Here is a 56,059-nt window from a genome sequence, read left to right on the forward strand (position 1 = left end):
CACGCCCTCCGCCTGTCCACCAGCTACCTCACACCCACCGAGATCGACGAAGGCATCACCCGACTCGCCGCCTTCATCATCTCCGAGACCGAGCACGACGTCCGACACACGGGGGACCGACCATGACCATCACCGCGAAGCACGTGCCGAGTCTGCGGCCGGCCCGCAACCTCACCGCCGCGACCGCCGCGGCCGCCGCCTTCCTCGAGGCCCTCGGGGTGGATCTCACCGCCGAGAGCCTGCACGACACGCCGGCGCGGATGGCACGCGCGTACGCCGATCTGCTGACCGCCCGCGAGTTCAAGCTCACCACCTTCGACAACGACGAGGGCTACGACGAGCTCGTCATGGCGCGCAACATCCCGATCCGCTCGGTGTGCGAGCACCACCTGCTCCCGTTCGTGGGGGTGGCGCACGTCGGCTACCTGCCGGCGACCCGCATCCTCGGGCTGTCCAAGCTCGCCCGGGTCGTGGAGATGTTCGCGCACGGTACGCAGGTGCAGGAGCGGCTGACGAAGCAGATCGCCGACTGGCTGACCGACGAGCTGGAGCCGAACGGCGTGGGCGTGGTGATCGAGGCCGAGCACCTGTGCATGACGCTGCGTGGCGTGCAGGCGGTCGGCGCGCGGACCACCACCTCGACGATGCTGGGGGCGTTGCGTACCAATGCCGCCTCACGCAGCGAGTTCCTCGCGATGGCCGGTTTCGGGCCGCGCTAGCGGGGGGACCGACCGGCGCCCGGCAACCGACAGGACATGTTCCTGTCGGTTGCCGCTCCCTAAGGGGCACGTCGATGTCATGGCCCTTAGTCCCCGTGGAGTGGCGCTCTGGCCTAAGACACGCCTGTTGCTCTAGATTCTGCTTCGAGCAACGAGCGTTTCCTAGCTGTCGGTGACTATACGCGCCCGGGCGGTGTCGCTGTCAACGAACGTATCGCACGGCGGCGAGGCGAAACACAGCTGTTTACCGACTGTCCATGGAGGAGGGGTCGTGACGGTAGACCAGGCAGGGTCCGCGGGACGCGACATACCCCACCTCGAGACCCTCGCGGACAAGCTGGAGTTCCTCTTCGACCGGGTCCGCCCCACCGCGGCCGAGCTGGGGCCGCACGAGGAGGCCGGTCGGCGGTACACCACCAAGGAGATCGCGAACAAGATCAACGAGGCGGCGCGGCGGGACGGCACCGGCGTCACGATCAGCGCCGCCTACGTCGGTGAGATGCGCCGCGGCGTCACCACCGACCCGCGTACCTCGCACGTCAAGGCGCTGGCCCAGGCGTTCGGCGTGGACCCCGCCTTCTTCGTGGACAGTCTCGTCACCCGCCGCGTCCAGGAACAGATCGACGTCCTCAACGATCTGCGGCAGATGAAGCTGCAGCAGGTGGCGTTGCGCCGGGTGCTGCGCCAGCAGGGCCTGTCCGACGACAGCACCAGGCTCATCGAGCAGCTCGTCGACCGCTGCCGCAAGCTGGAGGGCCTGGACGACGACGGCGCCGTGTGATGACCGCGCTGGTACGCGGTGTCTAAGGTGGTCGATGGCTGGCATCAGGCCCAGGGGGAGGGCGGAGATTTGGCGGACCGCGGGCTGCGCAGGAGATGCGAGACGCTCCTCTCGGAGCTCGACCTCCCGGACGCTTCCGGCGTCCGGGAGCTGTGTGACGTCATCGCCGAGCGCCAGGGCCGGCCGATTCACCTTCTCGGCGAAGCGTTGCCGGCCGACAGCCCGTGCGGGCTCGCGGTGCGCACCGAGCGGTTCGACGCCATCTTCTACGAGGCCAACACGAGCCGGCTGCACCAGGAGCACATCATCCGGCACGAGCTCGGCCACCTGATCTGCGGGCACCTGACCGCTCCCGTCCTCGACGCGGAGGCGTCCCGGCTGCTGCTGCCCAACCTCGATCCGTCGCTGGTGCAGGCCGTGCTGGGGCGCACCAACTACAGCGAGGTCGAGGAGAAGGAGGCGGAGATGATCGCCTCGCTGCTGCTGCGCCGGTCGGTGCTCAGCCGGTCCCGGGCGACGCCGCGCGACGACCCCGCCGCGTCGCCGGTCCTCGGCCGCCTGCACCACACGCTGATCGATCCGTAAGGTGAGCCCGTGTCGAAGGTGATCTACCCGGTCGTGGCCCTGCTCGCCCTGATCGCGCTGGCGTACAAGATTCCGCCGCTGGTGCGCGACCCGCGCAGTCCCACCCGGCGGGCGCTGGTGGCCCTGCTCGCCTGCCTGATGTGGGCGCCGCTGGTCAACACGCCGTTCGTCTACCTCCGCTTCGACGCGGTCACCGGCGTGCCCAACCTGGCACGCCTGATCGCCCACTACGGCATCATCGGCTTCGCGGTGTCCGTGCAGATCCTGCTGCTGCACTGGACGGTCGAGCGCCCGGCACCCCACCGGACCTGGATCCGGCTGCTGGCGGTCACCACCGCCGCCGCGGCGATGGCCGTCTTCTTCGTGCTGGCGCCCCTCGACGTCTCGCTCACCAGCGAGTTCACCGCCCGGTACGGCGACGCGCCCTACATGGCCGCGTACATGCTGGTGTATCTCGGCTACTTCGTCATCGCGCTCGTCGACATCCTGCGCCTGTCCTGGCGGTTCACCGGTCTCACCCGGGCGCCGTTCCTGCGCGTCGGGCTGCGGCTGGTCAGCTACGGCGCCGTCTTCGGGATCGCCTACTGCCTGGAGAAGGGCTTTTACGTGGCGGCCCGCAACGCCGGTTACGAACCGATCCCGGCGCAGGTCCAGGAGCAGATGTCGCCCCTGCTGACCGGTCCGGGCTGCGTGCTCATGCTGATCGGGTTCACCATTCCGTCGTGGGGGCCGCGGGTCGCCGCCTGCTGGGCCTGGGTCGAGCGGCTGCGGACGTACCGGAGGCTTTATCCCCTCTGGAGACTGCTGTACGAGGCCACGCCGGAGATCGCCCTCGACCCCGAGCAGGGGCACCGTGGCTCCGTGCGGGACGTCGAATACCGGCTCGTGCGTCGCGTCGTGGAGATCCGGGACGGCTGGCTGGCGCTGCGGCCGTACTTCGACGCCCGGGTCGCGCGGGCCGCCGGCTCGCGGGAGGACGCGGTCCACGCCGCGGTGCTGATGGCGGCTGCCCGGGCCAAGGCGCGGGACGAGAAGCCGGTGGAGCTCTACACCGCCGACCCGCAGGGCGGCACGGACATCACGGAGGAGACAGCTCAGTTGCTGCGCATCGCCCGGCACATCCGAACCCCCGACGTGGCGCCGCGGCCGGCGCAGGCGCAGCTGGGGGTGGCGCGATGAGCGAGGCCCTTCGGTCCATCGAGGCGCTGGCCGCGCTGCTGCCGGACGCTCAGCGCAGCGCCCACGCGTACGCCCGGAGCATCGACCTCTTCTCCGGGTCGGACGACGTGGCGGCGTCCCATCCGAGCGGGCGCGCCTACGTCGCGGCGACCAGGATGGCCCTGCTGCACAGCGAGGTGAGCGAGGCGCTCCAGGAGATCCGCAGCCGGGAGCTGGACCTGGACCCGGCCGCCCGTCGGCCGGACGACGCGCTGAGTCTCGAGCTGGCCGACATCCTCATCCGCACCCTGGAGCTCGCCGAGTATCTGGGCGTCGACCTGGGTGCGGCACTGGTGACCAAGACCGCGGACACGCTGGGCGGCTACCGGCACGGCGGCGTCCGCTTCTGACGGCGGCTCAGTCCAGGAGCACCGGCAGGGCGACGAGCCCGCGGGTGCGGTAGGACGGGCGCCAGCCGAGCTCGTCGGCCGGCACGGCCAGCCGCAGCCGAGGGAAGCGCCGTACGGCCGTACCGATGGCCACCTCCAGCTCCAGGCGGGCCAGCGGGGCCGCCAGGCAGTAGTGGATGCCGTGGCCGAAGGTCAGGTGGGAGCCGGACCGTCCCGGCCGCACCTCGTCGGGCTCGGCGAAGGCGTCGGGATCGCGGTTGGCCGCGCCCACGACCATGAGCACGGTCTCGCCCCGGGGCACCGTCACACCGGCGATCTCGACGTCCTCGGTGGGGAAGCGCCGCAGCAGCACGGGAGCGGGAGGCTCGTAGCGCAGCAGTTCCTCGATGGTCGCGCCCAGGTGCTCCGGGCCGGTCGCGAGCCCGGGCCGGCGCAGCAGCGTGAGCAGCGCCGTGCCGATGGCGTGGACGGTGTTCTCGTATCCGGCGAATAGGAGCAGGAACGCCAGGGAGGTCAGCTCGTCCTCGGTGAGCCGGTCGTCGTCGTCGCGCGCGGCGATCAGCGCGGAAAGCAGGTCGTCGGCCGGCTGGGCGCGCTTCGCCGCGAGCAGCCCTTCCAGGTATGCGTGGATGGTCCGCACTGCCCGCCCCGCCGCGGCCCGGTCGTCCGGCGGCGGGCTGAACATCGTGTCGGTCCAGGACCGGAACTCGTGCCGGTCCGCCTCCGGTACGCCCAGCAGGTCGGAGATCACCGCCACCGGCAGCGGCCCGGCGTAGTCGCGCACGAGGTCTGCCTCGCTGTGCCCGGCGAGGGCGTCCAGGAGGGCATCGGCGGTCGACTGGATGCGCGGGCGGAGGTCCGCCACCCGGCGCGGGGTGAACGCCTGCGACACGAGCTTGCGGATCCGCGTGTGGTTCGGCGGGTCCATGTTGAGGAGGTTGGCGTCCAGCGCCGGCGGTAGTGAGAAGCCGCGCCAGCTGCCGTTGCCGTTGCTCTTGTCCACCGAGAGCCGGGGGTCGGCGAGCAGGGCGCGGACCTCCGCGTACCGGGTGACCAGCCAGGCCGGCGCGCCGTCGGGCAGCTCGACGCGGCAGACCGGGGCCTCGTCGCGAAGCTTGCGGTAGAGCGGGTAGGGGTCGGTGAAGAACGCCTCGGTGACGGGCAGTGCTGCCGTGGTCATGTCGTGACGCCCTCCGGTCCGGCCTCCGCTCATGCGGAAGGTCGGGCATCCACGGGGGAAGATGCCCGACCTTCGACCCCGATGGAACCACACGCGGCGCCGCTTCGCCACCCCCGGGGCTTGGCAGAAAAACCTATTCGCCCTATCGTTCTCATAGGAAATCCAGGCCCGAGAGGATGGTCGCCGATGTCCGCGTCCGACCGATACGGCGATCCCGCCGCGCAGCTCGCCGTGCTCAATGACGTCCTGCGCCTGCAGCTCGCGCACCGCTCGGTCCGCAAGTTCGGCCCGCGGGACGTCACCGACGACGAGCTGGCCGCCCTGGTCGCGGCCGCCCAGTCCGCGCCTACCTCCTCGAACCTGCAGCCGTGGAGCGTGGTGGCGGTGCGCGACCCCGGGCGCAAAGCCCGGCTGGCCGCCCTCGCCGGCGACCAGGCCTTCGTGGCGCAGGCGCCGCTGTTGCTGGTCTGGGTGGCCGACCTGGGCCGGGCCCGGCGGCTGGCGGCCCGCGCCGGCACCGAGGTGGCGGCGGCCGACTATCTCGAGACCACCATCATCGCCTTCGTCGACACCTCCCTGGCCGCCCAGAACGCCGTGCTGGCGGCCCGCTCCCTGGGTCTGGGCTCGGTCTTCGTCGGCGCGATCCGCAACCGGCCCGCCGAGGTCGCCGAGGAGCTGGCGCTGCCGCCGCACGCCGTCGCGGCGTTCGGTCTGGCCGTGGGTGAGCCGGATCCGGCCGACACCGCCGGGATCAAGCCGCGCCTGCCGCAGGACGCGGTGCTGCACCGGGAGACCTACGACGCGAGCGGGGCGGACGCGCACATCCCCGCGTACGACCAGCGGCTGGCCGCCTACCACGGCAGGTACGGGCTGCCGGGCGACTGGAGCGGCCGGGTGCTGGCGCGCCTGCGGGGCCCGGAGTCGATGGCGGGCCGTCATCGGCTGCGCGAGACCCTGGAGCGGCTCGGGCTGCCCTCCCGGTGAGGAGCCACGGATGGGGTGGCCCTTGAGCGGGCCGGTCGGCGCCGGGCGGACGACCCGGCGAGGCGACCTGCCGCCGCCCGAGGCGCGCCGGCCGCGGGACTCGGCCGGCGCGGTGCTGCGCGCCGTCCTGGACCACGGCCCGGTCGCCCGCAGCTCGGTCGCGCGGGTGACCCGCCTGTCCGCCGCCTCGGTCAGCGGCGTCGTGGCCGCCCTGGTGGACCGCGGGCTCGTCCGCGAGGTGCCGGAGGCGGCGGGGCCGCCGGGAGTCGGCCGCCCGCACGTACCGGTGGACATCGAGCCGGACGGCGTCGCGGTGATCGGAGCGCACATCGCGGTTCCCCGCACGACGGTGGCCCTGCTGGATCTGAGGGGACGGGTGATCGCCCAGCGTCAGGACCTGCACGGCCGGCGGCGGGACCCCTCCGGCGTGCTGACGTCCCTCGTCTCCCGGATCGCCGGCCTCCGGCGCGAGTACGGCACCCGGCGTCGCATCCTCGGTCTCGGCCTGGCCGCCGGCGGATGGGTGGACGCCGCGAACGGCACGGTGGTCGAGCACTCCTTCCTCGGCTGGCGCGACGTCCCCGCCGGCCCCGTGCTGGCCGAGGCCACGGGGCTGCCGGTCGCGGTCGACAGCAACTCCCGCGCGCTGCTGCGGGCCGAGCAGCTGTTCGGCGACGTCGCCCGGCGGGCCCGGGAGAGTGCCGTGCACCTGTTCGTGGGCAACGTCGTCGACGTCGCCTTCGCGGCGGGCGGCGTCGTGCATCGAGGTCCCCGGTCTGCCGCGGGTGCCGTCGCCCATCTCCCGATCGAGGGTTGCGTCGACGTCTGTGCCTGCGGACGGACGGGCTGCCTGCAGGCCGCCGTCTCGGAGCAGGCGCTGGTGCGCCGCGCGGTGGCGGGCGGGGTGATCGACCGGCCGGACGTCGGCGCCCTGGTGGAGGCGGCGCTCGACGGCCGCGCCGAGGCTGTCGCGCTGTTCGAGCACCGGGCCCGGCTCGTGGGCCGTGCCGCGGCCGTCCTGCTCGACCTGTTCGACCCCGAGGTGCTGGTGGTGGCCGAGGCGGGCGCCAACCGCCTGCCCGCCTGCCTGGAGACGCTGCGCGCCGAGGCGGCGGCCTGGTCGTCCGCGAGCGCCGACGCCGCGAAGATCATCCGCGCGACCAGCTTTCCGCGCCACGTGCTCGCCGTCGCCGGCGGCGCGGTCGCGCTGGACCAGGTGTACGCCGCGCCCCTCGGTCCCGGGCTACGGCTGCGAGCCTCGTAGTTAATTCAGTCAGGCGCATAGTTGCCTCTTAATCCTAGCGTCTTAGTATGAATTCAAGCCGGCGGTGACCACGTCCCGCCGATCCTGTCGCCGCTGACAGCCCGCAGCAACCTGTGCGCCGGCCGCCCTGCCCACCGTCGGAAACGGAGCCCTTCCATGACCATCATCGACTCCTGGACCCGCCGCGCCGCCTCGGTGGACGCCCACGTGTTCCGTCAGGTCTTCCGGCGGCACGCCGCAGGTGTGGCCGTCGTGACCGTCGACGCCGGGCGAGGCGCGGCCGGTGTCACCGTGACCTCGCTCGCCTCCCTCTCCGCCGATCCGCCCCTGCTGTCCTTCAGCGTCTCGGCGACGGCGTCGGTGTGGCCGCATCTGCGGGACGCCGGCACCGCCGTCGTGCACCTGCTGGGCGCCGAGCACGCCGAGCTGGCGCAGACCTTCGCCACCAGCGGCATCGACCGCTTCGGCGCGCCGACCCGCTGGCACCGGCTGCCCACCGGCGAGCCGGTCCTCGACGGTGCGGCGGCGTGGCTGCGGATCGCGATCGAGCACCGCCATCCCGCCGGCGGCGCCCACCTCGTCATCGGCCGCATCCAGGAGGTGGAGCTCGCGGAGAGCAGCACGCCGCTGCTCTACCACGACGGCAGCTACCACGTTCTCTGACAGCGAAGGAAGTCCACCCATGAGCACGTCTCCATCGCGCCGTACGGCGCGCGCGGTCGCCGCACTGCTGGCTGCCTCCCTGTTCCTGACCGCCTGCGGCGGTGACGAGGCCGGCGCGACCCTCGAGCTGTCCGCCGCCCTGCCCGACCAGGTCCCGAGCGGCACTCAGCTGCGCATCGGCGACCCGTCGATCCAGGCGGTCGTCCAGGCGTCCGGTCTGGACAAGGAGCTGACCGGCGCCGGCGTACGGGTCGAATGGGCGAACATCAGCGGAGGCCCGCAGAGCATCCAGGCGTTCCGCGCCGACAAGCTCGACTGCAGCGCGGTCGCCGACATCCCGTCCCTCTTCGCCGCCTGGACCGGCACCTCTACCAAGATCGTGTTCCAGTCCGTCACCGTGGACCCGCTGAAGTATCCCGTCTACCAGCTGGGCGTCGCGCCGGGCGTGCACGTCGCCTCGCTCGCGGACCTGCGGGGCAAGAAGATCGCCTACAGCGCCGGCCAGGCCCAGGGCGCCCTCGTCCTGCGGGTGCTGCAGAAGGCCGGACTGACCAGGAAGGACGTCACGCTCGTCGAGCTGACCAGCACGGGCGACTCGTACGTGACCGCACTGGGTGGCAAGGCCGTCGACGTGGCCCCGCTCGGCGCCCAGAACGTCAAGATCTACCAGGCCAAGTACCCGGGAGGCGGGGCGGTCCCGACGGGCATCCGCGACGACGCTTCCACGCTCTACTGCCTCACGAAGTCGGTGCAGGACGCGGAGAAGGCCGCGGCGCTCAAGGTCTACGTCGGCGTCCGCACGAAGGCGCTGCTCTGGCAGAACGAGCACCCCGAGGAGTTCGCGAAGGCGTACTACCAGGACAGTCAGGGGCTGAGCCCCGCCGACGCGAAGCAGGTCGTCGCCCTCAGCGGGCGCAAGGGCATCCCGGCGAGCTGGGACAACGCGGTCACCCGGCTGCAGGAGACCGCCGACCTGCTGGCGACGGAGCAGGACCACGAGAAGCTCGACGTGACCACGCTCGTCGACCGCCGCTTCGAGAAGGTCCAGACGGCGGCCGCCGGATCGCAGGTCGTCACGGGTGATGCCGCATGACCGCAGTCGCCGTCGGCGAGGCGGCCCCCGTGGCGGTCACCAGCCGCGTCGACGCCCGGGTGGTCCGCCGCCGCCTCGGTCCCGGCCGCCGCTTCCGGTTCGCCTTCTGGGTGGGCCCGCTGGTCGTCCTCGCCGTCTGGACCGTCGGCTCCAGCACCGGACTGATCAGCCCGGCGATCCTCACCGCCCCGTGGGACGTGGCGAAGGCCTTCCAGGACCAGTGGACGAACCACGACCTGCTCGGCAACGTCCTCTCGTCGCTGCAACGGGCCGCGCTCGGGCTCGGCTTCGGCGTCCTCATCGGAGCGGTGCTGGCCGTGGTCTCCGGCCTGTCGCGGATCGGGGAGTCCCTGATCGACGGCCCCATCCAGATCAAGCGGTCAGTGCCCACCCTGGCGCTCATCCCGCTGTTCATCGCCTGGTTCGGCATCGGCCAGGGGATGAAGATCGTGACCATCGCGCTGATCAGCATGGTCCCGATCTACGTGCACACCCACAACGGCCTGCGCGGCATCGACGGCCGGTACGCCGAGCTGGCCGAGACCATCGCGATCGGGCGCGGCGAGTTCGTCCGGCACGTGGTGCTTCCCGGCGCCCTGCCCGGCTTCCTGCTCGGCATGCGGTTCGCGGTGACCGCGTCGCTGCTCGGCCTCGTGGTGGTCGAGCAGTACAACGCCACCAGCGGCATCGGTCACATGATCACCCTCGCCGAGCAGTACGGCCAGACCGACGTCATCGTCGTCGGGCTGGTCATCTACGGCATCTTCGGCTACCTCGCCGACAGCGCCGTACGCCTCACCGAGAGGAAGGTGCTCGCATGGCGACGGACACTCGACAGCTGACCACGCGCACCGCGGTCCGGGTCCGCGACCTGCACCGCAGCTTCAGCCAGAACGGGGGCGTGCTCAACGGCCTCGACCTGGACATCGCCGCAGGCGAGTTCGTGGCGCTCATCGGCCGCTCCGGCACCGGCAAGAGCACTCTGCTGCGGGCCCTGGCCGGACTCGACCGGGAGGTCGCGGGCCACGGCCGGATCGCCGTCCCGGACGCGGTTTCGGTGGTCTTCCAGGACTCCCGGCTGCTGCCCTGGAAACGGATCCTCGACAACGTCGTCTTCGGGTTGCGCGGCGCCGACGCCGCCGAGCGCGGCCGGCACGCGCTGGCCGAGGTCGGGCTGGCCGGCCGCGAGCGGGCGTGGCCCTACCAGCTGTCCGGGGGCGAGCAGCAGCGTGCCGCGCTGGCCCGGTCGCTCGTGCGGGAACCACAGCTGCTGCTGGCCGACGAGCCGTTCGGGGCGCTGGACGCGCTCACCCGGATCAAGATGCACGCCCTGCTGCGCAAGCTGTGCGACGCGCACCAGCCGGCGGTGCTGCTGGTGACCCACGACGTCGACGAGGCCATCGCGCTCGCCGACCGGGTGATCCTGCTGGACGCGGGCGTCGTGCGTACCGATGTCCGGGTGGGCCTGCCGAGCCGCTCGCGCTCCGATCCGGCGTTCGCCGAGCTGCGTACGTTCCTGCTCGACCAGCTCGGCGTCGACGAGGGAAGCCACCGATGAAGGGAACCGTCCGATGACCCGCCGCCTGCACTTCAACCTGTTCCTGCACGACACCGGCCATCACGAGGCGTCGTGGCGGCTCCCGGAGTCCGACCCGCACTCGAACCTCTCGCTGGCGGCCCACCAGCACCTGGCCCGGGTCGCCGAGGACGCCAAGTTCGACTCGGTCTTCCTGGCCGACAGCCCCGTGCTGTGGAGCGACCCGGGCCGCCGGCCGTCCGGCAAGCTCGAGCCGACGCTGCTGCTGGCCTCGCTCGCGGTGAGCACCAGCCGGATCGGGCTCATCGCCACCGCCTCCACCTCGTACAACGAGCCCTACAACCTGGCCCGCCGGTTCGCCTCCCTCGACCACCTCTCGGGCGGCCGCGCCGGCTGGAACATCGTCACCACCGCCGGTGACCCGGCGGCGCGCAACTTCGGGCTCGACGACCAGCCCCTGCACCGGACCCGGTACGAGCGCGCCGACGAGTTCCTCGACGTCTCGACCAAGCTCTGGGACAGCTGGGCCGACGACGCGATCGTGGCCGACAAGCAGGCCGGCGTCCACGCCCGGCGCGACCGGGTGCACCCGATCGACCACCGGGGAACCTTCTTCCGGGTGAACGGGCCGCTGAACGTGCCGCGCTCGCCGCAGGCCCATCCGCTGCTGGTGCAGGCCGGCTCGTCGGAGGACGGCAAGGAGTTCGCGGCGAAGTGGGCCGAGGCCATCTTCACCGCCCAGCCGACGCTCGCCGAGAGCCAGGCGTTCTACGCCGACCTCAAGCGCCGGGTCGTGGCGGCCGGGCGCGACCCGGACCACGTCGTCATCCTGCCCGGCATCGTGCCGGTCATCGGCGACACCGAGGCCGAGGCCCGCGAGCTCGACGCCGAGCTGGACCGGCTCATCGCACCGCAGTACGCCGTGGCCCAGCTGGCCCAGACGTTGCGCGTCGATCCGGGCGTCCTCGACCTCGACTCGCCGCTGCCGGCCGACCTGCCGGACGAGGACGAGATCGAGGGGGCCAAGAGCCGCTACACGCTCATCGTCGACTGGGCCCGCCGGGAGAACCTGACCGTGCGGCAGCTGATCGGCAAGCTCGGCGGCGGCCGCGGCCACCGCACCTTCGCCGGCACGCCCGTGCAGGTGGCCGACACGATCCAGCACTACTTCGAGAACGGCGCCGCCGACGGCTTCAACATCATGCCGGCGGTGCTGCCCTCGGGCATCGAGGCGTTCGCCGCCAAGGTCGTGCCGATCCTGCAGGAGCGCGGCCTGTTCCGCACCGAGTACGAGGGCACCACGCTGCGCGAGCACTACGGCCTGCCCCGGCCGGCCAACCGCTTCACCCTCCAGGGAGCCACCCGATGACCATCCCGCTGCGCCCGTTCGGTCGTACCGGTGTCAAAGTCAGCTCTCTCGCCCTGGGCGCCATGATGTTCGGCGAGCGGGGCAACGCGGACCACGACGACAGCATCCGCATCATCCACCGCGCGCTCGACGCGGGGATCAACCTCGTCGACACCGCCGACGTCTACAGCCAGGGGGAGTCGGAGACGATCGTCGGCAAGGCCCTCAAGGGCCGGCGCGACGAGGTCTTCCTGGCCACCAAGTTCCACGGCCGGATCGGCACGGACCCGAACCACTTCGGCAACTCGCGACGCTGGATCGTCCGCGAGATCGAGAACAGCCTGCGCCGGCTGCAGACCGACCACGTCGACCTCTGCTGATCAACCTGGTGCTGGCGTTCGTCCTCGAGCACCCGGCCGTCACCGCGCCGATCATCGGCCCCCGCACGCTCGAGCAGCTCGAGGGCCGGCTCGAGGCGGCCCAGGTCCGGCTGACACCGGACGTCCTGAACGAGACCGACAAGATCGTGCCGCCGGGCAGCACGCTGTCCGCCCGCGACCAGGGCTACCGGCCGCCGTCCCTCACCGACCCGGCCCGCCGGCGCCGGAGCTGATCGGAGACATCATGAGCCTGACGTTCCTGTGGTACCTCCCCAACACCGTCGATCCGGGACACCGGGGCGACGACGCCGTCGCGGGCTACGGCACCCTCGAGCACTCCGTGGACCTGGCCCGGACCGCCGAGCAGCACGGATGGTCCGGTGCCCTGATCGGCACCGGCTGGGGCCGGCCGGACACGTTCACCGTGGCGACCGCGATCGCCGCCCGCACCACGACGTTCCGGCCGCTGGCGGCGATCCGCCCCGGCTACTGGCAGCCGGCGCATTTCGCGAGCGCGGCCGCCACGCTCGACCACCTCAGCGGGGGCCGGCTGCTCATCAACATCGTCAGCGGGCAGGACAACCTCGCCGCGTACGGCGACGCCGAAGGAGATCAGGCCCAGCGCTACGCGCGTACCAAGGAGTTCATGCGGCTCACCCGGCGGCTGTGGACCGAGGAGCACGTGACCTTCGAGGGCGAGCACTTCCGCGTCAGGGACTCGACCGTCACGCCTCGCCCGCAGGCGACCGGCCCGCGTCTCTACTTCGGTGGCGCCTCCGCGGCCGCCGAGCGGGTCGCCGCCACCGAGGCCGACGTCCAGCTCTTCTGGGGCGAGCCGCTGGACGGCATCGCCGAGCGCCTCGACCGGCTCCGCCGCCTCAGCGGCGAGCTCGGCCGGGACCTGCCCCCGCTCGAGTTCGGCCTGCGGATCACCACGCTGGTACGCGACACGACCGAGGAGGCGTGGCGCGACGCGGAGGCGAAGGTCGCCGCGATGGCGCAGCAGTCCGAGGTGCCCGGCCGGCGCGACCTGCTCCGCGGGCCCGCCGTGGGGCAGCAGCGCCTGCTCGACCTGGCGGCGCGCGGTGACGTGCTCGACAGCTGCCTCTACACCGCGCCCGGCCGGTACGGCGGCGGCGGGGCGGGCACGACCTGGCTGGTCGGCTCGCCCGAGGACGTCACCGCCGCCCTGCGCCGCTACGCCGAGCTGGGCATCAGCCACTTCGTGCTGTCCGACACCCCGTACAAGCGGGAGACGGCCCGGGTGGGTGACGCGCTCATCGGGCGGCTGCGGGAGCCGGCGCTGCTATGACAGCCGGGCGTTGAGCCGGGCGGCCTGGCGGGTCAGGTGGTCCCGCTCGGCCAGATGGGCGGCCTTGCGGGCCGCCTCGGCGTAGAGCCGCGCTGCCGTAGCGAGGTCGCCGTCGCGCTCGTGCAGGTACGCCGACACGGCCGTGTGCCGGGGCAGCGAGTCGTCGAGCGCCGCGAGTGCCGCCAGGCCCGCCCGGGGCCCGTCCGCCTCGCCGACGGCCACCGCGCGGTTGAGCCGCACGACCGGGCTGCCGGTCAGGCGGATGAGCTCGTCGTACCACTCGACGATCTGCACCCAGTCGGTCTCCTCGGCGGTCCGGGCGTCGGCGTGCAGCGCCGCGATGGCGGCCTGGGCCTGGAACTCGCCCAGCCGGTCCCGGGCCAGGGCCGCCTGCAGGATCCCGACCCCCTCGGCGATCATCGCGGTGTCCCAGCGGCTGCGGTCCTGCTCGGCGAGGGGCACCAGGCTGCCGTCCGGCGCCGTCCGGGCGGCGCGCCGGGCGTGGTGCAGGAGCATGAGGGCGAGCAGCCCGGCCACCTCGGGGTGGTCGATCGCGGCGGCGAGCTGCCGGGTGAGCCGGATCGCCTCGGCGGCGAGGTCGACGTCGCCGGAGTAGCCCTCGTTGAAGACGAGGTAGAGGACCCGCAGCACGGTGGCGACGTCGCCGGGCTGGTCGAACCGTACGCCGGAGACGGTGCGCTTGGCCCGGCTGATGCGCTGCGCCATGGTGGCCTCGGGCACCAGGTAGGCCTGGGCGATCTGCCGGGTGGTCAGCCCGCCGACCGCGCGCAGCGTGAGGGCGACCGCGGATGACGGCGTCAGCGACGGGTGGGCGCACAGGAAGTAGAGCTGCAGCGTGTCGTCCGCCGAGGAGGCCGGCCCGGGAGCCGGTTCCTCGTCGACGAGGTCCTCACGCCGCCGGCGTGCGGCGTCCGCCCGCGCCGCGTCGAGGAACCGGCGCCACGCCACGGTGACCAGCCAGCCTTTCGGGTCCCTCGGCGGGTCGGCCGGCCACACCCGGACCGCCTCGACGAGCGCGTCCTGCACGGCGTCCTCGGCCGCCGCGAAGTCGGCTCCGCGGCGGACGAGGATGCCGAGCACGCCCGGCGTGAGGCTGCGCAGCAGTGCCTCATCCATGCCCGAGGCACTCGTCGACGGTGGGCATCGCGGTCAGGAAGGGGCGCACCTCGAGCCACTCGTGGATCGGCTTCCCGCCCGCTCCGGGTGCCGCCGACAGCTCCCCGGCCAGCTCGAGGGCGCGCTCGTAGGTGTCGACGTCGATCACCATCCAGCCGGCGATGAGGTCCTTGGTCTCGGCGAACGGCCCGTCGGTGACCGGCGGGCGGCCCTCGCCGTCGTACCGGACGAAGGTGCCCTCCGGGGCGAGCGCCTGCCCGTCGACGTACTCGCCGGTCTCCTCGAGGCGGGCCGCGAAGTCGTTCATGTACTGGATGTGCGCCGAGATCTCCTCGGGCGTCCATTTGTCCATGGGCACGTCGTTGACCGCCGCAGGAGCGCCGCGGTAGTGCTTCAGCAACAGGTACTTCATGGTGTCTCTCCTCGGTGCCGGTGCGACCCATTGTCGTCACGGTCACGGCGGGGACGGAGCAGGCCCGGGGTTCTCGACATCGCCGGTCGAGAAATGTCCGGCGGCTCAGGTCGCCGCCGCGTCTGCCGATCAGCGCAATGGACGCGACCAGGAGGAACCGGCGATGCAGCGAACCCTCGGGCGGGCCGGTCTCGCCGTGCCCGCGGCGCTGTCCGGTGCGCTGACGCTGCTCAGCATCGCCTGGTTCGTCGCGAACGCGCCGGCGCCCCGGGGCCCCGGATGGCTGGGCTGGGTCTTCGCGCCGCTCGTCATCGTGATCAACCAGGCCCAGCTGGTACGCCTGCTCCGCAGCCCCGGCGTCCCGCCCGAGGGCCGGCGGTTCTGGCGGCACCTCGCCGTCGCCCAGGTCGTGATCGTCGTGGCGACCCTGGTCACGGCGTACGACACGCTGTCCGACCCCGGGGCGGTGACCCTCGCGGCGCCGGCCAACGCACTGTTCGGCGCCGCGATCCTGGTCGTGCTCTGGGCGCTGTTGCGGCTGCCCGCCCGCCACCCGATCCGCGGCACCGCCGTGGTGCGCTTCGGCCTCGACGCCGCCGTGGTCGTCCTGACTGTGGGCCTGTTCGGCTGGTTCCTGTACTTCCGGAACTACGACGAGCTGGTCTCCGCGGTCGGCGCGCCGGGCCCGGTCCTGGGGCTGATGCTCTTCGCGTGCGCCGCGGCGCTGGCGTTCAGCAAGCTGGCCATCGCCGGCGCGCGCGGCGTCGACCGGCGCACGATGTACTACCTCGGCGTCTGCGTGGTCGTCTCCGCACTGGTCGGCGGCATGCTGCCGCGGCTGGCGTCCCGGCCCGACCTCAACGCGATCGCGGTGAGCGTGCCGCTGAAGTTCTTCCTGTTCAGCCTGACCATCGAGCGTGAGCGGTCCCTGCTCGGCCGGCCCGCGCCGGAGCGTACGCCGCGCCGGCCGTTCAGCCTGGCGCCCTACCTCGCGGTGGCCGCGACCGACGGGCTGCTGCTCCACACCGGCGGCAGCTCCCCGGTGGTGACGGTGACGGCGGTCGCGCTGACCGCCATCGTCGTCAGCCGCCAGATCCTCGCGTTCTACGACAATGCCCGGCTGCTGGAGAAGGTGCACGAGGCCCAGCTGCAGCTCGCCCACCAGGCGAACCACGACGCTCTCACCGGCCTGGTGAACCGGCGGCTGTTCGAGGAGCGGCTGAACGCCGCGCGGGACTCCGGTGAGGCGTTCGCCGTGGCCCTCATCGACCTCGACGACTTCAAGGGCGTCAACGACCGGCTCGGTCATCACGTCGGCGACGCGTTCCTGGTCGCCGTCGGCGAACGGCTGCGGGCCGGTGTCCGGGAGGGCGATGTGGTCGCGCGCCTCGGGGGTGACGAGTTCGCGGTGCTGCTCGCCCCGGCCTCGGCCGCCGACTCGGATGCGGTGCTCGAGCGGCTGACGGCGGTGATGGTCTCGCCGGTCAGCGTCGAGGGGCATGACCTGCCGGTCGGCTGCAGCGTCGGCATGGCTGCCGGCCGGCCGGGCGCCGGCCCGGTCGAGGTGCTGCGCCGGGCCGACGTCGCCATGTACGCCGCCAAGGCGGCCGGCAAGGGCCGCACGGCTCACTACCAGCCGGAGATGGAGACCGCTGCCATCTGATCTGCGCCCTCCCGAAAGGCCCGAGGTCGAGGTTTGCATTAAATTATTAATCTAATATTGACAGCGTTGTCATGGCGGACGCATGCTGAGCCGGCACCCCGGACGCTCATGCACACCCATCGATAGGCGTCCCGGTGCCGACAAGTCCGTCCCCCAACGGAGGTCCCTGATGAGATTGCCCCGTCCCGCCTGGGCCGTCGGCGGCGCCCTGGTGCTGCTCACCGCCGGCATGATCCAGGCCGCCCCGGACGCCGACGCGTTCGCGGCCACCCCGAAGTCGACCGTGATCAACTACCTGCGGTCGATCACCGGCACGTCGATCGTGTCGGGTCAGCACAACAAGGAGCCGGCCAGCAACCCCAGCCAGTACACGCAGCAGGTGCACGACATCACCGGCCAGTACCCGGGGCTGTGGGGTGGCGACATGATGTTCCGCTCGGCGGACGTCGCCAACCGGCAGACGGTCATCAACCAGGCGAAGACGGAGTGGGCCAACGGATCGCTCGTCGCGCTCACGTGGCACGCCTGCTCACCCACCGTCGGCGCGACCTGTGAGTTCGACGGCGGCGTCAAGACCAGCATCTCGGACGCGCAGTTCCAGCAGATCGTCACGGGCGGCACGGCGCTGAACACCACGTGGCGCAGCCGCATGGCGGCCGTCGTGCCGTACCTGAAGCAGCTCAAGGACGCCGGTGTCCCGGTGCTCTGGCGTCCCTTCCACGAGATGAACGAGAGCTGGAACTGGTGGGGCCACCGGCCCGGCCCGAACGGCAGCGCGAAGCTCTACCAGCAGATGCGCGACTATTTCTCCGCCCAGGGCCTCGACAACCTGATCTGGGTGTGGAACGTGCAGGACAACCCGGCCGGCGGCTGGCAGAACTACTACCCGGGCAGCAACTACGTCGACGTGGTGACGCTGGACGCCTGGTACAAGAACTACCCGTCGTCCGCCGACTACCAGCAGATCCAGACGATCGCGGCGGGCAAGCCGATCGCCATCGCCGAGATGGGCAAGGTCCCGACCAGTGCACTGCTGACCAGCCAGCCGCGCTGGACCTACTTCATGATCTGGTCCGAGCAGCTGCGCGGGAGCAACACGAACGCCGAGATCCAGGCCGCGTACTTCCACCCCCGCGTCCTGAACCAGGGGGAAGTCCGCTTCTGAGCGGGATCGCCGAGACCGCGGTGGCCGCCGACAGCTTGTCGGCGGCCACTGTTTGTCATGGGATAAGCACGGGACGGGAACCCACGTCGGCCGCCAGGGCGGGCCCGGCCGTAAGGGAAGCAACGGTGGCCGGCAACCACAGTGGTCGTGCCGATGAACCACGGGCCGAGGCCCGCGTTGAAGGTGCGACTGTCCTCAATGGGCCCGGCTTCGCTCCAGATCAAGTCGGTTGCCCTCCATCGTCCGGCCGAACACCTGCTGGCGGGCGAGCGCGTCGGCAGCTTCGACTACTCGACCACCGGCAGGGTCCCGATCCACCAGAGGTCGGTCAACGTCGCCGCCGGGACCGGAAGCGGCGTAACGGTCGCCGGGAGCACGAAAAGCCCCACGACGACCGTCTGGTAGCGCGGTCCGGCGCCAGGACGCATCCTGGCGCCGGAGCATGGTTCAGGAGAACGGGTACGCCCGCACGTCGTCGACCACCAGCCGCCCGGCATCGTCGCCGCCGAGATAGATCGACAGTTGCGTGACGGCGAGCAGGTCGAGAGCGCCGCTCGGCGCCCACGGCGGCTGGGCGAAGGACGTGAAGGGCACGCGGACGATGCCGGGCGGCGTTCCGGGTGGCAGGGTGTGCTCCCAGTAGACGCCGTTCGCGACGAACTGGAGGGTGACGCTCGCCCGGGTTTCCGACCGGTCCAGCAGCAGCTCGATGCCCTGCTGGCCCCACAGGTCGACGGGGGAGAAGGTACGGGTGACGCCCGCGTACCCGGCGCTTCCCGCGGTCACGTCCAGCTGCAGGGCCCGGCCGGTGCCTGAGGGCGACGCGACGAGCGAGGGCGTCACCACGTCGCCGCCGGAGTTGCGGACGTACGCTGCGGCGAGCGCGGTGCTGTCGGCGTACCCCTCGAAATCGTCGATTGTCGTCGGCGCCGCAGGGCGAGCGCGAGTCGTGAAGGTCGCGACCGGGGTTGTCGTGCTGCCGGCGGCGTTCGTGGCGCGCACCCTCCAGAACCACGTCGTGGCCGGGTCGAGGTCCCGCGGTGGGGTGTAGGCGGTCGCGTCGAGCCCGGTGGCGGTGATCAGCGGTGCACTGAGGTCCGGGCGGCGGGAGACCGTGAGCGTGTAGTAGCCCGCTCCGGCGGCCGGCGCCCACGTGAAGGACCGTGGGCCGATCACGCCGGTGGCTCCCGCGGCCGGTGTCACCACGGCGAACGGGCTCGGCGGCCGGGAGACCGGTGCGGGGTCCGCGGCCCAGAACGTGGCCTGACGGACGCCGGAGGTGCGGTCGCCGGTCCAGGCCACACGCACATGGTCGGCGGCCGGTGTGGTCGCGGTGACCGTGAAACCGTTGCGGGCCCGGTCGATGCGTGTCGGGACCGTCCGCCAGCCGGTCCCGTCGTCCGAGACCTGCACGGTGATGCCGGGGTGCCGCGCCGCCAGCACGTCGAAGCGGATGCGGTGCGTTCCGATGTGGTGCCAGCTCACCCAGGCCGGTTCCGGTGCGGTGGCGTGGACGGCGTCGGGACGGATCTCGACCCCGCTGTGGCCGTCGGTAAGGGTGAAGTCCTGCAGCGGATCGGTGAGGACCGTCTCCGCGGCGGCGGCGTACCGGGGCTCGGACCATACGCCCGGGCGGCCCGCGGTGACCGCCACGACGCGGTACCAGGCGTTGCCGGGAGGCGCCGGGTCGGTCCACGGCGTGTCGTTGTCCGAGAGCAGGCCGCTGTGGGCCGCCCGCCAGGGTCCGTGCGAGGTCCGCGCCCGCTCCACGCGATAGCCGTCCGCACCGGCGGCGCCGCGCCACCGGAGGAGGTTGAGGCCGCCGCGCTTGTCGATCGCGGTGATGAGCGGGGTGCCGGCCGGCCGCCGGGCCACCGATGCGCCCAGCGCCTTGGCGAACGCGATCTGCGCCTGGTTCGCCGCCCTCATCCGCTCGTCGTCGCCGGGGTAGTGGAAGGTGAACCCGTCGTCGTGCGGCACGAAGCCCGAGTGGTCGCCGTGGCCGAACAGCGACCAGGACAGCATGCCCGTGACGTCGCGGTCGGCCACCAGCGGGTCGAGGAGCGTGCCGCTCGCGGCTGTGGAGGCGTACTCGCCCGCCACGTACACCTTTCCGGCCGCCGTCACGGTCGCGGCGTCCGCCCGTACCTTCTCAGCGGTCGGCGGGTAGTAGTGGACGTCGACGATGTCGATGTCGGGCGCGCTCAGGGTGTCGGGGTCGATGTCGAACCGGCGGCCGGCGGCGATGAGCTGGCGCGGCGCCCATGCCGAGAAGGCCGCGGCGTTCGCGTTGATCCAGTCGGCGGTCATGCCCTCGAGCTCGTTGCCGAGCTCCCAGGCCATGATGGTGGGATCGTCGGTGTAACGCTTGCCGGTCAGCGGGTTGACGTGGTCCATGATGTGCTTCACGTACGCCTGGTAGTCGGCGATGACCCGGGGGTCGGTGTAGAAGGCGGACTCCGGCAACCCGTACGGCTTCGTGAAGTCGGCGTGCCCGCCGTGGTAGTACGCCCAGTTGTCGGTCAGCGGGAGGACGAGGCGGATGCCTGCCTTGCCGGCGTACGCGATCGCGTAGTCGATGGTGCGGAACGCCGCGTCGTTGAAGCCGGCCTCCTGGGAGGGCAGCAGGGTCTTCGGGTGCCCGGTCGAGACCAGCATGTGCGACCGGACGACCGTCATCCCCATCGCCTTGGCGGTGTCGACGGCGTCGCGGATGCGGAAGTACGTGGGGTAGTCGATCCCGCCCACGTTCTCGTCCAGCCCGAGCCAGTAGATGTTCGTGCCCGCGAAGCGGAACTCCCGCCCGCCGAGCGTGAGGTGGGTGCCGTCGCGGGTCACGAACCCGTGTGCGGCGGCCTGCGCGGTGGTGGGGGCGGCGACCGCCGTCGCCATGACGGTGACGGCGATCGTCGCGACCCGTAGCAGCCTGCTCATGGTGTCCTCCTCAGCGCCGTGGCCAGGTCGGTGAGCACCCAGGGCGCCTTGACCAGCCCGGCGTCCAGGTCGATCGGCGCGCGGACGTGGATGACGGCGGACTCGCCCGCCAGCAGGGTGACGAAGCCCCGGTCGGCCGCCGCCTGCGGATGGATGCGGTCCGCTTGGAGCAGGATGTCGCGGGCCAGCCCCACCGCCTGCACGTGGACGTCCAGCCCGCCGGCGACCGCCTCGACGTCCACGGTGAGCCCCGGGTCCTCGTACGCGAAGTCCCGGTCCTCCGTCGCGAACCACAGCGCGCGGGCGTCGCCGAGCCGGGCCACCACAACCTCGGCGGCCGGATCGCCGAAGGCGGCCACCACCTCCGGGACCGGCACCAGGGACACGGACCGCGCGGCCACCGACACCCGTCCGGTCACGGTGGCCCGCACGGCGCCGCCGGTGTCCTGGCGCTCGACGAGCAGGGTGCCGGTCCACTCGTCCGGGTGGTCGTTGAGGACCGCCACCACCGGGCCGCCGTCGCCGGGCTGGATGGTCAGCGCGCGGTCGGCGTAGAGCTCGCGCAGGGCGAAGTAGAGCGGCTTGTAGCGGCCCGCGCCGTCGATCGCCGCCCACGAGGTGACCGGCCACAGGTCGTTGAGCTGCCAGAGGATCGTGCCGGCGGTGTGCGGCCAGTGGGAACGCCAGTGCTCGATCCCGGTGCGGATCGCCCGTACCTGGTTCAGCTGGGTCAGGTAGTGCCAGGCCTCGGTGCTCGCCGGCGCGGGGAAGTGCGGGGCGAGGCCCCGGGCCAGCTTGCCGTTGCCGTCCTCGGCCTTCTGGTGGTGCAGGACGCCCGGCGAGTCGGGCAGCAGCGGCTCGTCGGAGACCGCGGCGCGCAGCGTGGTCCACGCCGGTGGCGCCTGCCAGCCGAACTCCGCGACGAAGCGGGGCGCCGAGGCGCGGTAGTTGGCGTAGTCCTCGCGGTTCCACACCTCCCAGGAATGGAAGGTTCCGTGGTCCGGGTCGTTGGGCGCTTGCTCCCAGGAGCCCGACCAAGGGCTGCCGGCCTGGTAGGGACGCGACGGATCGAGCTCGGCGACGATCGCGGGCAGCGTTTCGAGGTAGTACCGCTCGCCCCAGGTCAGGCCTCCGCTCTCCGCGTCCCATCCCATGGCCACGTGCAGCCACAGGTTCTCGTTGTTGCCGTTCCAGGTGATGAGGCTGGGGTGCGGCGCGAGACGGATGACGTTGTCGCGGGCCTCGGCGACCACTTCCGAGAAGAGCGGCTCCTCCTCCGGATAGTCGGCGCAGGCGAAGAGAAAGTCCTGCCAGACCATCAGTCCCAGCTCGTCGCAGACCTCGTAGAAGGCGCGGTCCTCGTAGATGCCGCCGCCCCAGACGCGGATCAGGTTGACGCCGGCGGTGGCGGCCTCGCGCAGCCGTCGCTCGTAGCGTTCCCGGGTCATCCGGGCGGGGAAGATGTCGTCCGGGATCCAGTTGACGCCCTTCATGAACACGGGCTCGCCGTTGACGTGGAACACGAACCCGCCGCCGGTCCGGTCGATCTCGACGGTGCGGAAGCCGGTGCGGCGTTCCCACCGGTCGAGCACCGCCTCGCCGTCGAGCAGCTCGACGCTCAGGGCGTACAGCGCCGGTTCGCCGTAGCCGCGCGGGTTCCACGGTGTCACGTCGCCCGTGTCGACGACCGTCCGGGCCGTCGTCGCGCCGCCCGGCAGATCCAGGAGGGCGATCTCGCGCCCGTCGAGCAGCACGCGGGCCCGCAGGTCACGCTCGCGGGTGCGTTCGACGTCGACGCTCAGATCCAGCCGGCCGGTGCGGTCGTACGTGGCGAGGGGGCGGACGGTGGCCAGCCGGGCGGTGCTCCAGCCCTCGAGGCGTACCGGCCGCCAGATGCCCGCGGTGACGAGCGTCGGTCCCCAGTCCCAGCCGAAGCTGCAGGCCATCTTGCGGATGAACTGGAACGGCTCCGGGTACGCGTTGGGCCTCGGCCCGAGCTGGTCGCGGACCCGTTCCGCCTCGGTGTACGCCGAGGTGAAGTGCACGGTGAGCGGCTTCCGAGGGCCGTCGAGCAGCGCCGTGACGTCGTACCGGTAGCCGCGGTGCATGTTGCGGGTCGAGCCCAGGGCGACGCCGTCCAGCTCGACGGCCGCCACGGTGTCGAGGCCCTCGAACACCAGGTCGACGCGCTCGTGGGCGCCGCCGGCCCAGGAGACGTCCCGCTCGTACGTCCAGTCGGCGCGTCCCACCCAGGCGACCGCCTTCTCGTTGTCGTCGCGGAACGGGTCCTCGAGCCGGCCGGCGTCCAGCAGGTCGGTATGGACGCAGCCGGGCACGGTCGCCGGCGTCCGTTCGCCCTCGGACGAGATCAGCGTCCAGGCGCCGCCGAGGTCCTCCACCGTGATCATCGACAGTCCTCTCATTTGGTGGCTCCGGCGGTGATGCCGTTGTAGATGAAGCGCTGCAGCAGCAGGAAGACGGCGACGGTCGGCAGGATGACGATCATCGTGCAGGCGGCGATCGTCTCCCACTGCGCGCCGTACGGTCCTTTGAAGCGGAACAGCGCGGTCGAGATGACGCTCAGGTTCGGTGAGCGCAGGTAGAGGAACGGGATGTAGAACTCGTTGTAGATCGCGATGCCCTTGATGATCACCACGGTCGCGATCGCCGGTTTCATCAGCGGCAAGATGATCCGGCGGTAGACGGTGAACCGGGAGGCGCCGTCGAGCATCGCCGCCTGGTCCAGACTCTGCGGGATCGACTGCATGAACTGCAGGAAGATGTAGATGGACACGATGTCGGTGCCCATGAACAGGACGATCGCCGACCACGAGGTGTTGACCAGCCCCATCGACTTGACGATCTGGTAGGTCGCCACCTGTGTCGTCACGCCGGGCACGAGCGCGGCGACCAGGAACAGGCCGAGGATCAGCCGCTTGAAGGGGAAGGAGAACCGGCTGATCGCGTACGCGGCAAGGGTGCCGACCGCGACGGTGCCGGTCAGCGACACCGCGAGGATGACCGTGGTGTTCCAGAACCCGCGCAGCATGTTCCCGGCGGTCCAGGCCGTGGCGAAGTTGTGGAAGTTGAGCCAGTTCCGCGGCGGCGTGAGGGGACCGGTCGTCGTGTACTCCGCGTGCGTCTTGAGGGCGGCGAAGAGCACCACCACCAGCGGTAGGAGCACCACGACCGACGCCAGCACCAGCGAGACGTACTTGGCGAAGCGTGCCACCTTGCTCATGACAGGGCCACCTCGTCGTCGGGCAGGAGCCGGCGCTGGATCCAGGTGACGAGCAGGACGACCAGCAGCAGCACGACCGCCATGGCCGAGGCCAGGCCGATCTGCCGGAACTGGAAGGCGGTCTGGTACGCCTGGACGACGAACGTGCGGGTGCCGTTCGCGCCGCCGGTCATGATGAACGGGATCTCGAAGACGCTCAGGCTGCCGGAGATCGCCAGGATGAACGACAGGCTGATGATCCGGCGGATGCCCGGGGCGATGATGTGCCGGAACTGGTGCCACCGGTTGGCGCCGTCGATCTCGGCCGCCTCGTAGATGTCGCCGGGGATGGACTGGATCGCGCCGAGGAAGAGCACGAAGTTGAGCCCGGTGAAGCGCCACACGGACGTGCCCGCGAGGGAGATGTTCGCGATGTCCGGGTCGCCGAGCCACAGCCTGGTGTGCTCGCCCAGCCCGATCATCCGCAGCACGGTGTCGAGCGTGCCGTCGGGCTGGAACAGGTAGAGGAAGACGAAGCCGACCGCGACGCCGTTCAGCAGGTAGGGGAAGAACAGGATGCCCTTGAACAGGTTGCGGAACCGTACGTGGAACGACAGCACCACCGCGAAGTACAGGGCGATCGCGATCTGCGCGAACGAGGCGGCGAAGTAGTAGAGGCTGACCAGGAAGACCCGCCAGTACTGCTCGTCGGTGAACACCCGGACGTAGTTGTCCCAGCCCACCGGGTCCATCGTGACGTCCAGGCCGTCCCACTTGTGGAAGCTGTAGAACAGCATGTTGCCGACCGGCACGTACGTGAACGTCACGAGCAGGATCAACGCCGGCGCGACGTACGCCCAGGGGCTGCGCCAGAGCCGACCGGTCACTTCATGACCTGCGACTGGGCGGCGCCCCACCGCTTGTTGAGCTCGGCGAAGTACGAGTCCTTGTCGCCCTTGGCCGCGCCGCGGGCGATGTCGACGAGCTTCTGGCGGTAGATCTCGCCCTTGAGGTCGATCTCGGACTGCTTGATGATCTCGTCCTCCTTGCCGGCGTTGGTGACGGCCGCCGGCACCTCCATCAGCTCGACGCCGGTGGCGGTGAAGTCCTGCAGCGTCCTGGGCAGCGGCTGGTCGACGGCCGGCGGGATCGCCTGCTGGTCCGCGGCGAAGCCGGACTCGGTGACGAACCAGTCCAGCCAGGCCTTCGCGGTGGCCTTGTTCTTCGAGTTCCTGCTGACCGCGCCCAGCTTGTCGCCGTCGATGGTGGCGTGGAACTTGCCGCCGGTCTGGTAGGGGAACGGCCAGAAGCCGATGTCGTCGGGGTTGGCGTTCGACGCCTTGGCGGCGTCCTGCATCTGCGGTACCGCCCACGAGCCGAGCAGCATGGAGGCGACCTTGCCGGTGGCGAGCAGCGGCTTGGAGCCCTCCCAGTTCGTCGTCAGCGGGTCCTTCTCGCTGAGCTTGGCGTGCACGATGTCGAAGAGCAGGCTGTCCTCGATGAACTGGATCTTGCCGGGCTGCCACGGGCTCGGGTCGGTCGGGAAGGTGTCGTTGATCTTCGGGTCGGCGAGCACGGCCCGGTGGGCGTTCCACTCGCCGAGCGGCCAGGCGTCCTTGTAGTTGGTGTAGTACGGCACGGCGTCGGTCTTGTCGGCGACCGCCTTGAGCCCGGCGAGGAACTCCTCCGGCGTCTTCGGCGGCGCGGTGACCCCGGCCTGGGCCCAGATCCGCTTGTTGATGACGAGGCCCTTGGCGATGCCGCCCAGCGACAGCCCGTACACCTTGCCCTCGTACGCGGCCGGGCCGGTGAACCGGTACTTCGCCTTGAGCTCGGTCTCGGTGCCGAGCGGCTCGAAGAACTGGCCGTACTGGTCGAGGGCGACGGTGTTCGGGATCATCAGCACGTCGCCGTAGTCGCCGCCGCTGAGCTGGGTGGTGACGTCGTTGTCGTAGTTCGTCACGCCCTCGAAGGTGACCTTCGTGCCAGGGTACTTGGCCTCGAACTTCCTGGCGTACTCGGGCAGCTTCGTGTCGACCAGGTCGGTGCGGTTCGTCAGCACCGTGATGGCGCCCTTGACGTCGCCGGAGAAGTCGCCGGTCGTCGCCGTGTCGTCGCTCGCGCCGCCGGTGCAGCCGGTCACGAGGGCGACCGCGGCGGCGGCGCCGATGCCCATGAAAGACCTTCTATTGATCATGCCGATGTCCGTCCTTGCGGGGTGACGAGGGCGGACGTGTCGGCCGCCGTCGGTGAGGCGCCCAGCATCGGTCGGCCGGAACGGGCGTGTCAAGGTTAGATTACTAATTTATTTTTATGCCGGCCCTTGTCAGGACCCGGATGGAAGGCAGGTACGGTATCGCCATGGCACGTCGAGAATCGCCCGCGGCAGGGCCGGGAAGCCGCGCCCTCGTCGTGGACGTCATCCGTTCCGCGGAGACCATCAGCCGGGGCGAGCTCGCCGAGCTGACCGGCCTCACCCAGCCCTCGATCTCCAACATCGTCCGGGAGCTCATCGCGGACGGCATCATCCATGAGATCGGCTCGCTGGACTCCGTGAACGGCCGGCGGCGCAAGCTCATCGCCATCAACCCCGGCAACCGGTTCGGCGTCGGTTTCCACCTCGGCGCGGACTCGGTCACCTGCGTCGCCGTCGACGTGACCGGCGGCGTGGTCGGCCGCGAGGTGGTGCCGCGGCTGCCGGACGAGGCGGTGGTCGCCGACCGGCTGGCCGAGCGGTTCGACGACTTCACCGCCGGCCTGGACCTGCCCCGCGACCGCATCGAGGGCCTCGCCGTGGTCGCGCCCGCGCCCGTACCCGGATCGTCCGGAGCCGGAGCCGAACTGACCGGCGTGCGCGCCGAGCTGGTCGAGCGCATCGGCGTGCCGGTGCTGGTGGAGAACGACGCTGCGGCGGCGGCGCTCGGCGAGTTCTGGAGCCGGCGCGTCTCGCGCGAACAGGCCTTCGGCTGCATCTACCTGTCGTCCGGGATCGGCGCCGGATTCGTCTTCGGCGGCGCGTTGTTCCGCGGGACGAGCTTCGGCGCCGGCGAGCTCGGCCACGTGTCCATCGACTACGACGGACGCCCCTGCCCGTGCGGAAACCTGGGCTGCGTGGAGCAGTACGCCTCCACCCGCGCGACCGTGACCGCGGCCCGCGAGAACCCGGCACTGCGAGCCCGCCTGGCGCTGGACGGCAGCGAGTCCAGCGCCTACGACGCGATCGCCCAGGCCGCCGTCAACGGCGACCCGGCCGCATACGCGGTGCTGACCGAGGCGGCCGACCGGCTGAGCGCCGCCGCCACGTCGGTGGTGAACCTGCTGGACCTCGGCCGTCTCGTCCTCACCGGCCCCGGCGTCGCCCTCGCCGGGTCCATCTTCGCCCGCCGCCTGCGGACCCACCTGGCCCGCACGGCCCACTCCCGGCAGCGGCACAGCGTGTCCGTCGAGCTCTCGGCCCGCCCCCGCGACGCGGCCGGGATCGGCGCCGCGGTGCTGATGGTCCAGGCGGCGGTCGCCCCCGGCCACACCACCCGAGCGATGCGGAGCGAACGGTGACCCAGGCGCCCGGACGGATCGGTCTCGTACTGGCACGGGCCTCCCAGGTCCTCGGCGAGGAGCCGTACTACCACGAGTTCCTCGAAGGACTCGAGCGCGTGCTGACCCCGGCCGGTCTGTCCGTGCTGGTCAAGGTCGTCACCGACCGCGCGGCCGAGAACGCCACCTACGAGCAGTGGGCCGCCCAGCACCGGGTCGGCGGCGTGATCCTGGTCGACCTCAGCCCCGGCGACGACCGGGTCGGCCTCGTCCGCGGTCTCGGCATACCGGCCGTCGTGATCGGCGACCCGTCGACGGCCGCGGGACTGCCGACCGTCTGGACCGACGACGCCGGCTTCGCCCGCGAGGTGGTCCGCTTCCTCGCCGGCCGCGGCCACACCGTGCTGGGCCACGTCAGCGGACCGCTCGCCTTCGCCCACACGCAACTGCGCCGGGGCGGCATCGAGGCCGAGGCTGCGGACCACGGCCTGACCCTGCTCACGGCCGAGGGCGACTACTCCCAGGAGTCGGGCCGCACGGCCACCGAGCAGCTGCTGGCCGCCCGCCCGCAGCGGCCCACCGCCATCGTCTACGACAACGACGTCATGGCCCTGGGCGGCCTGGAGACGCTCAAGGACCGCGACCTCCAGGTCCCGGCCGACGTGTCCGTGGTGGCCTGGGACGACTCCGCCCAGTGCCAGCTCGCGGTCCCGGCGCTGTCGGCGATGAGCCACGACGTCGGCCGCATCGGCGAGCTCGCGGCCGCCGCCGTCCTCGACGCGATGCGCGAGTCCTCGGCCGACACCGTCTACGAAGCCCCCAAGGCCCACATCGTCGTCCGCGACAGCACCCGCTGACCACGCGGCGACGCCGCCACCGCGACGCGGGCCTGCTCGCCGCCGGAGAGGAAGCGGGCGAGCTCCCGGCCCTCGTCCGCGACCGCGGCCCGGTCGCTCCGGGAGAAGCGGCGCAGCGGCGTGACCGCCACAGCTCCTTCCCGGACGGTCCAGGTGGCGGCGACCCGGCCGTCCACGAGCACCACCCGCTCACCGGCGACGGACAGGCCGCGATGCTCGTCGTCCACAATGCGGCTGCGATCGTCGTACCCCAGGATCGCGTTGTCGAACGCCGGCAGGAACCGCACCGGCGCCGGGGTGTCCGGGTCGGGGCGCGGCGCGTCCGGGAGATCCAGCAGCTCCCGGTTGCGGTCGTCCCGGAAGGCGGCCAGCTCGTCCCGCACGGCCCGTACCGCTCCGGAGAGCCCGGCGAGGCCACACCAGGCACGCAGGTCGGCGGTGGTCGCGGGCCCGAACGCCGCGAGGTAGCGCCGTACCAGATCCTCGCCGGTCGTGTCCCCGCCGTCCGCCTCCGGCGGCTCGACCTCCCGGCCCAGCCACAACGTGAGCGGAGCATTCCGTACGCCCCCGCCCGAGCGCCACAGCCCTCTCGGCGGAAGCTGCACCATGGGCACCAGGGCGGCGACGACGGCCTCCCCGAGCGGACGCGGTCCCGGCGCCGGCCACCGTTCGGCGAGCGCACGCCCGATCGCGGCCATCGACCGGGGCTCGCCGTCGGCCATCAGCTCCCGGCCCGCCGCCGCAAGCTCGTCGATGTCGACCGCGGCCAGCTCCTTCCCGTACGCCCCCAGAACCTTCTGACGCAGCGTCGGATCATGCCGCGACCGCCAGGCCAGCGCGTCGTCGGCGGTGACCAGGTGGATCGTGCGCCGCATCAGGTGCGTACGCACCACCCGGCGATCGACGAGCAGCGCGGACAGCGCCGCCGGGTCGAAGGCGTGCAGGCGGGACCAGAGGCCCGCGTACGGCTCCTGCGGCTCCTGGGCCTGCAGGCCGCACAGGTGCGCCACCGCGTCGATGACCGGGATGCCGGCCCGGGCGAGCAGGAGCTGCCGGGCGAGCGTGGCGCGGTTGAGCGCCCGTGTGCTGAGGCGGGTCGTCATGCCCCCAGCCTCGCCGAAATAGCGGCCAGAACCCGACCTCTTCAGCGGCGGGCCTTGGCGGCCGACCCTCGCACCTCGGCGGCGGGATACCGCCGGGCCGACTCGGCCAGCTTGTCGCGAGCCGCACCGATGAGGTCGATGTCGAGGACGTCGGCGAGCCGGACGAGGTAGATCATCACGTCGCCGATCTCGGCCCGGACGCGTGCACCGTCGTCGCTGTGCATGACGGCGGTGGACTGCTCGGCGGTGAGCCACTGCATCTCGGCGAGGAGCTCGCCGACCTCGCCTGCCAGCGCCATGGCCAGGTTCTTGGGCGTGTGGAACTGCTGCCAGTCGCGTTCCACGGCGAAGGCGCGGACCTGGTCGCGGAGGTCGTCGAGGTTCATGCGCTCACCGTTGCACAGGCCGCGGACCGGCTCACGCGGGGGCAGGGTTGACGATGCGCCTCAGCAGGGCCTGAGTGCCCGGGTCCGTCGAGTACAGCACGACGCTGCGCATGGCCCGGGTGAGGAGCACCCGGTACTGGTTGCGGATGCGGACGTCGGCGTGCGGGTTCTTGTTCCGCAGCTGGACGAGCTTGGTGTAGCGGGAGGCGCCCATGTCCACCGCCATACGCCCGGCCGCGTCGTCCCAGACCAGGTCGGGGCCGACGATGACGCCGACGCGGGGGAACTCGAAACCCTGGGCGGTGAAGATGGAACCGACCTGTGCGGACCCGCTCGGCTTGCGGGCCCAGTCGGTGTGCTTCGGGTGTCCGCTGAGGGCCTTGTGCAGGTTCCAGTGCTTCCTCCACTCGCCGATCTCGATATCGAACGGCAGGTCGTGGATGCTGTCGATCTTCGGTCGCTTCCGCCAGTCCCAGCAGAATCCGGCGAGGAGCCGGGCATCGCCGCCGGCCGCGTCGTCGAACACCATCTGCTCGAGATCCTGGGGCGTGCCGGCCACGCTGACGGTGAAGTTCTCCTCGTCGTGCCAGACGACGGGCTCGCCGTCGAGCAGGGCGTCGACCCACGCCTCGTAGGCCTGGGAGCCACCGCTGCGGTGCTGCTCCGTCAGTTCCATGACGTCGAACGAAGCGCCGGTGCGGTCGGCGAGCTCCCGGGCGTGGTCGATGGTGACGAAGTCCTTCGACGTCGACGCCTGGTCCTCGTCGATGAACAGCACGAGGACCTTCGCCGACTTCTTCAGCTCGAAGAGCTGGGTGATGTCGTGCGACTCGAGGTGGTCCTGCCTGACCCGGGAGTTGGCGTGGCCACCGAGGACCGTCCACTGTTCGAGCCGCTGAGCCTCGTCGACGATCAGCAGATCCAGCTTGCGCGGCCGTTCCTCGTAGTCGTGATAGATGCGAGCCGAGGTGATGAGCTGCCCGGCCGGTCCCGCGCCGAGCAGGCTGTTGAAGCCGGCCGACGTCTGTAACGCGCTCCGCAACGAGCCCGAGTTCGTGCTGTAGCTGACCTGGCGGCGGGCATGGGCGTTCGCGCCGAGCAAGTGCATGGCGATCCAGGTCTTGCCCGTCCCCGGACCGCCCTTGACGACGATGACGGCCTGGTCGCGGTCAGCCGACGGGTTCATCGCGGCCGAGACGGCGTTCTGGATCCGGCCGAAGACGTCGTACTGCTCGTCGGTCAGGGGATAGGAGTCGCGGTCCGCGAAGATCCGAGCCGCGGCCTCGAGAAGCTTGGGGCCCTGCTGGTAGGCGGCCCGGGAAAGGTTCTCCCACGCCTGCGCCCCGTCCCGGCCGGGATCGAAGAGCGTCGCGAGCCGCCCGATGAAGCGTTCCCGTCCGGCCGGGTCGCCGCTGAACGTCCCGTCCGCCTGATGACGGCCGGCCGTACGGAGCGTCTCTATGGAATCCTCTGTGGCGTTGTGGAGATAGGCGGCGGCCGCGATGGTGACGGCGTTCTCGTCGTGCATTCCCTGGGTGAAACTGCGGATGAACTGGCTGTAGTCATGGGCCTGGTCATAGGGGTGATGCAGGCCGTGGGCGCGTTCGTAGCCGGCGCCCGTGCCGGTGACGCGCTCGTTCGCCGCATCCCAGCCGGCTTGCTGCCACTGCTTGAGCTCGACCACCAGGTAGACCGGCCGCCCGTCGGGGCCGAATCCCGCGACGACGGCGTCGGCCCGGCTGTTACCCGCCTGGTAGGGCCGGTACTCCACGGCGATCCACAAGCGCTGCAAGCCGGCCTTCGTGAGAATGTCGGCCAGCTCGGGCCAGCTCGCCCGCCACGAGCGGATCTCCGGAGTGTCGCTTCGCCGGCCTGGGAAAAGCCGGTCGGCCACCGCCTCCACCAAAGCGTCGCGGGTGCCGGGCCGGGTGGCGTCATGAAACTCCTGCACCGAGCTCGCCATCCCGAACCGGGCCGCCGCGCGGTATCGCTTTCCGTATCGAGTCGCGGAGCTGTCGGTCACCGCGGAACCATAGAAAAGTGATGAATAGGCGAGGGTCAAGTGGGGCTCAGGCCGTCGTCGTCAGCCGTACGGTGAAGTGGTCCGCCCGGGTGAAGAAGTCGAGGTGGTCGCAGAGCCGCCGGACCAGCCACAAGCCCAGCGGGCGCTGCGTCAGGTCGGCGCGGCCCGCCGTGTAGTAGCCGGCCAGCGGGTCGTCGAAGCCGGGGCCGTGGTCGCGGACCGTGCACAGGATCTTCCGGTCGGCGCACCAGAGCCTGATCTGCACCGGTGGGCGGCCGTGCTGCAGGGCGTTGGTCGCCACCTCGATGACGGCGAAGGTGAAGTCCTCGATGTCCTCCAGCTGCAGCACGCAGCCGGTGAGGGTGTCGTCCAGCCGGCGGCGCAGCAGGTCCAGGTCGGTGACGTCGGCGATCGTGAGGGTCGGTTCGGTGGTTTCCAGCGGGTCGGGCGCCGGCACGGCGAAGCGGCTCAGGTAGTCGCGGGGTTGCAGGTAGTCGGGGTTCGGCCGGCGGGAGTGGGCCGTGATGATGCTCGGGTGGGTGCGCTGGACCGTGCGGAGGGCCTCGTCGGAGAACTGGCGGGTGTTCCAGGGACAGACCGCCTGCACGGGGTAGCCGGCCAGGACGTCGTTGAAGGCGGCCTCGAAGCGGACCCATTCGGCCCAGTGGGACGGGCGGACCGGGAGGCCGACGTCGCCTGCTATGCGTACGCCGCGCGCTCCGGACGCCAGCGCCTCCTCCACTGTGTGCTGGAAGAGGCTCAGAGTGCGCGCCGGTCGCTGGTGGGCATCGCGGGTCACGCGGCCGATGCCGGGTTCGTTGCTGAGCGCCTGGACGATCGGGGTTCCGTTGTGGCCGGCGTCGAACACCAGCGCCGCCTCGCCCTGGGCGAGGCCGCGTCGCAGGAAGGGCACGGTGACGGCGAGCAGGTCGTCGGTCGAGCCGAAGAACAGGACGTCGTGGGCGAAGCCGTCGGAGCACGTGATCATGACTCGCCGCCGGGTGTCGCGGTCCGGACCACGATGTCGAGCCCGAGCAGCTTGATCATCCGTGCCAGGGCCGGGCGCGGGGAGATGAGGATGAGGCGTGCGCCGCGCTCGCGCAGGTGCAGGCTGCTCTGGACCAGGACGCGCCAGCCCGCGGCGCTGATCAGGGCGATGGCGCTGACGTCGAGGTAGAGCGCCGACGGGGTGGCGGCGGCCGCCGTGTGCAGGACCGCTCGCAGCAGTCGCTCGTTCGAGTAGTCGATCTGGCCGGTCAGCACCACCGTCCGGTCGCGGCGCCGCAGGTCGAGGGACTGGTGCAGGGTGCGCGGGTGCCAGGCCGTGAACCTGCGGATCTGCTCGTCGGTCAGCTCCTCCTCCAGGTATGGGCACAGCACGATCGCGGGGTACCTGCCGCACAGGTCGTTCAGGATCCCCTCACAGGCCGCGTACGCCTCGGGGGACAGGGGGACGCCGATGCCGGCGAGGACCCGGACGGAGGGGTACCCGTGCTGCAGGGCGTCGCGTACGGCGAGCGCCAGGGCGCCGGGGCGGCAGTACTGAGTGGACGGCATCGCCTGCAGGTCACCGTGGGCGGTCGCGGCTGTCACGTCCACACCGCGGCGGTCGAGCACCTCGAGCAGGGGCGGGCCGGACCCTTCCGGGTGAACCGGGTAGAAGACCTTCTCCCCGGCCTGCAGGGCGTGACGGACCCAGTCGCCGAGCCACGCGGGGTCCCGGCCGTGCAGCAGCATGAAGTGGTGATCGGTGCCGACACCGGCCATGAGACCAGCGTCTCGCACCCGGGCTGGGACGACAAGGACGAATGGTTCTATCGTCCTTGAAAGGAGTGTCTGCGGGGGCTCACCGGGAAGGTACGCCTCATGATGCGGATGTCCGCCGCCGACGCGTCGGTGCTGGACGAGATCGCGGCGATCGCGGTCATGCCGGGGGACCTCGTCGAGCGGGCGAAGGCCCTGCTGAAGCCGTTGCAGCGGATCACGCCCTGCGACGCCGCCTTCATCACCGCCTTCGACCCCGAGCGCCGCGTGCAGACGCCACTGCTGCGGCACGGCTACACCGCCGCCGTCATGCGGGCCCTGGACGGGCCCCAGCTGACCGACGACGTCGAGCAGGCCGGTCTGCACGGGCCTTCACTACCCGTACGGATGGGGGATCTGCCCGTGCCGGTCGAAACCCTGCCGACGTGGTCCCAGCACCTGTACCCGGCGGGGATCCGCCAGTTCCTGAGCACCGGACTGTTCGCCCGCGACGGCCGGTACCTGGGCGTCGTGGCTACCAACAGCGCGGATCCGCGGCCGGCCACCGAGGCGGCCCGGCTCCTGCTGGCCCGGGCCGCCCCGTGGATCGGGCACGCGGTCGACCCGCTGCGGACGGTCAGCGCCATCGCCCGTCTGGTGGGCGACGCCGTCGCCGGGGTGGCGCTGACCCGGGCCGCGGACATCGTGCCGCTGACCGGGCTGCCCGGTCACCCCCTGCTGGCGCCGGGCTCGCCGGTGGTCCTCGCGGCGGCCGCCCGCACGGCCGGGGGGCATCCGCTCACCACGTTCCTGTGCCCGGACGACGGCGAGGATCCCGGCGGCGGCCTGTTCCGGGTCAGCATGCTGGCCTGCCCGCCCCAGCCTCCCGGACACCTGCGGCGGGTACTGCTGCTGTCGCCGGCACCGTATCCGCACGGGCTGACCCGTCACGAGCTGCAGATCCTCGGCCTGCTGATCGAGGGATGGCCCCTGGCGCGCATCGCCGTCGAGCTCTCGACCGGCGTACGCGTGCTGACCGGTGACGTGGAGCTCATCCTGGCCAAGCTCGGCGCCGCCTCGCGGCACATGGCCGCGGCGCGGGCGCTGCGCCGGGGCGTGTATATCCCGGCCGAGCTGACCCGTTCCGTACGGCGTGAGCAGCGATGACCGCGATCACGCCGCCGGCGCACCAGGTCCTCGACGAGGTCACCGCCATCGGAGGTCATCGCGGTGGCCTGCCGGAACGCGCGGAGGAGCTGCTCGACGTCCTGCACCGGCTCGTACGCTTCGACGCCGGCCGGATAGCCCTGTTCGACGCGCCGCGCCACCGGCAGACGGACCTGGCCATCCGTGGCTACCCGGACCGCGCGCGGCAGTATCTCGCCGGGCCCGGGGCGATTCACGACGCGGAGCTGCTCGGGCTGCACCGGGATCCGCCGCCGATGCGCATCCGGGACCTCCCGCGTCCGGCCGCGGAGTTCCCGATCTGGGCGGAGTACCTGCATCCGGCGGGGTTCCGTGAGGGTGTCCTCGTCCCGCTGGTCACACCGGACGGCCGCTACCTCGGCCTGTTCGCCGCGATGAGCCACGACGCGCGGCCGGTCAGCGACGCCACTTGCGCCCTGCTCGGCCGGCTCAGCCGCCCGATGGCGCACGCCCTCGACCCGATGCGTGCCATCGAGGCTCTCGCCGCCCTGGTCACCGACGCGATCGCCGGCGTCGTCCTCACCGGTTCCGGCGGCACCGTGGCGCTTCCAGGTCTGCCCGGGCACCGGCTGCTGAGGCCGGGCTCACCGATCCTGGCCGAGGCCCGGACCTGTTACGACGACGGGGACACCCGGGCCACGTTCCTCACGCCCACGGGCCCGGCCGCGCCGTCCGGCTATCTCAACGTCACCGTCCTGGCCTGCCCGGACCAGCCACCGCACGAGCTCACCGCCGTGGTGCTGCTGCGCCCCGCCGGGGACCTGCGTCACCTCTGCCACCGCGAGATGACCGTCCTCGGCATGCTGATCAGCGGCTGCGCCATCGGCGATGTCGGCGCCCGCCTGCGCATTCCCGCGCACTCGGTCCGGGTCGCGCTGGAGCAGGCGCGGGCGAAACTCGGCACCAGCAGCAGCGCCGCCGCGGTCATGCGCGCCGCCGACCACGGCCTCTACCTGCCGCCGTCCCTGATCCGGAGCGCGTGACAGCCCAACTCGTACGCAAGTGCGTTCTTGTTCCTGTCGGGAACCCGACTGAGGATCGGTTGCTGTGATGAGCGTCGCAACAACCTCGACGGTGCCGCCGGACCCCACCGGCGCCGCCACCCCGGTCGAGTTCGCCCGCCGCCTGCGCGCCCTCATGGATGCGTGCCGGAGGTCGCTCGACAGTGTCGCACTGCGCAGCCGTGCCGCCGGCACACCCATCTCCCGCGCCACGGTGCACAACCTGGTCACCGCCCGCAGCGTGCCCCGGCGCGACTCGCTGGTGGCCTTCCTGCGCGGCTGCGGGATACCCCCGCGCGAGCAGATCCGGTGGTTGACCGCCTTCGACGCGGTCTATCCGGACCCGCGCCGTGGAGCGGTGCCCCGGCCCGCCGCTGACCGGCGCCGCCGCCACGGTGCCGACGGCGCGGCGGGGTGACCGGGGACGCCGCCCCGGTCACCCCGCCGCCCCCCCCTTCAGGACAGCGCCGTGGGCTCCCCGTAGACGAAGTCGTCCATGACGACCACGTCGCGCGTGGAGGTGTCGGTGTTGGTGCTGCTCAGCGGCGCGTTGCCGGTGGTGATGCGGACCTCGTAGATCTCCGCGTCGGTCTTGACACCCAGGAACGACAGGCTCTTGGACGCCGTCGTGCCCTTGGGTACGGCGTGCCACCAGAGGCGGGCGCCCCAGCGGTCGTACAGCTCGATCTTGGTCGTGTCGGCCTTGTCGACGTCGGTGAAGACGGCGCCGAAGCCCTTCACCGTGGCCGGCGTGTGTGTGCCGGGGCTGAAGAACGTGATGCTCATCTGGTTGGTGCCCACCGGGGTGAAGAGCCGCTGCGGGCTGAACGTCCCGAAGATGCCCGGGTACTGAGTGTTGATGTTGCCGAAGCGGACGGGCGTGTGGGTCGGGTTGTCGGTGTCGGCGCTCACCTGGAACCGGTTGCCGGCAGCCGTGGAGAACACCGCGCCGCGGGGCACGGTGGTGTTGAAGAAGTCGCGGGGCAGCGCGTTCGGCGCCGCCTGGGCGTCCGGCGTACCGTCCCAGTTGATCTCGCGGCGGCCGGCGGGCTGGCTGCCCGGCGTGCTGCCGTTGTCGGGGTTGCCGAGCAGTCCGCGGAAGGCGTCGACGGTCGGCTTCAGCCCCGCGGCGTCGGCGGCGGCGCCGTCGATCCTCGTGAAGGTGGGCGCGGCGGCGGCCGAGGCGGCCGGTGCGGCCGACAGCGGCAGCAGCGTCACCGGTACGGCGGCCGCGGTGACGGCGAGCCGGGTGAGGCGCCGGCGGAGCAGGTTGGTGCGCATCGGTGGTTCTCCCTCGGTCGTGGCGGCCCGTCGTCCGGGCGCCGGGAACGCATTGATGCTGCGGCGCGGCTGCGGGGGCCGGCGCGGGGTGCCGCGGGGGGAAGTGCGGGGGGACGCAGGCCGGCGGCCCGCCGGGTAGCCGACATTCGCCTTGACCGATGTCCCGGCCGGCTCGACGCTGGGGCGGGTGACCGTCGGAACAGCCCCAGCACCACCGCACGCCGCCGTCGCGCCCGCGGGCGGCTCGCCGCTCACCCGCTTCATCGGGCGCGAGGCGGAGATCGCCGCCCTGCTCGCCGCGGCACGCCGGACCCGGTTGCTGAGCCTGGTGGGCCCGGGTGGCAGCGGCAAGACCCGCCTGGCCAGGGTGGTGCGGGACCGGTTCGCCGCGGACGGCGCTCAGCCGGCGTGGTGGGTCTCGCTGGCCCAGCTGGACCGGCCGGCCCTGCTGCTGTCCACCGTGGCCGATGCGGTGCAGGTGGCCGAGGTCCCGGGCCGCTCCCTGGCGGACGCGGTCGCCGCGCACCTGAGCCGGCGGGAGGTCCTGCTCGTGCTCGACAACTGCGAGCACCTCGTCGCGGACTGCGCCGCGCTCGCCGGCGAGCTGCTGCGCGCGTGTCCCGGGCTGCGGATCCTCACCACCAGCCGGGAGCCGCTCGCCGCGGCGGGGGAGACCACCTGGTTGCTGGAGGGGCTGTCCGACAGCCAGGCGGTGCAGCTGTTCACCGACCGGGCCCGCCTGGTGCGGCCGGATTTCGCCGTGACCGACGCCAACGCGGCCGACGTCGCGCGGCTGTGCCGCCGGCTGGACGGCATGCCGCTCGCCCTGGAGCTCGCCGCGGCGCGGCTGCGGGTGCTGCCCCTGCCGAAGATCGTCGCCTGGCTGGACGACGCCGTGTCCCTGCTGGTCGGCTCCGACCGCGACGCCGCACCACGGCAGGCCACGCTGCGGGCCACTCTCGACTGGAGCCTGAAGCTGTTGCCTGCCGCCGAACGCGACCTCTTCGCGCGGCTGTCGGTCTTCCGCGGAGGCTTCAGCCTCGCCGCCGCGGCGGCCGTCGCCGGTGACGACGCCGGTGTCCTGGACACGCTGGAGCTGCTCACCCGGCTCGTCGACAAGTCGCTCGTGCAGGCCCGCACCGACGGCGCCGAGGAGCGCTACCGGTTGCTCGAGGTCGTGCGCCAGTACGCGGCTGAGCACCTCGGCGACCGGGCGGGCACCACCGCCATCCGGCATGCCTGCTTCATGCTCGAGCTGGCCGAACGAGCCGAGCAGGGCCTCGCCGGCGCCGAGCTGCGGCCGTGGCTGGACCGGCTGCACCACGACCGTGGCAACCTGCGGGCCGCGCTGAGCTGGTCGCGGCATCACGACCCGGGTCTGGGCGTACGCCTGGCCGGCGCGCTGGGCCGGTACTGGCGGCTCAGCGGCCAGTACGCCGAGGGACGGCAGTGGCTGGCGGCGGCCGTGTCCGCGATGGAGGAGACGGCCGCCCCGGCGGCGCGCGCCAAGGCCCTCACGGCGCTGGGCACGCTCGAGTTCCTGCAGTGCGAGTACCAGCAGGCCGAGGCGCGTCTGTCCCAGGCCCGGCGGCTCTACACGGCGACCGGCGACGATCGCGGGACCGCGGCGGCGGTGCAGAGCCTGGCCAGCATCGCCCGTGAACAGGGACGGTACGCCGAGGCCCACCGCCACCACGAGGAGGTGCTGGCCATCGGCCGGCGCCGCGGCGACCCCGCCGCGGTGGCACGGGCGATCAAGTCGACGGGTTTCACCGCCTGGCTGGAGGGCGACTACCCGGCCGCGATCGAGGCGTCCACCGACGCGGTACGCCGCTTCCGTGAGCTCGGCGACGACGAGGGACTGGCCGGGGCCCTCGTGGACCTCGCCGCCGGGATGTTCCGCCGCGGCGATGCGGGCGCCGCGCGCACTCTGCTGGAGCAGAGTCTTGCCATCGCCGACCGGCTCGGACTGCGCGAGGGGACCGCCTGGGCGAACGAACAGCTCGGGCTGATCGCGGCGGCCCACGGGGAACGGGCGGAGGCCGTCCGGTTGCTGCGCCACAGCCTCGAGGTCCACCACGAGCTGGGTGACCGGTGGCGCACCGCGAGTGTCCTGGAGGCGCTGGCGGGCCACGCCGACCCGGTCCACGGTGCCCGGCTGCTCGCCGCCGCGGCACGGTTGCGCGAGCTGATCGGCACCCCGCTGCCGCCGTGCGACCGCGCCGGGCAGGAGCGGCGGCAGCAGGCGGTCCGGGCCGCGCTGAGCGCCGACCAGCTGGAGCGCGCGACCACGGACGGCCGCAGCCTCTCGGTCGAGCAGGCCGTCACGGCCGCCCTGGAACCGGAGAGTCCCGCCGCGGTTCCGGCGCCGGGCGAGGTGGTCGTCCGCGCTCTCGGCCGCACCCGGGTCACGGTGACGGGCCGCGAGCTGGGCCCGGAGGACTGGACCTACGCCAAGCCGCGCGAGCTGCTGTTCCACCTGCTGACCCGGCCGGGCACCAAGGCCGAGATCGGCCTCGCGCTCTGGCCCGACGCCTCCGGCGCCGAGCTGCGCAACAGCTTCCACACCTGCCTGAAGATGCTGCGGCGCGCGGTCGGCGACGCGCTGCGGGTCCGGTACGCCGGCGGCATCTACCGGGTCGAGCCGGTGCTGCCACTGCGCTACGACGCCGATGACTTCCGTACGGCGGCAGCAACTGCCCGCGCCCACGGCACCACACCGGCCGCGATCACCGCCCTGACCGAGGCGGCGGACCGCTACCCGGGGGACTTCCTCAGCGACGTGCCTGCCGGTGCGTGGGCCGAGCAGCACCGTGAGGACCTGCGGCGCGAGTACGAGTACGTGCTCCGTACGCTCGGCATCCTGCTCGCCCGGGAGCGCCGCTTCGCGGAAGCCGCGGAGGTCTTCACCCGCCTGGTGGCGCACGACCCGCTGATGGAGGCGGCGCATCGCGGCCTGATGCGCTGCCACGCCGCGCTGGGTGACCGGGGACGGGCTCTGCGCCAGTACGAGCAGCTCGCCGGCCTCCTCGACGAGCAGCTCGGCGCGCTTCCGTCACCGGAGACCGTGGACCTGCACGCCCGGATCGCGAAGAGCTGATCGGCCGACCGCGCGGTCAGACGTCCTCGTGCTGGCCGATGCTGCCCGTCCGCTCGCCGGCGTGGCGGGTCGCGGCGGTGAGCTGTTCGAGCGCGGCCTCCATCGCGCACAGCAGGGCCGGTGGCAGGCCGGCCGCCTCCGCCCGCTGCAGGAGGAGCGCCTGCCGGACCACATAGTCGCGACAGGACTCCATGAGGTCTTCGAGCGCGGCTTCCGGCATGGTGTCACCTTCGGTCGTGATCTGCGGGGATCGTCCTTCCCTGCCCGGGTTCGGCGGCGGCAAACCTCCGCGGACGCGAGCGGTCCGCATATCCCACCCACTCTATGGGAAATATATGTGACCTGGGTCACAAAGTGGCTGACGGGGGCGGAGGCGGGCCCTTACGTTGCTGACATGAACCGGAGCAAGCGTCTCACCCGACGCCGCTTCGTCGACTACCTCCGGGTGTGTACCTGCACCTGTTGAGTCGCCGGGCGAGCACAGCGCACCAACGCCCGACCTCCTTCTCGCATGACGACCGCCGCGAGCCGGCGCGATGAAACCTGCCCCTGCCCGGATGGCGACGCCGCCACCGGGAGCCGATGGCACCTACCCGCAGCAAGGAGCTCCCCATGAAGATGACCAGAGCCGCCGTGGCGGCCGCCCTGGCCGCCACCCTCGCCGCGGCCGCCCTGTCCGGATGCGGCTCGAGTGGCGCCGCCGCCGCCAAGAACGTCAAGGAGCTGCGATATCAGGGCTGGGTCGGCCAGGTGACCCCGCCGGAGCTGGCCGAGGACCTCGGCTACCTCGGCGACGTCAAGCTCAAGTGGATCGGCAACACGATCAGCGGCCCGCAGGACATCCAGGCCGCGACCACCGGCGACATCGACTTCGGCGGCGCCTTCAACGGCGCGATCGTCAAGCTCAAGGCCAACAAGGCGCCGATCACCGCGGTGATCGGCTACTACGGCGCCGACAAGGACACCTACAACGGCTTCTACGTGAAGGCGGACAGTCCGATCAAGACGGCCAAGGACCTCATCGGCAAGAAGATCGGCGTCAACACGCTGGGCGCGCACGCCGAGGCGGTGACCAAGACCTACCTGAGCCGCAACGGCCTCACTCCGGAGCAGATCAAGCAGGTCGAGCTGATCGTGGTGCCGCCGGTCAACACCGAGCAGTCGCTGCGGCAGGGCCAGATCGACGTCGCCTCGCTCAGCGGGCCGCTGCGCGACAAGGCCCTCGAGCGCGGCGGCATCCGCCCGCTCTACTCCGACTTCGAGCTGCTCGGCGCGTTCACCGGCGGCAGCTACGTGCTGCGCAACGACTTCCTGAAGAAGAACCCCGAGACGGTGAAGACGTTCACCACGGGCGTCGCCAAGGCCATCGAATGGTCGCGGACGCAGCCCCGGGACGTGGTGATCGCCCGGTTCCGCGACATCATCGCCAAGCGCGGGCGCAACGAGGACGACACCCAGCTCAAGTTCTGGAAGAGCTACGGGGTGTCCAGCAAGGGCGGCGCCATCACCGACAAGGACTTCAGCACCTGGATCGAGTGGCTGAGCAGCACCGGCGAGATCAAGAGCAAGGACCTCAAGCCCTCCGACCTGTACACCAACGAGTACAACGGGCTCGCCTCGGGCGGTGGCGCGCAGTGAGCGACGCGAAGATCCGCTTCCAGAACGTCGGCAAGGTGTTCCAGGCGCGCGGTACCACGGTCACCGCGCTGCAGGACATCGACCTCGAGGTCCGGGCCGGGGAGTTCCTGGTCATCGTCGGCCCCAGCGGCTGCGGCAAGTCCACCCTGCTCGACCTGCTCGGCGGTCTCACCCGGGTGAGCAGCGGGCGGATCCTCGTCGACGGCACCGAGGTCACCGGCCCGGGCCTGGACCGGGGCGTCGTCTTCCAGCAGTACGCGCTGCTGCCCTGGCGTACGGCGCAGGGCAACGTCGAGTTCGGCCTCGAGGCCAAGCACGTGCCGCGCCGCGAGCGCGCCGGACGGGCCCGCGAGTACCTGGACCTCGTGGGGCTCGCCGGCTTCCACGACCGGTACCCGCACGAGCTCTCCGGCGGCATGAAGCAGCGCGTGGCGATCGCACGCAGCCTCGCCTTCGACCCCGACGTGCTGCTGATGGACGAGCCGTTCGCGGCCCTCGACGCGCAGACCCGCGACGGGCTGCAGGACGAGCTGCTGCGGATCTGGGAGAAGACCGGCAAGACCGTCGTCTTCATCACCCACGGCATCGACGAGGCCGTCTACCTCGGGCAGCGGGTCGCGGTGATGACCTCGCGTCCCGGCCGGATCAAGGAGGTGGTGGACATCCCGCTCACCGCCCGCTCGGCCACCGAGGACCTGCGGTCGGACCCCGAGTTCGCCCACTACCGGCACGTGATCTGGAACCTGCTGCGCGACGAGGTCCACAAGGCCCGCAACGCCGAGCTCGGCCTGGATGAGAAGGAGACGGCCCGTGTCTAGTGTCGTGTTACCCGTGCCGCGTCGTGCGGTCGGGAGGATCGCGCGCGTACCCGTGCTGCGTACCGTCGGCGCGGTCGCGACCCGGACCGTCGCGATCGCCGCGCTGGCCGCGGTATGGGAGGTCTTCCCCCGGCTGGGCATCGTCGACGCGACGTTCCTGCCGCCGCTGTCCGAGGTGCTGGCGGCGTGGTGGCAGCTCGCGCAGTCGGGCGAGCTGTGGAACCACGTGCAGGCCAGCCTGACCCGCTCGCTGGCCGGGTTCGGCCTCGCGATCGTCGCGGCCATCCCGCTCGGCCTGCTCATCGGCTGGTACCGGCCGGTGGCGAACCTGCTCAACCCCCTGCTCGAGGTGTTCCGCAACACCGCGGCGCTGGCGATCCTGCCGGTGTTCGTGCTCATCCTCGGGCTCGGCGAGACGTCGAAGGTGGCGATCATCTTCTACGCCTGCGCCTGGCCCATCCTGCTCAACACGATCAGCGGGGTGCGCACCGTCGACCCCCTGCTGATCAAGTCGGCGCGCTCGCTGGACCTGGGCCCGCTGCGGCTGTTCCAGAAGGTGGTGCTGCCGGCCGCGGTGCCGACCATCTTCACGGGCATCCGGCTGGCCGGCGCGTACTCGATCCTCATCCTCATCGCCGCCGAGATGGTCGGCGCCAAGGCCGGCCTCGGATACCTCATCAACTACGCGCAGTACAACTTCGCCGTGCCCGACATGTACGCCGGGATCATCACGATCTCCGGCATCGGCCTGCTCGTCAACCAGCTGCTCGTGCTCACCGAGCGCCGCTTCTCGACCTGGCGCACCGCCAACTGAAAGGAACACCACCATGACCATCCGCCGCATCGGGGGCCGCATCGGTGCCGAGATCGAAGGCGTCGACCTCTCCCAGCCGATCGACGACGCGCTGAAGCAGGAGCTGAACCAGGCCCTTGTCGAGCACAAGGTGCTGGTGTTCCACGGGCAGGACCTGGACGACGACGCGCACCTGCGCTTCGCCTCCGCGTTCGGGCCGCTGACCACCGCCCACCCGACGGTGCCCTCCGTCGACGGCCAGGCCAACATCCTGCCGGTGCAGGGTGGCGAGGGCGCGCGCGCCAACTCCTGGCACACCGACGTGACGTTCGTCGTCACCCCGCCGAAGGCCACCACGCTACGCAGCCTCGTCGTCCCGCCGTACGGGGGTGACACCCTGTTCGCCAACACCGCGGCCGCGTACGCCGACCTGCCCGAGCACCTGCGCCTGCTCGCCGACCGGCTGTGGGCCGTGCACAGCAACGACCACGACTACGCCGAGCACCCGCAGTTCCGCACGGACGAGGTCGAGGAGTACCACAAGGTCTTCGTGTCCAAGCGCTACCGCACCGCGCACCCGGTGGTGCGCATCCATCCCGAGTCGGGCACGCCCAACCTTTTCATCGGCGGCTTCGCGAGCAGCCTCATAGGGCTGTCCAAGACCGAGTCGCGGGACATCCTGCGGCTGCTGCAGGCGTACGTGACCCGGCCCGAGAACACCCTGCGCCACCGCTGGGCGGTCGGCGACGTCGTCATCTTCGACAACCGCGCCACCCAGCACTACGCCGCCGACGACTACGGCGACCTGCCCCGCAAGCTGCACCGCGTGACCGTCGCCGGGGACATCCCGGTCGGGGCCGACGGCGGCAAGAGCTACCTGCTCGAGGGCGACGACGCGGCCCACTACACCCCGCAGGCGGCCTGATGAGCCGCCCGGGACAGCTGCACCTCAACGCCTTCCTCATGGGCGTCGGTCACCACGAGGCGGCGTGGCGGCTGCCGGAGAGCGACCCGTACGCCGCCGCCGACGTCGAGCACTACAAGAACCTGGCGCGCATCGCCGAGCGCGGCAAGCTCGACTCGCTCTTCCTGGCCGACGGCCCCGTGCTGTGGGACCAGGTGGAACGTCGTCCGTCCGGCGTGCTGGAACCGACCGTCCTGCTCACCGCGCTCGCCGGGGCGACCGAGCGGATCGGCCTCATCGCCACCGCGTCGACCACCTACAACGAGCCGTACAACCTGGCCCGGCGGTTCGCGTCGCTGGACGTCGTCAGCGGCGGCCGGGCCGGCTGGAACATCGTCACCACCGCCGGGCTCGACGCTGCCCGCAACTTCAACCTGGACCATCTGCCCGCGCACCGCGAGCGCTACGAGCGGGCGGCCGAGTTCGTCGACGTGTCCCTGAAGCTGTGGGACTCCTGGGACGACGACGCCGTGGTCGCGGACAAGGAGAGCGGGGTCTGGGGCGACAGCGACAAGATCTACCCACCGGCGTACGAGGGCAGCTACTACCGGGTCGCCGGGGCGCTCAACGTGCCCCGTACCCCGCAGGGCCACCCGCTGCTGGTGCAGGCCGGCTCCTCGGAGAACGGCCGCAACTTCGCCGCCCGCTACGCCGAGGCGGTGTTCACGGCGCACCAGACGCTCGCCGATGCGCAGGAGTTCTACGACGACCTCAAGCGCCGCGCGGCCGAGCACGGCCGGGACCCGGACGGGGTGAAGATCCTGCCCGGCATCGTGCCGCTGATCGGCGCCACCGAGGCCGAGGCCCGCGAGCTCGACGCCGAGCTGAACCGGCTCATCCGGCCCGAGTTCGCCCTGCCCGGCCTCGCCGAGCTGCTCGGCGTCGACGTCGCGGACCTGCGGCTCGACGAGGAGCTGCCGGCGTCCCTGCCGGAGGAGGAGCAGATCGAGGGCGCCAAGAGCCGGCGCACGCTGGTGGTCAACCTCGGCCGCCGGGAGCGGCTCACCGTCCGCCAGATCATCGCCCGGCTCGGCGGCGGCCGCGGGCACCTCACCTTCGCCGGTACGCCCGCCCAGGTCGCGGACGCGCTTCTGCACTGGTACGACGCCGGCGCCGCCGACGGCTTCAACATCATGCCGCCGGTGCTGCCGTCCTCGCTGGAACGCTTCGTCGACGAGGTGGTGCCGATCCTGCAGGAACGCGGCCGGTTCCGCACCGAGTACACCGGGCGTACGCTGCGCGAGCACTACGGGCTGCCGCGCCCGGCGAACCGCAACACGGCCGACCGCAGTCCCGCGGTCCTGCCGTGACACCGCCGCGGGGCAGGGCCGTCCTGGGCGGCCTCTGCCTCGCCACGGCGGCCTACTCGGTCCTGCAGTCCCTGGTGGTGCCCGCGCTCTCCGTCTTCCAGCGGGAGCTGGGCACCACCCCGGCCGGGGGCGCCTGGATCCTGACCGCCTTCCTGCTCAGCGCGGCTGAGTCACTTAGGCGGCTCCGCCGCACTGCACGATGAACCCCGATGTGTCTCCACGCCGCTGCTCGGCCGGCTCGCCGACCTGCACGGCAAACGCCGCGTCCTGCTCGGCGCGCTCGCCGCGATGAGCGCCGGGTCGGCGCTGTCCGCGGCCGCCGACGGGCTCGGGCTGATGGTCGCCGGGCGGGCCGTGCAGGGCCTCGGCGGCGCCGTCTTCCCGCTCTGCTTCGCGCTGATCCGCGACCAGCTGCCGGCGCACCGGCGCCCGCGGGCCTTCGTGGCGGTCTCCACCGTCATGAGCGTGGGCGGAGCGGCCGGCACCGTGGCCGCCGGCCCGATGCTGTCGGTGGTCTCGTCGCGCTGGCTGTTCGGCGTACCGGCGCTGGTCTCGGCGCTGGCCATGATCCCGGTGGCGGCGCTGCTGCCGGCCGGCACCCGGCGCCGCGACGACGGCCGGATCGACTGGTCCGGCGCCGTGCTGCTCGCCACCTGGCTCGGCCTGTTGCTGCTCGCGATCAGCTTCAGCGGCACGTACGGGTGGGCGTCGTCGCAGGTGCTCCTGCCCGGCCTGGCCGTGCCGCCGCTCGCGGCGTACTGGGTGAGCCGGCAGCGCCGCGCCCGGCATCCCCTGGTGGACCTGCGGACGCTCGCGTTGCCGACCGTGCGGGCCACGAACGCGGCCACGCTGTTGCTCGGCTTCGGCATGTTCGGCTCGTGGATGCTGGTGCCGTTGTTGGTCAGCCAGCCGGCGAGCAGCGGGATCGGCTTCGGGCCGGACCCACGGTGGTCGGGCTGATCATGCTGCCGACCGCCCTCGGCACGCTGATGGTGATGCCCGTGCAGAGCCGGATGGTGCGCCGGCACGGTCCTCGGGCCGCGCTGATGGCCGGCACGGCGGTCGCCGGTTCGGCGTACCTGATGCTGGCCGGCCTGCACCGCTCGCTCCCGCAGGTCTGTACGGCGGTGCTGGTGATGGGCGCGGGCGTGGGCCTGGCCTTCGCGGCGGTGGGATCCCTGGTGGTCGAGGCCGTGCCACCGGACCAGACCGGGGTCTCCGCGGCGGTCAACACCGTCATGCGTACGGTCGGGGGCAGCCTCGGCGCCACCGTGGGCGGCACCGTGCTGACGTGGTCGGCCGGCGACTCGGGCCTGCCCGGTCCCGGATCGTACGTGGCGGCGATGGTCCTGTACGCGCTCGCCATGGCCGGCGGGTTGCTGTGCGCCGCCCGCATCCCGAAGCCGTCCGCCGCACCGTCCACGCAGCCGGCGACGGTCAGTGCGCGTGGTGGAAGACCTCGGTGACCGAGAGGGGCATGCGGCCGGGGCCGGTCAGCTCGTAGCCGGTCCGGCTGGCCCACTCCCTGATCGCGTTGTGCAGGTCCCGTGCGGAGCCTTGCGATGCGTCCTGCTTTGCGCCGCGACCGCGGGGCGCGTCCCTTCTTCCGCCGCGACCGCGCGGTGCTTCCTGCTTTCCGCCGCGACCGATGCGGGTCGCGGCGGACAGGTACGGCTGTAACGCCGTGCGCAATCTCCCCGCGTTCTGGTCGGAGAGGTCGATGGTGTAGGTCACGCCGTCGAGGCCGAACTCGACCGTACGGTCGGCCCGGCCGCCGTCGATGTCGTCCGTCAGCACGGTGGTGAGATGCCTGGCCATGCGAGATCTCCTGGAGCCGGCGGGGAGCTGGTCACACGAGCCTGCCGGTGCGGTGAGCGCGACGCCCCCGATGACTTGCCGTGGCGCTCAGAGCGGTGGAACGCTCGTGCTGCGGGCGGAGAATGTTAACGAGTTAACACTCCTGCAAACTGTTCCCGTGGGTCATTTCGATCGCCTTCACATTGGCGGAAATCCGATGAAGGCGGAACCGAGCCTATGAGGGCGTCTCGGGAGTGTCAAGAGCATTGGACACCACAGTGGACACATGACATGTGCTGCTCCAGCACGTTTCCCGGGCAATGCTCGTCCGTCCTCAATAGAATGCATTCGGCAGCGTGACACCGCGTGTGCAATTTGTGGCGCAGTAGACAATTGCGGGTGGCGGCGTGCCGATCCGGCGCGGGGATCGGATCATTACGGGGGCCGTACACTGACCGACGTCAATGACGATCGCCGATGAAGGGATCTCCTCGACGATGGTTCTCCCGCAGGAGCCGGTCTTGATGGCGGTGCACGCCCACCCCGGGCCCGAGTCCACCAACACCGGCGGCACCCTCGCGCACTACGCGCGGCAGGGCGTGCGAGTCGTCCTGGTCACCTGCACCAACGGGGAGTACGGCACCGGTCCGGGAGGCGCCATGCCCGGCCAGGCGGGTCACGATCCCTCGGCGGTCGCCGCCGTACGCCTCGACGAGCTGCGCAACGCCTGCGCGCACCTGGGCGTTCGCGACCTGGAGCCGCTCGGCTACCACGACTCCGGCACGCAGCACCGCGGCGCCGGGGCCTTCAGCGACGTTCCGGTCGGCGTCGTGGCCGGCCGGATCGCCACGCTCTACGAGCGGTACAGGCCCCAGGTGGTCGTGACGTACGACCCGGAGGCGCGCTTCCATCCCGACCACTCCCACACCGCTGCGGCGGCGCACGAGGCGGCGGACGCGACCGGCATCCCGGTCAAGGTGTACGGGATCGCGCTCGGCGCCTCCTACTGGCGGCAGGTGCACGAGGCGGCGGTGCCGACGGCTGAGGCCGAGCATGTGGACGCGAGGATCACCACCACGGTCGACGTGGAGGCCGTCGTGGCCCGCAAGCAGGCCGCCGTCCTGGCGCACGCCAGTCAGATCCGGGACACCTGGATCGAGCGGCTCTACGCCGGGGAACTGCCCGAGGTGCTCGGCCGGGAGACGTACATCCGCACCCGCGACCGCAGCGGGGCGCCGGTACCCGAGGACGACCTGTTCGCGGGCGTCCGGGTGAAGGGGTGACGCGATGAACGGCGCACCTGCCGGTGACACGTCCGGCGTCTGGCTGGCCGGCACCGTCGTGAGGCTGCTGGAGGAGCGGTACGGCCGGGGGCGCGTCCCCTCCGTACGCGTGCTGGCCCGGCACATCCGCGACGCCAACGACGGCGTCTCCATCTCGCACGGCCACATGCACAACATCCTCAGCGGCGACGCCGCGAACATCACGGACCGGACGAGGGCCGTGCTCGCCCGGTTCCTCGGTGTCCCGCCCTCGGCGCTCGTGCCCACGGCCGGCCCGCCGCCGCAGCAGGAGGGCCTGCCGTCCGTGGAGACGCTCGCGATGCGGTTCTCCTCGCTGCGCCCGGAGGAGCTGGCGGCGATCGAGAAGGCCATCCACATGGTCAAGGCCCGGGACGGACAACGCGACCCCGCCGACCGCGGGTGAGCCGGCGATGCCCACGGGGGCGGGAAAGGGAGAGGGCTGTGACGTCCAAGTACACGCGCGCCATCGCCGGACGGCTCGTCGCGCGGCTACCCGAGCTGCCTCAGCCGTGGGACGTCGACGCGCTGTGCCGGGAGCTGGCCCGCACCCGCGGCCGCCCCTTGACGGTGCACGCGGTCTCGCTGCGGGGCCTCCCCTCGGGCCTGTGGTACGCCGACGGCACCCATGACCGGATCATCCACCGCGCCTCGGCCACCGGCTACTACCGCGACCACATCGTCCTGCACGAGATCTGCCACCTGCTCGCCGGCCACGGCAGGCAGCGCACCGGCGAGCAGGACAGCGCGCGCATCTGCGACAGCGTCGAGGAGGAGATCGCCGAGACGTTCGCGTCGATGGTGCTGAAGGCGGCGGGACAGCTGGCTCCGCCGGACCAGAGCGCGACGGAGCGGCGCGCGGAGGAACTGCTCGGGGCCTTCCGTGCGTGAGGTGCCGAGCTGGGTCGAGAGCCTCCGTGGCCTGATCTTCATCGTCGTCTGGACCGTCCTGATCCTGCGCCTGCCGGCCGTCCGCCGACGGGAGCAGCGACCGGCGTGGGTCGTGCTGTTCTGCCTCGCCGCCGGCTCGGTGGCCATCCAGGCCGGCGTAGCACGGTGGATCGACGACACCACCGGTGTGGTCAAGCTCAGCGAGCTGGTCGTCGCCCTGGTCGCGCTGAGCGACTTCGCCGCTGTGTGGTGGTTCGCCCTGCACCTGCACCGGGCCGCTCACCCCGGCTCGACCAGGCCCCACCGGGCGCCGCTGATCGCGGCCGCCGTGATGGCGATCATCGCCGTCGTGCTCTTCCTCGTCACCCCGGAGGCCGACCGGTTCGGCAAGGAGGCCCACGGCTGGTGGATCGCCTACGCCATCGCCTGGATCGGGTACGGGGCGACGACCGCGACCGGCGCCGCGAGCATCTTCTGGCGTACCGCCCGGTCGATGCGCAGCCCGGTCCTGCGGTTCAGCATGCTGGCCCTGGCGCTGGGCGTCGGCGCCGAACTGCCGTACCTGGCCATCCGGGCCGTGCGGTGGTTCGTCCCGGGTACGCCGGCCGAGCTCGCGGTGGCCGGGTTCTGGTTCTCCTTCACGCGGTTCGTGGTGGTCGCCCTGGCCTGTTCGGTCGCGGCGGTGGAACCGATCCGCAGGTCCGTGCTCTACCAATGGCGGCGGCAGCGCCTGTACGGCCTCTGGTTGCTGCTGAGGCGCGCGACGCCGGAGCTCGTGCTGCACGAGCCGCGGTCGCGCCCGGTGGACCTGCTGAGCCCGGGCGACAGCTGGGAGCTGCTCCACCAGCGGGTCGTCGAGATCCGCGACAGCATCACCCACCTGCACGACGGCTGGGCCACGCCCCGGCTGCTGCGGGAGGCCGCGCAGTACGCAGGCCCGGACCGCCTTCTCGCCGTCGCCTGCTGGATCGAGGCGACCCGCCGCGGAGCCCGCGACGGCGCGCCGCGGATCGATCAGGAGCCGGGCCAGGAGCTGCTGCCCGACGTCCGCGCCACCGCGTCGACCATGCGCCGCGAGGTCGGTCAGCTCGTGAGACTGCACCGCCACCTCACGTCCCGGGCCGTGCAGGACTTCGCCGACCGCCAGGAGAGCAGTTCCGCCAGCTCGCTGTCGTAATTCTTCCGCGTGGGCGGATGTCGTTATCTGGACTGAGGGCTGGACCGGTGCCGGAGGCGCTGTCACGGTGGGGGAATTCTGCGACCGCTGGCCGAAAGGCGCTTCAGCGACGCCATTTCCCGTGCTTTACGGAGGTGAAGCCGTGACCATTGACCGACGCCGTCTGCCCTGCATCACGCCGCCCTACATCCTGCAAAGCCTCCTCGAGAGTGACGACGCCGAGATCCGCCGCGCCGCCCTCGCCACCCTCGTGTCCACCGCGCAGCTCCGCGGCCAGCGTGAGGTCCGGTCGCTGCTCGCCGGCGTCGCCGCCGCCCCGGTCAGTGGCCGCCGCACCATCTTCGACTGCCGTACCGGCATCATTCTGCGATTCGCGACGATCGCCCGGACCGAGGGCGACGAGGCGGTCGCCGACGACTCGGTCAATCGCGCGTACGACGGTTTCGGGCTGACCCGGCAATTCCTCAAGGACGTCTTCGAGCGCGATTCCATCGATGGCCGTGGTATGCGTCTGCACGGGTACGTCCACCGCGGCCTGCGCTACAACAACGCATTCTGGGACGGCAGCGAAATGGTGTTCGGCGACGGGGACGGGCGCGTCTTCAGCGACTTCACCGGCTCGCTCGACGTCATCGCGCACGAGCTGGCGCACGGCGTCACCGAGTTCACCTCCGGCTGGGAGTATCACGACCAGACCGGCGCCCTGAACGAGTCCATGTCCGACGTCTTCGGGTCGATGGTCAAGCAGTGGGCGCTCAAGCAGAGTGCGGCCGACGCCGACTGGCTCATCGGGGCCGACGTGTTCACGCCCGGCATCGAGGCCGACGCGCTGCGCTCGCTCAAGGCACCCGGCACCGCCTTCGACAACGAGCTGTTCGGCAAGGACCCGCAGCCCGCACACATGAACGACTTCGTCGAGCTGCCCGACACCGAGGAGGGCGACTTCGGCGGGGTGCACATCAACTCGGGCATCCCCAACAAGGCCTTCCACCTCGTCGCCACGGCGATCGGGGGCAACTCGTGGGACGCCGCCGGGCACATCTGGTACGAGGCACTCAAGGACTCGACGCCCCTGACGCAGTTCGCCGACTTCGCGGCCGCCACGCATCGCAGGGCGGGCGAGCTGTGCGGAGCCGGAAGCGCCGAACAGCAGGCGGTGGCCGACGCGTGGGACGCGGTCGGGGTGGCGGTCAGCGTCCCGGCCGCCGCGCGCGGCAACGGCAACGGGTCCATCGCATCGCTCTCCCAGCAGCTGGAGAGCCTCACCGGCCAGGTGCAGGCGCTCGCCGCCGACGTGCAGGCCCTCGCGGGCAGGCGCTGAGTGCGGGTGTCCCTGCGGGAGCACGGCGGCCTGGCGGCGGCTGTCCACCGGAACACCCCCGCCCGGGTCGCCGACACGACCCTGCTCCCGGCCGGCCAGGCGGCGGAACTGGCCCGGCTGGCGTCCGCCGCGCTCGGCGCGGAGCCCGGACCGCCGGCCGGGCCGGATCCCGCGCGGGACGGCATGAGCTACACGGTCACGATCGAGGACGACACGACCCATGTCCTGACCGGATCCGACACCGGCGCGTCACCACAACTCGCCGAGCTGGTGCGGTTCCTGCAGGAGTACGCACGGTAGGTATCACGGTGCCGCTGTCACGCGTCGTTGCAGCACGAGGAAGGAAGGGAACCCCGTGGCCGCTCCGACGATGACTCCGCCCCTCTTCTCACGGCGTACCGATCAGATCGACGACCGGTGGCCGCGGCCCGCGGCGTGCTGGCTGGTCCGCAACGAGACGCCGCGACCCGTCTGGCTCGAGCACGACGGCCGGGTGCTCAGCCTCGCTCCGCACGAGGAGAGCATCTGGCACGGGCCGGCGCTGCGCGAGGCGTTCCCGCAGCTGACCCGGCTGGAGGAACGCCACCAGGTGACGGTGTGCCGCAAACCGCAGGCGCCCGAGGCCGACCCGCACATCACCGCCGCCGTACGCGCCGGCATGATCGTCGGTGCCTGCTGGCTGGCCGCCTGGTGGCCCCTGCCGCTGTGGTGGTGGCTGCGTCTCGGGGCGGCGCTGGCGATCGGCTTCGGCCTGTGGTTCCTGGCGTTGCTGACCCAGCCGGCGCGCCGGGGACGCAAGCGCAACGCGGCGCTGAGCCGGGCCGCGGGCCGGCAGATGCGCCGCTGGACCTGGTACAACTTCACGATGGTCATGGTCGTGGCCATCGGGATCCTGGTCCCCGCGTTGATCCTCTACCTGGCCACCGACCTGCACGAGGTCGTCACCTTCTGGCCCGACGGCTTCTCGGTCGACGTCTCCCAGCCGCTGATCATCGTCGGCCGGCTGATGCAGCTCACGTTCATCTCGGTGGCGACCCTCATGCCGGCGCTCATGTACTTCCAGTTCGACGCCGAGCGGCTCGGGACCCTGCGGCACCGCTGGATCCAGAACGTGTTCCGCCTCGACCCGACCGTGTTCACGATGGCCGACGTCAAGGCGAAGTACGAACGCCAGCTCGAGGAGGCGTACGGCGGCGACGACGGCCGGGGCCGGCTCACCCGCGGACGCCGCTCGCCGATCATCGTCACCACGATGATCCTGGCCTTCGGCTGGCTGCTGATCATGCTCCGGGCCGGCGACCGGGTCCAGCTGGGGCCGGGCGAGAGCCTGTCGTTCCTCGGGCTGCTGGACCCGGACCAGTCCCTGGTGACCTTCGCGTTCCTGGGCGCGTACTTCTTCGCCCTGAACCTCATCCGGGCCGGATACATGCGCGCCGACCTGCGTCCCAAGACGTACACGACGATCGCCGTCCGCATCCTCGTCGTCGTGGTGCTGGCCTGGCTGATCCAGGCCGTCAGCGACGCCGGCGACAACTCCCAGCCCCTCTTCCTCCTGGCCTTCGCCGCCGGCTTCGTGCCCGACCGCGTGCTGCACCTGGTGTGGGAGAAGGTCCTGCCCCGGATGACCAACCTGCTCAACCTCGACCAGCAGCAGCCGCTCACCGAGATCGAGGGCATCGACCTGTACGAGCGCACCCGGCTCTCCGAGGAGGGCATCACCAACGTCGAGGCCCTGGCCCACCACGACCTGCTGGACCTGTTCTTCAAGACCCGCATCCAGGCGGCCCGCCTCGTCGACTGGGTCGACCAGGCGATCCTGGTGATGTACCTCAACGGCGGCAGCGACGACGACGAGGCACCCCGACAGGCCAACGCGGCCCTCCGCACGGCGCTGCGCACGGTAGGGATCCGCACGGCCAGCGACCTCGTGCAGTTCGTGTGCCGGGGACCGAACGACACCGGCCAGGCGTGCCACCGCCGGGTCGACGAGCTCACCGCGACCCTCACCCCGCTGCTGCCGGACCCCGACGCGGCGACGGTCCGGCAGCGGGTGCAGGTCCTCAGCGAGGCGCTGAACCACAGCGAGTGGATGGGGCGGATCGAGAACTGGCGCCACAGCGACCTCATCGAGGCGGATCCCGAGAAGCGGTGGTACATCGGCGACGACGGGAACCTGCACCGCGGGGATTCCCGCCGTGACGGCCTCCCTCGCCCGTGACCTCCCGAAGCCTCACCGCCGCCGAGCGAGGATCGCCTGCGTCTTCGGGGCGGCGGTGCGCGGCGAGTGGCGTCACGACGTGCAACCGACCGAGGCGTCCCGACCGGCCGCCGGCTCGAGGTGGCCGGGTTCCGAGCTGCGCGCTTCCGGGTTCCCCTCCTTGGGGCGTTGCGGTCGCAGGAGGATCGCGCCGAGGATCGCGGCGGTGACGACGATGCCGGCGGCGACGGCGAAACCGGCGTCATATCCACCGTCCAGGGCCGCCGCGCGGTCCACGCCCTGGGCCAGCAGCTCGTCGCTGCGGAACGCGGCGATCGTCGCGACCACCGCGAGGCCCAGCGCGCCGCCGACCTGCTGCACGGTGTTGTTGACACCGGAGGCAAGCCCCGCATCCTCCGCGCTGACGCCCGACATCGCGATGGTCACCAGCGCGGGGAAGGCGACCCCGCCACCGACGCCCAGGCAGAGCAGCGCCGGCAGGACATCGCCGACATAGTCGCCGCCCACCGGCGCCCGCCCGAACACCACCAGCCCGGCCGCGATGACCACGAGACCGGCCACCGCGACCCGGTGCGCGCCGAAACGGGCGTTGAGCCGGGCCGACGCGCCGACCGACAGCAAGCCGATGGACACGGCCACCGGGAGATACCCCATGCCGATCTGCAACGGCGTGAACCCCAGAACCAGCTGCAGGTAGAGCGCGCCCAGGAACATCTGGGCGAACATGCCCGCCAGCATGAGGCCGAGGACGAGGTTGCCACCCGACAGGCTCCGCGACCGGAAGACCCGCAACGGCAGCAGAGGCGTCGGCGCGGTCGCCTGCCGGATCAGGAACGCGCCGAACAGCACGAGCGCCAGGGCGCCGAGTCCTACCGTACGCAGAGATCCGAGCCCGGTGTCAGGAGCCTTGAGGATCACGTACGAGCCGGTCATGAGCGCGGCGGTGACGAGCACGGCCCCGGCCGCGTCGGCACCACGGCGAGGCCCGCCGACCCGGTCGTCCGCCAGCACCCGCAAGCCGGACACGACGATGAGCACCCCGACGGGGACGTTGACGAAGAAGATCCAGTGCCAGCTCAACGCCTCGGTCAGGACGCCGCCGAGCAGCAGGCCGGCCGCCGCGCCGCCGGAGCCCACGAAGCCGTAGACCCCGATCGCCTTGCCGAGCTCCCGCGGATCGGGGAAGAGGCCGACGATCATGCCGAGGATGACGGCGGAGGTCACGGCACCGCCGACACCCTGCACGAACCGCGCGGCGATCAGCATGCTCCGATCGGTGGCCAGCCCGCACCACAGCGACGCGAGCACGAACACCACGAGCCCGCCGAGAAAGACCCGTCGCCGGCCGACGAGATCACCGAGCCGGCCGGCCAGCAGCAGGAGCCCCCCGAAGGCGATCAGGTAGGCGTTCACCACCCAGGTGAGGCCGGCCGGTGTGAACCCCAGATCCGCCTGGATCGACGGCAGCGCGACGTTCACGATCGTCTGATCCAGGACGATGACGAGGAACCCGGCACACAGGACGACGAGCGCGGCCCATCGCGAGCGCCGGACCGCGAAAGCGGTGCTGGACATGAGGAAGCCTCCAAAAGGATACGACTTGTTACAGCGACCATCATGTGTGACCATTGGCCCGCGCGTAAGGAGGCACA

The 56,059-nt window shown here is 71.7% G+C and carries 52 protein-coding genes and 1 pseudogene; 36 read left to right on the forward strand and 17 right to left on the reverse strand.

Annotated elements, in window-relative coordinates; genetic code table 11:
- Positions 1-122: 122 nt before the first annotated feature.
- From folE to AB0J80_RS30540, 5 genes are all read left to right on the forward strand, one after another.
- Positions 123-719, forward strand: coding sequence for a GTP cyclohydrolase I FolE (gene folE / locus AB0J80_RS30520; RefSeq protein ID WP_364711757.1), 597 nt, complete (start codon positions 123-125; stop codon positions 717-719).
- A 271-nt stretch (positions 720-990) separates the two neighbouring features.
- Positions 991-1,500, forward strand: coding sequence for a hypothetical protein (locus AB0J80_RS30525; RefSeq protein WP_364711759.1), 510 nt, complete (start codon positions 991-993; stop codon positions 1,498-1,500).
- 27 nt (positions 1,501-1,527) lie between these two features.
- On the forward strand, positions 1,528-2,085 hold the full coding sequence (locus AB0J80_RS30530) for a hypothetical protein (protein WP_364711762.1): 558 nt from the start codon (positions 1,528-1,530) through the stop codon (positions 2,083-2,085).
- A gap of 9 nt (positions 2,086-2,094) precedes the next feature.
- Positions 2,095-3,264 carry an MAB_1171c family putative transporter gene (locus tag AB0J80_RS30535; protein WP_364711765.1) on the forward strand — a complete coding sequence of 390 codons (1,170 nt, stop codon included), beginning with the start codon at positions 2,095-2,097 and terminating at the stop codon, positions 3,262-3,264.
- Complete coding sequence (locus AB0J80_RS30540; protein ID WP_364711767.1) at positions 3,261-3,653, forward strand: hypothetical protein; 393 nt, start codon at positions 3,261-3,263, stop codon at positions 3,651-3,653. Before AB0J80_RS30535 ends, AB0J80_RS30540 begins: the two co-directional genes overlap by 4 nt.
- A 7-nt stretch (positions 3,654-3,660) precedes the next feature.
- On the opposite strand, the gene AB0J80_RS30545 is transcribed toward AB0J80_RS30540, so the two are convergent.
- Positions 3,661-4,833, reverse strand: coding sequence for a cytochrome P450 (locus AB0J80_RS30545; RefSeq protein WP_364711770.1), 1,173 nt, complete (start codon positions 4,831-4,833; stop codon positions 3,661-3,663).
- Positions 4,834-5,019: 186 nt separating this feature from the next.
- On the opposite strand from AB0J80_RS30545, the gene AB0J80_RS30550 reads away from it, so the two are divergent.
- The 9 genes and pseudogenes from AB0J80_RS30550 (at position 5,020) to AB0J80_RS30590 (ending at position 13,414) form a co-directional block, all read left to right on the forward strand.
- The gene (locus AB0J80_RS30550) at positions 5,020-5,817 is read left to right on the forward strand and encodes an NADPH-dependent oxidoreductase (RefSeq protein ID WP_364711772.1); all 798 of its coding nucleotides are present in this window, start codon (positions 5,020-5,022) and stop codon (positions 5,815-5,817) included.
- A 10-nt stretch (positions 5,818-5,827) separates the two neighbouring features.
- Positions 5,828-7,081 (forward strand): ROK family transcriptional regulator, encoded by a 1,254-nt coding sequence (locus AB0J80_RS30555; protein ID WP_364711774.1) that lies wholly within the window; start codon positions 5,828-5,830, stop codon positions 7,079-7,081.
- Between the two features lie 156 nt (positions 7,082-7,237).
- Positions 7,238-7,744 (forward strand): flavin reductase family protein, encoded by a 507-nt coding sequence (locus tag AB0J80_RS30560; protein ID WP_364711777.1) that lies wholly within the window; start codon positions 7,238-7,240, stop codon positions 7,742-7,744.
- A gap of 19 nt (positions 7,745-7,763) precedes the next feature.
- On the forward strand, positions 7,764-8,837 hold the full coding sequence (locus tag AB0J80_RS30565; RefSeq protein WP_364711780.1) for an ABC transporter substrate-binding protein: 1,074 nt from the start codon (positions 7,764-7,766) through the stop codon (positions 8,835-8,837).
- Positions 8,834-9,679 (forward strand): ABC transporter permease, encoded by an 846-nt coding sequence (locus tag AB0J80_RS30570; RefSeq protein WP_364711782.1) that lies wholly within the window; start codon positions 8,834-8,836, stop codon positions 9,677-9,679. Before AB0J80_RS30565 ends, AB0J80_RS30570 begins: the two co-directional genes overlap by 4 nt.
- Complete coding sequence (locus AB0J80_RS30575) at positions 9,655-10,395, forward strand: ABC transporter ATP-binding protein (protein WP_364711784.1); 741 nt, start codon at positions 9,655-9,657, stop codon at positions 10,393-10,395. Before AB0J80_RS30570 ends, AB0J80_RS30575 begins: the two co-directional genes overlap by 25 nt.
- A gap of 13 nt (positions 10,396-10,408) precedes the next feature.
- A complete protein-coding gene (locus tag AB0J80_RS30580; protein ID WP_364711787.1) occupies positions 10,409-11,743 on the forward strand; it encodes an LLM class flavin-dependent oxidoreductase in 1,335 nt (444 codons plus the stop codon).
- Positions 11,740-12,335: pseudogene (locus tag AB0J80_RS30585) on the forward strand (aldo/keto reductase). The gene AB0J80_RS30580 and the pseudogene AB0J80_RS30585 overlap by 4 nt, the downstream one beginning before the upstream one ends.
- A gap of 11 nt (positions 12,336-12,346) precedes the next feature.
- A complete protein-coding gene (locus AB0J80_RS30590) occupies positions 12,347-13,414 on the forward strand; it encodes an LLM class flavin-dependent oxidoreductase (RefSeq protein WP_364711789.1) in 1,068 nt (355 codons plus the stop codon).
- Here AB0J80_RS30590 and AB0J80_RS30595 read toward each other — a convergent pair.
- Together AB0J80_RS30595 and AB0J80_RS30600 are read right to left on the reverse strand one after the other, a co-directional pair.
- Positions 13,409-14,551, reverse strand: a complete 1,143-nt coding sequence (locus AB0J80_RS30595) for a DUF6596 domain-containing protein (protein WP_364711791.1) — start codon at positions 14,549-14,551, stop codon at positions 13,409-13,411. The two genes, AB0J80_RS30590 and AB0J80_RS30595, sit on opposite strands and share 6 nt — an antisense overlap.
- Positions 14,544-14,963, reverse strand: a complete 420-nt coding sequence (locus tag AB0J80_RS30600; protein WP_364711794.1) for a YciI family protein — start codon at positions 14,961-14,963, stop codon at positions 14,544-14,546. The genes AB0J80_RS30595 and AB0J80_RS30600 overlap by 8 nt, the downstream gene beginning before the upstream one ends.
- 163 nt (positions 14,964-15,126) lie before the next feature.
- Between AB0J80_RS30600 and AB0J80_RS30605 the strand changes: the two genes are divergently transcribed.
- Positions 15,127-16,626, forward strand: a complete 1,500-nt coding sequence (locus AB0J80_RS30605) for a GGDEF domain-containing protein (RefSeq protein WP_364711797.1) — start codon at positions 15,127-15,129, stop codon at positions 16,624-16,626.
- Positions 16,627-16,795: 169 nt separating this feature from the next.
- Positions 16,796-17,791 carry a glycosyl hydrolase gene (locus AB0J80_RS30610; protein WP_364711799.1) on the forward strand — a complete coding sequence of 332 codons (996 nt, stop codon included), beginning with the start codon at positions 16,796-16,798 and terminating at the stop codon, positions 17,789-17,791.
- Positions 17,792-18,238: 447 nt separating this feature from the next.
- On the opposite strand, the gene AB0J80_RS30615 is transcribed toward AB0J80_RS30610, so the two are convergent.
- Genes AB0J80_RS30615 through AB0J80_RS30635 form a run of 5 tightly spaced genes read right to left on the reverse strand, consistent with a single transcriptional unit; the run spans position 18,239 to position 26,121 of the window.
- Positions 18,239-20,725 (reverse strand): cellulase family glycosylhydrolase, encoded by a 2,487-nt coding sequence (locus tag AB0J80_RS30615; protein WP_364711802.1) that lies wholly within the window; start codon positions 20,723-20,725, stop codon positions 18,239-18,241.
- Complete coding sequence (locus tag AB0J80_RS30620) at positions 20,722-23,133, reverse strand: glycoside hydrolase family 2 protein (protein WP_364711805.1); 2,412 nt, start codon at positions 23,131-23,133, stop codon at positions 20,722-20,724. The genes AB0J80_RS30615 and AB0J80_RS30620 overlap by 4 nt, the downstream gene beginning before the upstream one ends.
- An 11-nt stretch (positions 23,134-23,144) precedes the next feature.
- On the reverse strand, positions 23,145-23,966 hold the full coding sequence (locus AB0J80_RS30625; RefSeq protein ID WP_364711807.1) for a carbohydrate ABC transporter permease: 822 nt from the start codon (positions 23,964-23,966) through the stop codon (positions 23,145-23,147).
- Positions 23,963-24,832 (reverse strand): sugar ABC transporter permease, encoded by an 870-nt coding sequence (locus AB0J80_RS30630; RefSeq protein ID WP_364711810.1) that lies wholly within the window; start codon positions 24,830-24,832, stop codon positions 23,963-23,965. The genes AB0J80_RS30625 and AB0J80_RS30630 overlap by 4 nt, the downstream gene beginning before the upstream one ends.
- On the reverse strand, positions 24,829-26,121 hold the full coding sequence (locus AB0J80_RS30635) for an ABC transporter substrate-binding protein (RefSeq protein WP_364711813.1): 1,293 nt from the start codon (positions 26,119-26,121) through the stop codon (positions 24,829-24,831). Before AB0J80_RS30635 ends, AB0J80_RS30630 begins: the two co-directional genes overlap by 4 nt.
- Positions 26,122-26,306: 185 nt before the next feature.
- Between AB0J80_RS30635 and AB0J80_RS30640 the strand changes: the two genes are divergently transcribed.
- The gene (locus tag AB0J80_RS30640) at positions 26,307-27,500 is read left to right on the forward strand and encodes an ROK family transcriptional regulator (protein ID WP_364711815.1); all 1,194 of its coding nucleotides are present in this window, start codon (positions 26,307-26,309) and stop codon (positions 27,498-27,500) included.
- Complete coding sequence (locus tag AB0J80_RS30645) at positions 27,497-28,336, forward strand: substrate-binding domain-containing protein (protein WP_364711818.1); 840 nt, start codon at positions 27,497-27,499, stop codon at positions 28,334-28,336. Before AB0J80_RS30640 ends, AB0J80_RS30645 begins: the two co-directional genes overlap by 4 nt.
- Here the strand turns inward: AB0J80_RS30645 and AB0J80_RS30650 are convergent.
- Genes AB0J80_RS30650 through AB0J80_RS30670 form a run of 5 tightly spaced genes read right to left on the reverse strand, consistent with a single transcriptional unit; the run spans position 28,288 to position 33,615 of the window.
- Entirely contained in the window at positions 28,288-29,439 is a 1,152-nt protein-coding gene (locus AB0J80_RS30650; RefSeq protein ID WP_364711820.1) for a winged helix DNA-binding domain-containing protein, read from the reverse strand. The genes AB0J80_RS30645 and AB0J80_RS30650 overlap by 49 nt on opposite strands.
- A 41-nt stretch (positions 29,440-29,480) precedes the next feature.
- Positions 29,481-29,825 carry a nucleotide pyrophosphohydrolase gene (locus tag AB0J80_RS30655; protein WP_364711823.1) on the reverse strand — a complete coding sequence of 115 codons (345 nt, stop codon included), beginning with the start codon at positions 29,823-29,825 and terminating at the stop codon, positions 29,481-29,483.
- A 31-nt stretch (positions 29,826-29,856) separates the two neighbouring features.
- Entirely contained in the window at positions 29,857-31,848 is a 1,992-nt protein-coding gene (locus AB0J80_RS30660; RefSeq protein WP_364711826.1) for a DNA/RNA helicase domain-containing protein, read from the reverse strand.
- 46 nt (positions 31,849-31,894) lie between these two features.
- Positions 31,895-32,836: a sensor histidine kinase gene (locus AB0J80_RS30665; protein WP_364711828.1), complete on the reverse strand. Its 942-nt coding sequence runs from the start codon at positions 32,834-32,836 to the stop codon at positions 31,895-31,897.
- Positions 32,833-33,615: an STAS domain-containing protein gene (locus AB0J80_RS30670; protein ID WP_364711831.1), complete on the reverse strand. Its 783-nt coding sequence runs from the start codon at positions 33,613-33,615 to the stop codon at positions 32,833-32,835. The genes AB0J80_RS30665 and AB0J80_RS30670 overlap by 4 nt, the downstream gene beginning before the upstream one ends.
- 99 nt (positions 33,616-33,714) lie before the next feature.
- Between AB0J80_RS30670 and AB0J80_RS30675 the strand changes: the two genes are divergently transcribed.
- From AB0J80_RS30675 to AB0J80_RS30685, 3 genes are all read left to right on the forward strand, one after another.
- Positions 33,715-34,758, forward strand: a complete 1,044-nt coding sequence (locus AB0J80_RS30675) for a hypothetical protein (protein WP_364711834.1) — start codon at positions 33,715-33,717, stop codon at positions 34,756-34,758.
- Complete coding sequence (locus AB0J80_RS30680; RefSeq protein ID WP_364711837.1) at positions 34,755-35,780, forward strand: LuxR C-terminal-related transcriptional regulator; 1,026 nt, start codon at positions 34,755-34,757, stop codon at positions 35,778-35,780. The genes AB0J80_RS30675 and AB0J80_RS30680 overlap by 4 nt, the downstream gene beginning before the upstream one ends.
- A 67-nt stretch (positions 35,781-35,847) precedes the next feature.
- Positions 35,848-36,216: a helix-turn-helix transcriptional regulator gene (locus tag AB0J80_RS30685; RefSeq protein WP_364711840.1), complete on the forward strand. Its 369-nt coding sequence runs from the start codon at positions 35,848-35,850 to the stop codon at positions 36,214-36,216.
- A gap of 38 nt (positions 36,217-36,254) precedes the next feature.
- On the opposite strand, the gene AB0J80_RS30690 is transcribed toward AB0J80_RS30685, so the two are convergent.
- Positions 36,255-37,079, reverse strand: coding sequence for a hypothetical protein (locus AB0J80_RS30690; protein ID WP_364711842.1), 825 nt, complete (start codon positions 37,077-37,079; stop codon positions 36,255-36,257).
- Positions 37,080-37,266: 187 nt separating this feature from the next.
- On the opposite strand from AB0J80_RS30690, the gene AB0J80_RS30695 reads away from it, so the two are divergent.
- On the forward strand, positions 37,267-40,179 hold the full coding sequence (locus AB0J80_RS30695; protein WP_364711844.1) for a BTAD domain-containing putative transcriptional regulator: 2,913 nt from the start codon (positions 37,267-37,269) through the stop codon (positions 40,177-40,179).
- Positions 40,180-40,195: 16 nt separating this feature from the next.
- On the opposite strand, the gene AB0J80_RS30700 is transcribed toward AB0J80_RS30695, so the two are convergent.
- Positions 40,196-40,399: a hypothetical protein gene (locus tag AB0J80_RS30700; RefSeq protein WP_364711845.1), complete on the reverse strand. Its 204-nt coding sequence runs from the start codon at positions 40,397-40,399 to the stop codon at positions 40,196-40,198.
- Positions 40,400-40,791: 392 nt separating this feature from the next.
- Between AB0J80_RS30700 and AB0J80_RS30705 the strand changes: the two genes are divergently transcribed.
- The 7 genes from AB0J80_RS30705 to AB0J80_RS30735 all read left to right on the forward strand — a co-directional run bounded on the left by AB0J80_RS30705 (position 40,792) and on the right by AB0J80_RS30735 (position 47,168).
- Positions 40,792-41,817, forward strand: a complete 1,026-nt coding sequence (locus AB0J80_RS30705) for an ABC transporter substrate-binding protein (protein ID WP_364711848.1) — start codon at positions 40,792-40,794, stop codon at positions 41,815-41,817.
- The gene (locus AB0J80_RS30710; protein WP_364711850.1) at positions 41,814-42,635 is read left to right on the forward strand and encodes an ABC transporter ATP-binding protein; all 822 of its coding nucleotides are present in this window, start codon (positions 41,814-41,816) and stop codon (positions 42,633-42,635) included. Before AB0J80_RS30705 ends, AB0J80_RS30710 begins: the two co-directional genes overlap by 4 nt.
- On the forward strand, positions 42,628-43,449 hold the full coding sequence (locus tag AB0J80_RS30715) for an ABC transporter permease (RefSeq protein WP_364711852.1): 822 nt from the start codon (positions 42,628-42,630) through the stop codon (positions 43,447-43,449). The genes AB0J80_RS30710 and AB0J80_RS30715 overlap by 8 nt, the downstream gene beginning before the upstream one ends.
- 13 nt (positions 43,450-43,462) lie before the next feature.
- On the forward strand, positions 43,463-44,353 hold the full coding sequence (locus AB0J80_RS30720; protein WP_364711853.1) for a TauD/TfdA family dioxygenase: 891 nt from the start codon (positions 43,463-43,465) through the stop codon (positions 44,351-44,353).
- Complete coding sequence (locus AB0J80_RS30725) at positions 44,353-45,702, forward strand: LLM class flavin-dependent oxidoreductase (RefSeq protein WP_364711856.1); 1,350 nt, start codon at positions 44,353-44,355, stop codon at positions 45,700-45,702. The genes AB0J80_RS30720 and AB0J80_RS30725 overlap by 1 nt, the downstream gene beginning before the upstream one ends.
- Positions 45,703-45,927: 225 nt before the next feature.
- The gene (locus AB0J80_RS30730) at positions 45,928-46,662 is read left to right on the forward strand and encodes an MFS transporter (protein WP_364712055.1); all 735 of its coding nucleotides are present in this window, start codon (positions 45,928-45,930) and stop codon (positions 46,660-46,662) included.
- Positions 46,650-47,168 carry an MFS transporter gene (locus AB0J80_RS30735; RefSeq protein WP_364711859.1) on the forward strand — a complete coding sequence of 173 codons (519 nt, stop codon included), beginning with the start codon at positions 46,650-46,652 and terminating at the stop codon, positions 47,166-47,168. The genes AB0J80_RS30730 and AB0J80_RS30735 overlap by 13 nt, the downstream gene beginning before the upstream one ends.
- On the opposite strand, the gene AB0J80_RS30740 is transcribed toward AB0J80_RS30735, so the two are convergent.
- Positions 47,140-47,520 (reverse strand): Lsr2 family protein, encoded by a 381-nt coding sequence (locus tag AB0J80_RS30740; RefSeq protein WP_364711861.1) that lies wholly within the window; start codon positions 47,518-47,520, stop codon positions 47,140-47,142. The genes AB0J80_RS30735 and AB0J80_RS30740 overlap by 29 nt on opposite strands.
- 443 nt (positions 47,521-47,963) lie before the next feature.
- Here AB0J80_RS30740 and AB0J80_RS30745 point away from each other — a divergent pair, with 443 nt between their 5' ends.
- From AB0J80_RS30745 to AB0J80_RS30775, 7 genes are all read left to right on the forward strand, one after another.
- Positions 47,964-48,782, forward strand: a complete 819-nt coding sequence (locus tag AB0J80_RS30745; protein WP_364711863.1) for a PIG-L family deacetylase — start codon at positions 47,964-47,966, stop codon at positions 48,780-48,782.
- A gap of 4 nt (positions 48,783-48,786) precedes the next feature.
- Positions 48,787-49,206: a hypothetical protein gene (locus AB0J80_RS30750; protein WP_364711866.1), complete on the forward strand. Its 420-nt coding sequence runs from the start codon at positions 48,787-48,789 to the stop codon at positions 49,204-49,206.
- Between the two features lie 38 nt (positions 49,207-49,244).
- Entirely contained in the window at positions 49,245-49,691 is a 447-nt protein-coding gene (locus tag AB0J80_RS30755) for a hypothetical protein (RefSeq protein WP_364711869.1), read from the forward strand.
- On the forward strand, positions 49,684-50,868 hold the full coding sequence (locus AB0J80_RS30760; protein ID WP_364711871.1) for an MAB_1171c family putative transporter: 1,185 nt from the start codon (positions 49,684-49,686) through the stop codon (positions 50,866-50,868). Before AB0J80_RS30755 ends, AB0J80_RS30760 begins: the two co-directional genes overlap by 8 nt.
- A gap of 142 nt (positions 50,869-51,010) precedes the next feature.
- A complete protein-coding gene (locus AB0J80_RS30765; protein WP_364711874.1) occupies positions 51,011-52,189 on the forward strand; it encodes a M4 family metallopeptidase in 1,179 nt (392 codons plus the stop codon).
- A complete protein-coding gene (locus AB0J80_RS30770) occupies positions 52,190-52,489 on the forward strand; it encodes a protealysin inhibitor emfourin (protein WP_364711877.1) in 300 nt (99 codons plus the stop codon). It abuts the gene before it with no gap.
- A gap of 70 nt (positions 52,490-52,559) precedes the next feature.
- Positions 52,560-54,407 carry a hypothetical protein gene (locus tag AB0J80_RS30775; RefSeq protein WP_364711878.1) on the forward strand — a complete coding sequence of 616 codons (1,848 nt, stop codon included), beginning with the start codon at positions 52,560-52,562 and terminating at the stop codon, positions 54,405-54,407.
- Between the two features lie 72 nt (positions 54,408-54,479).
- On the opposite strand, the gene AB0J80_RS30780 is transcribed toward AB0J80_RS30775, so the two are convergent.
- Positions 54,480-55,982, reverse strand: coding sequence for a DHA2 family efflux MFS transporter permease subunit (locus tag AB0J80_RS30780; RefSeq protein WP_364711881.1), 1,503 nt, complete (start codon positions 55,980-55,982; stop codon positions 54,480-54,482).
- Positions 55,983-56,059 lie beyond the last annotated feature (77 nt).

Origin of the sequence: Actinoplanes sp. NPDC049548 (genome assembly GCF_040676695.1) — a bacterium.
Taxonomy (GTDB): Bacteria; Actinomycetota; Actinomycetes; order Mycobacteriales; family Micromonosporaceae; genus Actinoplanes.

Bases quoted from the DNA above. Each gene is read 5' to 3' on its own strand.
- folE (WP_364711757.1), top strand. From the start codon at position 123: ATGACCATCACCGCGAAGCACGTGCCGAGTCTGCGGCCGGCCCGCAAC.
- AB0J80_RS30540 (WP_364711767.1), top strand. From the start codon at position 3,261: ATGAGCGAGGCCCTTCGGTCCATCGAGGCGCTGGCCGCGCTGCTGCCG.
- AB0J80_RS30545 (WP_364711770.1), bottom strand. From the start codon at position 4,833: ATGACCACGGCAGCACTGCCCGTCACCGAGGCGTTCTTCACCGACCCC.
- AB0J80_RS30550 (WP_364711772.1), top strand. From the start codon at position 5,020: ATGTCCGCGTCCGACCGATACGGCGATCCCGCCGCGCAGCTCGCCGTG.
- AB0J80_RS30555 (WP_364711774.1), top strand. From the start codon at position 5,828: ATGGGGTGGCCCTTGAGCGGGCCGGTCGGCGCCGGGCGGACGACCCGG.
- AB0J80_RS30560 (WP_364711777.1), top strand. From the start codon at position 7,238: ATGACCATCATCGACTCCTGGACCCGCCGCGCCGCCTCGGTGGACGCC.
- AB0J80_RS30565 (WP_364711780.1), top strand. From the start codon at position 7,764: ATGAGCACGTCTCCATCGCGCCGTACGGCGCGCGCGGTCGCCGCACTG.
- AB0J80_RS30570 (WP_364711782.1), top strand. From the start codon at position 8,834: ATGACCGCAGTCGCCGTCGGCGAGGCGGCCCCCGTGGCGGTCACCAGC.
- AB0J80_RS30575 (WP_364711784.1), top strand. From the start codon at position 9,655: ATGGCGACGGACACTCGACAGCTGACCACGCGCACCGCGGTCCGGGTC.
- AB0J80_RS30580 (WP_364711787.1), top strand. From the start codon at position 10,409: ATGACCCGCCGCCTGCACTTCAACCTGTTCCTGCACGACACCGGCCAT.
- AB0J80_RS30590 (WP_364711789.1), top strand. From the start codon at position 12,347: ATGAGCCTGACGTTCCTGTGGTACCTCCCCAACACCGTCGATCCGGGA.
- AB0J80_RS30595 (WP_364711791.1), bottom strand. From the start codon at position 14,551: ATGGATGAGGCACTGCTGCGCAGCCTCACGCCGGGCGTGCTCGGCATC.
- AB0J80_RS30600 (WP_364711794.1), bottom strand. From the start codon at position 14,963: ATGAAGTACCTGTTGCTGAAGCACTACCGCGGCGCTCCTGCGGCGGTC.
- AB0J80_RS30605 (WP_364711797.1), top strand. From the start codon at position 15,127: ATGCAGCGAACCCTCGGGCGGGCCGGTCTCGCCGTGCCCGCGGCGCTG.
- AB0J80_RS30610 (WP_364711799.1), top strand. From the start codon at position 16,796: ATGAGATTGCCCCGTCCCGCCTGGGCCGTCGGCGGCGCCCTGGTGCTG.
- AB0J80_RS30615 (WP_364711802.1), bottom strand. From the start codon at position 20,725: ATGAGCAGGCTGCTACGGGTCGCGACGATCGCCGTCACCGTCATGGCG.
- AB0J80_RS30620 (WP_364711805.1), bottom strand. From the start codon at position 23,133: ATGATCACGGTGGAGGACCTCGGCGGCGCCTGGACGCTGATCTCGTCC.
- AB0J80_RS30625 (WP_364711807.1), bottom strand. From the start codon at position 23,966: ATGAGCAAGGTGGCACGCTTCGCCAAGTACGTCTCGCTGGTGCTGGCG.
- AB0J80_RS30635 (WP_364711813.1), bottom strand. From the start codon at position 26,121: ATGGGCATCGGCGCCGCCGCCGCGGTCGCCCTCGTGACCGGCTGCACC.
- AB0J80_RS30640 (WP_364711815.1), top strand. From the start codon at position 26,307: ATGGCACGTCGAGAATCGCCCGCGGCAGGGCCGGGAAGCCGCGCCCTC.
- AB0J80_RS30650 (WP_364711820.1), bottom strand. From the start codon at position 29,439: ATGACGACCCGCCTCAGCACACGGGCGCTCAACCGCGCCACGCTCGCC.
- AB0J80_RS30655 (WP_364711823.1), bottom strand. From the start codon at position 29,825: ATGAACCTCGACGACCTCCGCGACCAGGTCCGCGCCTTCGCCGTGGAA.
- AB0J80_RS30665 (WP_364711828.1), bottom strand. From the start codon at position 32,836: ATGATCACGTGCTCCGACGGCTTCGCCCACGACGTCCTGTTCTTCGGC.
- AB0J80_RS30670 (WP_364711831.1), bottom strand. From the start codon at position 33,615: ATGGCCGGTGTCGGCACCGATCACCACTTCATGCTGCTGCACGGCCGG.
- AB0J80_RS30675 (WP_364711834.1), top strand. From the start codon at position 33,715: ATGATGCGGATGTCCGCCGCCGACGCGTCGGTGCTGGACGAGATCGCG.
- AB0J80_RS30680 (WP_364711837.1), top strand. From the start codon at position 34,755: ATGACCGCGATCACGCCGCCGGCGCACCAGGTCCTCGACGAGGTCACC.
- AB0J80_RS30685 (WP_364711840.1), top strand. From the start codon at position 35,848: ATGAGCGTCGCAACAACCTCGACGGTGCCGCCGGACCCCACCGGCGCC.
- AB0J80_RS30690 (WP_364711842.1), bottom strand. From the start codon at position 37,079: ATGCGCACCAACCTGCTCCGCCGGCGCCTCACCCGGCTCGCCGTCACC.
- AB0J80_RS30700 (WP_364711845.1), bottom strand. From the start codon at position 40,399: ATGCCGGAAGCCGCGCTCGAAGACCTCATGGAGTCCTGTCGCGACTAT.
- AB0J80_RS30705 (WP_364711848.1), top strand. From the start codon at position 40,792: ATGAAGATGACCAGAGCCGCCGTGGCGGCCGCCCTGGCCGCCACCCTC.
- AB0J80_RS30720 (WP_364711853.1), top strand. From the start codon at position 43,463: ATGACCATCCGCCGCATCGGGGGCCGCATCGGTGCCGAGATCGAAGGC.
- AB0J80_RS30725 (WP_364711856.1), top strand. From the start codon at position 44,353: ATGAGCCGCCCGGGACAGCTGCACCTCAACGCCTTCCTCATGGGCGTC.
- AB0J80_RS30740 (WP_364711861.1), bottom strand. From the start codon at position 47,520: ATGGCCAGGCATCTCACCACCGTGCTGACGGACGACATCGACGGCGGC.
- AB0J80_RS30745 (WP_364711863.1), top strand. From the start codon at position 47,964: ATGACGATCGCCGATGAAGGGATCTCCTCGACGATGGTTCTCCCGCAG.
- AB0J80_RS30750 (WP_364711866.1), top strand. From the start codon at position 48,787: ATGAACGGCGCACCTGCCGGTGACACGTCCGGCGTCTGGCTGGCCGGC.
- AB0J80_RS30775 (WP_364711878.1), top strand. From the start codon at position 52,560: ATGACTCCGCCCCTCTTCTCACGGCGTACCGATCAGATCGACGACCGG.
- AB0J80_RS30780 (WP_364711881.1), bottom strand. From the start codon at position 55,982: ATGTCCAGCACCGCTTTCGCGGTCCGGCGCTCGCGATGGGCCGCGCTC.